Origin of the sequence: Actinomyces israelii DSM 43320, from assembly GCF_000711965.1 — a bacterium.
GTDB classification, from domain to species: Bacteria; Actinomycetota; Actinomycetes; order Actinomycetales; family Actinomycetaceae; genus Actinomyces; species Actinomyces israelii.
This window is the reverse complement of record NZ_JONS01000018.1, coordinates 11,111-68,781: the sequence shown is the minus strand read 5'-3', so window position 1 is coordinate 68,781 and position 57,671 is coordinate 11,111. Positions and strand designations below refer to the sequence as shown.

Here is a 57,671-nt window from a genome sequence, read left to right as displayed (position 1 = left end):
GCCTCCGCCGGGACGCGGTGGTTCGGCTCCTCCATCACGTGGTGGAGCCCCGCCGCCAGGGCGATGAGCCCGGCGGCAAGGGCCAGGTGGCCGTAGGCCAGGAGGCTGCGCACTGCGAAGAAGGTGATGCGCGCCCGGCCGATGTAGTGCTCCATGAGGCTGAGGCTGTGGTGGAAGTAGGCCCACCACAGCCCGCCCACGAGGATGAAGGCGGCGACGAGCCCGCCCAGGCCGGCCCAGGACAGGTGCTCGAGATCGGCCTGGGGGGTCACGATCGAGACGATGGTCTCCCCCAGTGCCACAATAATGAGGAGGCTGAAGCGCTCGACCACGTTGCCGACGTCGTAGCGCTGGGCGCGCATGGCCCGACTGTGCAGGAAGGGCGCTGTGATCTCCCACAGCGCGGCCAGGCTCCACAGCGCCAGCTGCCCGGCGCCTCCCAGAGCGGCCCCGCCGAGAAGAATCGGGCCCTGGATGAGGCTGGAGGTCAGGTCCATGCGGAAGGCCTTGCTGTTCTCGCTGCGGGCGAGCAGGAAGGTGATGACCAGGCGGGACGTCCAGCAGGTGACGGCGAACAGGAGCGCCCGGTCTCCGAAGGCCTGGGGCAGTGCCACCGCGCTGACCATGGCGATGAGCATGAGGAGCATAATGACGAAGCGGTGGCGGCTGGTGGAGGCGTCGCGAATGCTCGACTGCACGGTCACCAGCACCCACTGCCAGTAGATGAGGGCCAGCAGGACGGCGCAGTGGACGATCCCCCGCCATCCCTCCTCGGCGCGCAGCACGCCGTTGAGCTCGGTGATGAGGAAGACGTAGACGAGGTCGAAGAACAGCATGACCGGGTCCACGGCCCGGTGCGGCATGACCGTCTTGGCGGCGGGCGACTGGCTGGCGTCTGGGCGGCTCACTGTTGCTTCTCCTTAACTTTCTCGTGTGATGGATGGCCGGCTGATGGCCCTCCGGCCAGGGCTGGGAAGAGCGCGGCCGTGGTCGATGCAATGCGCCCGATGTCCACCACCTGGTCCAGCTCTCCGGCCAGAATCCGCGAGATGCTCTCGGTGACGACCCGTGGCGGGGCATAGGGGGTATCGGTGCCCAGGACCAGCTGCTCGGCGCCGACCAGGCCGGCGATGCTCCGCGCGGCCCGGGGGAAGGGCGCGGAGGAGCCGATCTCGAAGAACATGGAGCGCAGCTGCGCCAGCGGCTCCGCCTCGGCCCCGAGGATCACCTCGGCGAACATGACGACCCGGTCGATCACGGACGGGATCGCCGCGCCGTTGTGGAGCACGACCCACCGGATGCGCGGGTGGCGGGCCACCGCGCCGGCGAGGAGGAGATCGGTGACGGCGCGGGTGGTCTCGAAGAGGTACTCGATGACGGGGCTCGGCCTCCCGCAGGTCAGATGCTCGGCGCCCCGAGGCGAGGTCGGGTGGATGACGACCGTCGCCGCGCGGGCATCGAGGATCTCGAGCAGCGGCTCAAGCTCGGGGGCGCCCGGATAGATCCCGTCGTAGCTGGTCAGAAGGCCGATTCCCGCGGCGCCTCCGTCGGTGAGCGCCCATGCGGCCTCGGCGCAGGACGCGGGAACATCGGGAAGCGGGAGGCAGGCGAGATAAGCGAATGCGTCGGGGTGCCTGCGCGCGATCTCATGACCGCGCTCATTGACGCGCCGCGCCATTGCCGCTGGATCGGGCAGTCCGCTCACCCCGGGGCTGGACAAGGACAGGACCGCTGCGTCCAGGCACAGCTCCTCCAGGCGCGCCAGGTGCGTCTCCTCGTCCCATGCGGGGATGGGCGAGCCGTCGGGAGTGCTGCTGCCTGAGTCGATAAGCGCCTGACGGTAGAAGTCCGGAACATAGTGGGCATGGACATCGATGAGGCGGGACATGCGCGCGATTCTCGCACGATGGCAGAAGGGCGCAAGCCGCCTGATCCCCTCTCAGCGCCGTTTGCGCTTCTCGCGCACACGCACCCCGATCTGGATGGGCGTGCCGACGAAGCCGAACTCCTCGCGCAGGCGCCGCTCGATGAAGCGGCGGTAGCCGGCCTCCAGGAAACCGGTGGCGAAGATGACAATGCGCGGCGGCGCGGTCTGCACCTGGGTTGCGAACAGGATCCGGGGCTGCTTGCCGCCGCGCAGCGGGTGCGGGGTCGCGGACTGCAGCTCCCCGAGGAAGGCGTTGAGGCGGCCGGTCGGGATGCGCGTCGTCCATCCCTCGAGGGCGGTGTCCAGGGCCCGCACGAGCCGGTTGGTGTGCCAGCCGGTGCGTGCCGACAGGTTGATGTGCGGCGCCCAGGCCACGTGGGCCAGGTCGCGCCCGGCCTCCCGGGCGAGCATCCGGCGGCGCTCCTCGCCGACCAGGTCCCACTTGTTGTTGACCAGTACGAGGGCCCTCCCGGCGTCGATCGTCTGCTGGATGACGCGCACGTCCTGGTCGGTGACCGGCTCGGAGGCGTCCAGGAGGACGACGGCGACCTCGGCCTTCTCAATGGCGCCCTGGGTGCGCAGGAACGCGTAGTAGTCGGCGCCGCGGGCCTGCCTCACACGACGGCGGATCCCGGCGGTGTCCACGAAGACCCACTGGCGCCCGTCGAGCTCGAGGACCTCATCGACCGGGTCGCGGGTGGTGCCCGCCATCTCGTTGACCACCACGCGGGTGGCTCTGGCGATGGAGTTGAGCAGGGAGGACTTGCCGACGTTCGGCCGTCCCACCAGGGCGATGCGGTGCAGGCCGTCGTCGGGCCCCGGTCCGGCGACGGCGGAGACCTCGGGCAGGATCGCCATGGCGGCGTCCAGGACCTCGCCGCTGCCGCGCCCGTGCAGGGCGGAGAGCGCGTAGGGCTCGCCGAGCCCCAGGCTCCACAGGGCGGCGGCGTCTCCCTCCTGGGCCGGTGAGTCCACCTTGTTGGCGGCCAGCACGACGGGCCTGCCCGACCCGCGCAGCATGCGCACGATGCGCGCGTCGGTCTCGGTGATGCCGACCTGGGCGTCGACGACGAGCAGCACGGCGTCGGACATCTCGACGGCGGCCTCGGCCTGGGCGGCGACGGCGGCCTCCAGCCCCGCGACGTCCACCTCCCAGCCGCCGGTGTCCACGATGGTGAAGTGGCGCCCGGCCCACTCCGCCGGGTAGGAGACGCGGTCGCGGGTGACGCCGGGGACGTCCTGGACCACGGCCGCCCGGCGCCCCAGGACGCGGTTGACCAGGGTCGACTTGCCGACGTTGGGCCTGCCGATGACGGCCAGGACGGGCAGTCCTGTCTCCGGGCCGGAGCCGTCGGCCGGGGCGTCCCGGCCGTCCAGCAGGGCGAGGTCGTCCTCGTCGAGCTCGTAGTCGGCCAGCCCCTGGCGCAGCGCCTGGGCCCGCAGGATGTCCTGGCGGTCGTGCTCGGCGGCCCGGTCGAGGGACGCCTCGATCAGGGAGATGACGTGCTCGACGGTCTCGGGCAGGTCCATCTCGGAGGTGTCCACGAGAGTGACGCCCTCCGGGGCGGTGAGGAACTGGGAGACGGTGGCGTCGTCCCGGTCGCGGCGGACCACCTGGTCGCGCAGGGCGGCGGCGTCGACGCTTTTGCCGGCGGCCTCCAGGTCGGCGGCGCGGCGGGCGAGCCGGGCCTCCTCGCTGGCGGTGATGAGCAGGCGGACGTCCGCGTCGGGCGCGATGACGGTGGTGATGTCGCGGCCCTCGGCGACGACACCAGCGCCGTCGGAGAAGGTGCCGGGCCCACCGGAGGCCTCGGCGCGGATGAGCCCGCGCTGGAGGCGGGCGAGCTCGGCGCGGACCTCGAGGTTGGTGGCGACCCTGGAGACGATGGTGGCGATGTGGGGGTCGCGGATGGCGGTGGCGATGTCCTCGCCGTCGCACACGACGCCGGGCGCCTCGGGGTCCATGCCCATGACGAGGGGCATGGCCTCGACCGCGCGCACCACGGCGCCCGAGTCATCAAGGTCCACGCCCTCGTGCTCGCACCACCAGGCGGCCGCCCGGTACATGGCGCCGGTGTCGAGATAGGCCAGGCCGAGCCTGGAGGCGACGCGCCTGGAAACGGTCGACTTGCCCGATCCGCTCGGCCCGTCGATCGCGACGACGATTCCCATGTGCTTCCTCCAGACGTCGATGAACCCGTCCAAGGGTCCCACAGGCGGCGCACCTCCTCGGTGCGCGACCGCCATGAGATCGCGCACGGCGGGGGCCGCAGCACCCTCACCCGGCTGCCGTCATCCACAGCGGCACGTCGCGGCCTGAGCCCGTAGATCCTGTGAAGGGTCACCCACGCTCCCGCACGCGAGGCCTCTCCCGCCAGAGAACCGGTTAGGAATCATCTGAGACTCACCTGGTGAGCAACTTGGAGGGAAGCAGTGATAGGCGTTGAATGCACGTCGCTGCAGCCGCCGACAATCTATCGTAGAGGTCGCCCCGACGACGGGCGACGGTTAGCATGGTTGCACCTGAACGAGAACCCGGCAAATGTATTCGGAGTCCTGGGCCTCTGCCTTGCAGTGGGAGACCTCTTCCTCGATCTGCCGCACAATCCGGCCACAGCGTTCTTGCTGATAGCAGTCGGCCTGTCGTTCTTGAAGTCGCCCGTCGAGAAGAGGAGCCGGAGAACCGGAGCGGAGTCTTAGCCGGCGACGACCCGCCAGTCCTTCGCGTCCAGCGCCTCCTGGAGGCCCTGGGCCGCCGCGGGCAGCACGGAGAGCATGGCGAGGCCGGCGCTCTGCCCGGCGGAGTGCTCCATAGAGAAGTCCTCGACATTGACCCCGGCCGCCCCCACGTCGGACAAGAGCCTGCCGAGCTCACCGGCCGAGTCCGGCACGAGGACCTGGACCACGGCGTAGCGGCGCGGCGCACCGCCGTGCTTGCCGGGAATGCGGGCCCGCCCGGTGTTGCCGCGACTCATGACGTCGGTGACGGCGCCCACCGCTCCCGGGGCGATCGTCTCCGCACCCCCCGGGGCGGCGTACTCGGGGGAGTCGGGCGGCAGCGCGGCGGGGCCGACGCCTGTGATGAGAATGTCGAGGTCGTCGCGCACGGCGCGCAGCAGCTCGGCCACCGGCCCGGCGTTGCCGACCACGATCGCCGACCACAGGCGCGGGTCGGAGGCGGCGATACGGGTGGTGTCGCGCAGACCCTGGCCAGCCAGGGCCAGCGCCGACTCGGGCAGGTCCTCCAGCCGTGCGGCCATCAGCGAGCTGAGCAACTGGGGGACGTGCGAGACGGCCGCGACCGCGGCGTCGTGCTCGGCGGCGCCCATGGCCACCGGGGTGGCGCCGACGTCGACGGCGAGGTTGCGGACCCGGAGCACCGCCTCCGGGTCGGCCCCCTCCCCCACGACCACCCAGGGGCGCCCGGCGAACAGGTCGGAGTCCGCGGCTGCGGCCCCGGAGCGCTCACGGCCCGCCATGGGGTGGGAGCCGACGTAGCGGCGCGCGCCCTCGCCCCCACGGGCGCGGACCTCTGCGGCGACGCGGTTCTTGACGGAGGCGACGTCGGTGACCACGGCGCCCGGGTGAGCGTCCAGCTCGCGCACCACGACGCTCGCGGCGACGTCGGGGGGCGTGGCGACTACGACCATGCGCGGCTCGGCGTCGCCGCTGGCGCGCACCCGCCCGGCGCCCATGTCGCGGGCCAGGGCCAGGGAGGTGGGCGAGGTGTCGGACAGCTGCACCTGGACTCCGGCGGCGGTCAGGGCCAGGGCGAGCGAGGTGCCCAGCAGGCCGGTTCCCACGACGAGCACCGGCCCCCGGGTCGAGAACGCCGGCGAGGAGGAGCCGTTCACAGCCCGACCTCGTTCTGGAGGGCTGCGACCTCGTCGCCGGTGAGCCGCCGCATCTTCCCGGGGCTCAGAGACCCGAGCGTCAGCGGTCCCAGCCTGGTGCGGACCAGGCGCGTCACCGGGTAGTCGACCGCGGCCAGCATGCGCCGCACAATGCGGTTCCGGCCGGAGTGCAGCGTGATCTCGACGATGGAGCCGCGCGGCCCGGAGTCCTTGATCGTGACGCGGTCCGCCCGGGCCTCGCCATCGTCCAGCTCGATGCCTCGCCTGAGCTTGCGCGGCACCCAGTGCTCCACCCTCCCCTCGACAATCGCCACATAGGTCTTGGCGATCTCATAGCTGGGGTGAGTGAGGCGGTGCGCGAGCTCGCCGTCGTTGGACAGCAGCAGCAGTCCCTCGGTCTCGGTGTCCAGGCGCCCCACGTGCACGAGACGGATGGAGCCGGGGCTCTCCAGCTCGGCGGCGTGCTCGGCCACCCACCGGGCCCCGAGCTCGGCGACGGTGGGGCGGCCCTCCGGGTCCTCCATGGTGGTGACCACCCCGGCGGGCTTGTGCAGCATGACGGTGATGACGTCGGGGTCGGTCAGGACGCGGGCGCCGTCAACCCGGATCTCCTGCGCCACGGGGTCGACCCTCACGCCGGGCCCGGTCACGGTCACCCCGTCCACGCTGACCCGTCCCGAAGCGATGAGCGCCTCGCAGGCGCGCCGGGAGGCCACGCCGGCGTGGGCCAGGACCTTCTGGAGGCGCTCGCCGCCGGCGACGTGCGGGTCGTCGATCCCGCCGCGGGCGGCGCGGCGGCGGGCGGCGAGGAGCTCGGCCTCCTCGTCCTCGCCCAGCGCCTCGGCGTCAAAGGCGGCCAACTGGCCGGAGTCGGCGGTCTCGTCCAGCTCCTCCAGGTCGTCCTCGTCGTAGAACTCCTGACCGGTCAGGTCGAGCTCGTCGCCGCTCATCGGTAGTTCCTCTCGGTCATCTCGTCCTCAATGTCGTCCAGGGCCGTGGTGTCGGGCAGGTAGGGGGCCAGGGGCGGCAGGTCCTCCAGGGAGTCCAGGCCCAGGTACTCCAGGAACTCAGCGGTCGTGCGGTACAGGATCGCGCCGCTGGGCTCGGTGCCGGTCTCCTCGATGAGGCCGCGCGCGTGCAGGGTGCGCACGACGCCGTCGACGTTGACGCCGCGGATCGCGGCGATGCGCCCGCGGGTGACGGGCTGGCGGTAGGCGACGACGGCGAGGGTCTCCAGGGCCGCCTGGGACAGGCGGGCCGTCGCCCCGCCGACGACGAAGCGCTCGACGAGGTCGGAGAACTCCGGCGCAGAGGCGAGCCTCCACCCCCCGGCGGCGCGGCGCAGCACGAATCCGCGGGGGCGCCCGGCGTCGTCGCGGCCGGCGTACTCGGCGGCCAGGGACTCCAGGAGCGCCTCGGTGGCGGCCTCCCCCAGCCCGAGGGCCTCGGACAGCGCCGCGGTGGTGACCGGCTCGTCGGCGACGACGAGCACCGCCTCGGCCGCGGACCGCAAGCGGTCCCCGGGCACGGCGCTCAGCTCCCCCTGGCGGGCGGGCGGGTTCTGCCTCATTCGAACTCCTCCTCGGCATCCGGGGTCATAATGCCCGCCAGGTCCCCCTCGCCGCCGCACCACGCCACGGTGATCTCCCCCATCGGCTCGCTCTGATCAAGATCGACGCTGCCCTGGCGGTGCAGGATGAGCAGGGCCAGGAATCGGGCCACGACGACGGCGGAGCGCCCGGCGTCGTCGATGAGCCGGCTGAAGGTCAGGGTGCCGTGGCGCCGCAGGCGCAGGGCGATCAGGCTCAGCTGCTCTCCGACGGCCACCCGCTCGTGCAGGTGGACGGTCTGGACGCCGGGGTCCGCGGGCCTGGTGAAGGCCCGCACCGCCAGCCGGGCGAGCTCGGCGGCGTCGATGGTGGCCACGAGCCGGGGCAGCAGCGCGGCGAGCTCGGGGGTCAGGCCGACGACGCGGGGGTGGCTGCGCGAGGCGGCGGCGGCCATGTCGGCCAGCCACCGGGAGGCCTGCTTGTAGGCGCGGTACTGCAGGAGACGGGCGAACAGGAGGTCCTGGGCCTCGAGGAGCTCCAAGTCCTCCTCCTCGTCGCCGTCCTCGTGCGGAAGAAGGCGGTGGGCCTTGAGGGCGAGCAGGGTGGAGGCGACGACGACGAACTCGCTGGCCCGCCCCAGATCCCAGTCGGCGCGCATATGGGCGATGAACTCGTCGGTGACCTCCGCCAGGGCGAGCTCGGTGACGTCCAGGCGGCGACGCGCAATGAGGGCCAGGAGCAGGTCGAAGGGGCCCTCGAACTGGGGCAGGCTGACGGAGAAGCCGGGGAGGCGCGCCGCCGTCTCCTCCTCGCCGCCCGCCGACGCAGCCAGGGAGGCCGGGGCGCTCTCAGGGGCCGCCTCAGGCGACATTGCCGCGGGCGATAACCTCCCGGGCGAGCCGACGGTAGGCCTCCGCGCCGGGGTGGGTCGGGGCGTAGCTGGTGATCGGCTCGTTGGCGACGGTGGCGTCGGGGAACTTGATGGTCCTGCGGATCTGCGTGTCGTAGAGCTGCTCGCCGAAGGCGTCGTCGAGGCGCTCGAGGACCTCGCGGGCGTGCAGGGTGCGGTGGTCGACCATGGTGGCCAGGATGCCGTCGATCTGCAGGCGGGGGTTGAGGCGGTCGCGGACCCGGTCGACGGTCTCCACCAGCAGGGCGACGCCGCGCAGTGCGAAGAACTCGGTCTCCAGCGGGATGATGACGCCGTGGGAGGCCGTCAGGGCGTTAATGGTCAGCAGCCCCAGCGAGGGCTGGCAGTCGACCAGGATGGCGTCGTACTCATCCAGCACCGGGCGGATGACCCGGGTCAGGGCCTGCTCGCGGGCGACCTCGTTGACCAGCTGGACCTCGGCCGCGGACAGGTCGATATTGGCCGGGACAATGTCAAGCCCCTCGGCGGGCGTGGAGTGGATCACTGGGCGCACGTCCGGACTGGTGGAGACCAGCAGGCTGTAGATGGTGGACTCCAGCTCGTGGGCGTTGACGCCCAGGCCCGCGCTGGCGGCTCCCTGCGGGTCGAAATCGACGATGAGGACCTTGCGCCCGTACTCGGCCAGGGCCGCTCCGAGGTTGATGGTGGTGGTTGTCTTCCCGACGCCGCCCTTCTGGTTGCACATGGAGATGACGCGTGCGGGACCATGCGACTCCAGTGGGGCGGGCTCAGGGAAAACCTTCTCCTCGGGCTCTTCCGTGGAGGAGTTCAGGTCGATCAGGCCGGACTGGTTGGACTCACTCACATTGGCAGCCTAGTCGATAACCGCTCACAGGCCGTGGTAGGCGCGTCTATAGCCATGTCGTGTTCATGCTCCGCGATGCGCCCGCTCAGCCGCGGGCGCGCGGATGACTGGTGGCGTAGACCTCCCGGAGGTGGTCCACGGTGACCTTCGTGTAGATCTGGGTGGTCGTCACCGAGGCGTGGCCGAGCATCTCCTGGACCACGCGGACGTCGGCGCCCCCGGCGAGCAGGTGGGTGGCGAAGGAGTGACGCAGGGTGTGGGGCGAGATATGCCGTTCCTCCACCTCGGCGTCATCCACGCCGACCAGACCGGCGCGCTCGGCGGCGCGCTGGAGCACGGCCCAGGCGGACTGCCGCGACAGCGGCCTGCCCAGGGTGTTGAGGAAGACCTGCGGCACTCCCCTGCCCCGGGCGGCCAGCTCGGGGCGCCCCTGCACCAGGTAGGCCTCCAGGGCGTTCCAGGCGTACTGGCCCATGGGCACGACCCGTTCCTTGCGCCCCTTGCCGAGCAGGCGCAGGCACCCCGAGTCCGCGTCGAGGTCGTCCACGACCAGGCCCACAGCCTCCGAGATCCGTGCGCCTGTGGCGTACAGGAGCTCCAGAAGCGCCCGGTCGCGCAGGCCCACCGCGTCGTCGCCGGCTGAGGCGGCGTCGAGCAGGCGGGACACCTCGTCGATGCTCAGGGCCTTGGGCAGCCGCCGTGCCACCTGGGGCGGGCGGACCCGGGCCGCGGGGTCGGACTCGGCCAGGCCCTCGTCCAGAAGGAAGCGGTGGAAGCCGCGCACGGCGGCGACGGTGCGCGCCGCCGACGAGGCCGCCAGGGGCCGTCCCCTGTCCGAGCCGGTGCGCAGCGCCTCGAGAAAGGCCGCCACATCCGCCTCCTCGACATCGGCGAGGGCGCGGGCGCCGCGCGCGCGCAGGAAGTCGGCGTAGCGGCTCAGGTCCCGCTCGTAGGCCGCCAGGGTGTTCCGGCTCAGGCCGCGCTCGACGCGCAGATGAGCGAAGTACCCGCGCAGGGACCGCTGGAGCGCGTCCCCGCGCGGGTCCGTCTCGGTTCCGGTGCCCGCGAAGGTGGTCGTGGTCGTCTACCGGCAGTGCTCAGGAGGAGAACCGGGCGACGAGCCCGAGGCCCACGATCGTGACGGTCCACAGCAGGGCGACGCCGACCGTGATGCGGTCGAGGTTGCGCTCGGCCACGCCCGAGGAGCCGGCGGACGAGGAGATGCCTCCGCCGAACATGTCGGACAGTCCGCCCCCCTTGCCCTTGTGCAGGAGGATCGACATGATCAAGAAGAAGCTCGACAGGACCAGGAGCACCTGGAGGATGATTCTCAGCGCCGTCACGCTGCGTTCCCTTCGTGTGTATCGCGCCTCCGCAGGCCGGTAGGCGCTCGTGTGGGGCAGCCGTCTGCCCGATCCGTGCCGGACTCTACCCGATCCGCGGCTGATTCACGCCACCGGGCTCGGCGGTCCTGTGCGGGACCGCCGAGCCCGGGCTGCAGCCTCCGACCAGCCGGCGCTCGCCGGCGGGATCGGGGTCGCGGGGCTGTCAGGCGTAGAAGTTCGCCATGGCGGCGAAGGAGTCCGCCTTGAGCGAGGCGCCGCCGACGAGGGCGCCGTCGACATCCGGCTGGGCCATGAGCTCCTTGATGTTGCCGGGCTTGGCGGACCCGCCGTACAGGATGCGCGCGGCGTCGGCGGTGTCGTCGCCGAAGTCGGTGCGCAGGGCCTGGCGGATCGCGTGGCAGACCTCCTGGGCGTCGGCGGCGGTGGCGGTCTCGCCGGTGCCAATGGCCCAGATGGGCTCGTAGGCGATGACGATCTTGGCGACGTCGGCGGGGCTCCAGCCCTTGAGGGCCGCACGGATCTGACCGAGCACGAACTCCACGTGCGTGCCGGCCTTGCGGATCTCCAGGGCCTCCCCGCAGCACAGGATCGGGGTCATGCCGGCGTCGAGCACCTTGCGCGCCTTGGCGCCCACGAGCTCGTCGGACTCGCTGTGGTACTCGCGGCGCTCGGAGTGGCCCATGACCACGTAGGTGCAGCCGAGCTTGGTGAGCATCGCGGCGGAGACCTCACCGGTGTAGGCGCCGTTGTCGTGCACGGACACGTCCTGGGCGCCGTACTTGATGTCGAGGTTGTCGGCGTCGACGATCGTCTGCACGGTGCGGATGTCGGTGAAGGGCGGGATGACCAGGACCTCGCACTTGGCGTAGTCGTGGTCGTCATCCTCCAGGGCCATGGCCAGGCCCTGGACCAGGTGGTTGGCCTCGAGGTGGTCGAGGTTCATCTTCCAGTTGCCCGCCATGAGCGGGATGCGGTTCGTCATAGTGGATCAGCCTTCCAGGACAGCGATTCCGGGCAGGGTCTTGCCCTCGAGGAGCTCGAGGGAGGCGCCGCCACCGGTGGAGATGTGGGAGAAGGTGGACACGTCGAATCCGAGCGTGCGCACGGCTGCGGCGGAGTCGCCCCCGCCGATGACGCTGAAGGCGTCGGAGGCGGAGATCGCCTCGGCCACGGCCTTGGTGCCCGCGGCGAAGGCGGGGAACTCGAAGACGCCCATGGGGCCGTTCCACACGACGGTCTTGGACGACGCGATGGCCTGCGCGAAGAGCTCGCGGGTCTTCGGGCCGATGTCCAGGCCCATCTGGTCGTCCGGGATGGCGTCGGAGGGCACGACGGTGGCGGGGGCGTCGGCCTTGAACTCGGGGGCGACGACGGTGTCGACGGGCAGGAGGAGCTCGACGCCGCGCTCCTTGGCGGTGGCCAGGTATCCCTTGACGGTGTCGACCTGGTCCTTCTCCAGCAGCGAGGTACCCACCCCGTGCCCCTGGGCGACCATGAAGGTGTAGGCCATGCCGCCGCCGATGAGCAGGCGGTCGGCCTTGCCCAGGAGGTTGGCGATCACGCCGAGCTTGTCGGAGACCTTCGAGCCGCCCAGCACCACCGTGTAGGGGCGCTCGGGGTTGTTGACGGCCCGGCCCAGGGACTCGATCTCCTTGCGCACGAGCAGGCCCGCGGCGGCCGGCAGGAGCTTGGCGACGTCGTAGACGGAGGCCTGCTTGCGGTGGACCACGCCGAAGCCGTCGGAGACGAAGACGTCACCCAGGGCGGCCAGCTCGGCCGCGAAGGCGGCGCGCTCGGCGTCGTCCTTGGAGGTCTCGGCGGCGTTGAAGCGGACGTTCTCCAGCAGGACGATCTCGCCGTCCTTCAGGTCGGCGACCGCGGCCTTGGCGGAGGGGCCGACGGTGTCCTCGGCCAGCGTGACGTTCACGCCGGTGACCTCGGCGAGGCGCTTGGCGACGGGGGCCAGCGAGAAGTCGGGGTTGACCTTGCCCTTGGGGCGACCGAGGTGCGCGACGATAATGACCTTGGCGCCGGCGCCCAGGAGGGTCTTGAGGGTGGGCAGTGCGGCCTGGATGCGGCCGTCGTCGGTGATGTTCTTGTCGGCGTCGAGCGGGACGTTGAAGTCGGAGCGGACCAGGACGCGCTTGCCCTTCAGGTCGCCCAGGGACTCGATGGTTTTCATGAGAAACCTCTTATCGGTGGTGGTGGCTGGTAAAAGGGAGCCGGCTCGACGCGCTCGCCGGAACCGGGGGCCCTGCCGCCGGCGGTGGCACCGGCGGCGGGCCCGACGGACTGCGCCCGCGCACGCAAGTGGCGTGCGCGGGCGCAGTCTCAGGGGAGCATCATGCTCTCGGGCGTCGTGCTCAGAGGCGCTCGGCGACGTACTCGGTCAGGTCGACGAGGCGGTTGGAGTAGCCCCACTCGTTGTCGTACCAGGACAGGACCTTGACGAGGTCGCCAATGACCTTGGTCTCGGTGGCGTCGAAGATCGAGGAGTGCGAGTCGCCCACGATGTCCGCGGAGACGATCGGGTCCTCGGTGTAGGCCAGGATGCCCTTGAGCGGGCCCTCGGCGGCCTCCTTGACGGCGGCCTTGACGGACTCGACGGAGACCTCCTTCTCGGCCTGGAAGGTGAGGTCCGTCAGGGAGCCGGTCGGGGTGGGCACGCGCACGGCCAGGCCGTCGAACTTGCCCTTGAGCTCGGGGATGACCAGGGCGACGGCCTGGGCCGCGCCCGTCTTGGTCGGGATCATGGACAGGGCGGCGGCGCGGGCGCGGCGCAGGTCCTTGTGGGGGGCGTCGAGAATGCGCTGGTCGCCGGTGTAGGAGTGCACCGTGGTCATGATGCCGCGGACGATCCCGAACTTGTCGTTGAGGACCTTGGCCAGCGGGGCGAGGCAGTTGGTGGTGCAGGAGGCGTTGGACACGATGTTCATCGTGGCCGGGTCGTACTTCTCCTCGTTGACGCCGATGACGAAGGTGCCGTCGACGTTCTTGGCGGGGGCGGAGATGACGACCTTCTTGGCGCCGCCGTCGATGTGGGCCTTCGCCTTCTGGCCGTCGGTGAAGAAGCCGGTGGACTCGACGACCACCTCGACGCCCAGGTCGCCCCAGGGCAGCTCGGCCGGGTCGCGGTGGGCGAGGACCTTGATGTGCTTGCCGTCGACGACGATGCCCTCGTCGTCGTAGGAGACCTCACCATCGAAACGGCCGAGGATGGAGTCGTACTTGAGCAGGTGAGCGAGGGTCTTGTTGTCCGTCAGGTCGTTGACCGCTACAACCTCGAGGTCCGCCTTCTGCTTGAGGGCGGCGCGGAAGAAGTTGCGGCCGATACGACCGAAGCCGTTGATACCAACGCGGGTGGTCACTTTAGGTCCTCCTAGTACGCCGGTACGGCGCACGCTGTTCGTGTCTTCGCACACCGGAGTGTGCCCCGGACCGCGGGGGCTGCGCCTCTGCGCTCCGGCACTCGGGAGTCTAGCGTTTGCGACTCGTCTCACGCGAGGATCGGCCACGCCAAGGGCGAACAGCGGCGGGAGAAAGGGCCTCGCACGTGATCTGGCATACGTTTGACATCCTGAACCGGGACCGATGTCCCATGAGCGGGTCCCCCCGGGTCGGCGCGCCGGGGTCCGGCGGCGAGACCGGGAGCCCGCAATCGGGCCCCGCCGCATCGCGCGTCGAGATCACATGTCGAGCATGTCCTGGGTGAGGGCGGACTCGGTGTCCGGCACGCCCAGCTCGCGGGCCCGCTTGTCCGCCATGGCGAGCAGGCGCCGGATACGGCCCGCGACGGCGTCCTTGGTCAGCTGGGGGTCGGAGAGCCGGCCGAGCTCCTCCAGGCTCGCCTGCTTGTGCTCCATGCGCAGGCGCCCGGCCTGCACCAGGTGCTCGGGAACGTCGTCGCCCAGGATCTCGAAGGCCCGCTCCACGCGCGCGCCCGAGGCCACGGCTGCACGGGCGGAGCGGCGCAGGTTGGCGTCGTCGAAGTTGGCCAGCCGGTTGGCAGTGCCGCGCGTCTCCCGGCGGGAGCGCCGCTCGCCCCAGGTCGCGAAGGTCTCCACGGCGCCCATCCGCTCCAGCAGGATGCCGATGGCCTCGCCGTCGCGCACGACGACGCGATCGGCCCCGCGCACCTCGCGGGCCTTGGCGGCGATGTCGAAGCGCCGGGCCGCGCCGACCAGGGCCAGGGCCGCCTCGCTGCCGGGGCAGGTGACCTCCAGGGACGAGGAGCGCCCGGGCTCGGTCAGCGACCCGCGGGCCAGGAAGGCCCCGCGCCAGGCGGCGGCCGAGGCGTTGCGCCCGCCCTGGACGACGGCGACCGGCATGCCGCGCACCGGCCGCCCCCGCCCGTCGACGAGCCCGGTCAGGCGCGCCAGGTCCTTGCCGCGGTCGGTCACGCGCAGCACGTAGTGGTTGCCGCGGTGCAGGGAGCCGGACTGGACCACGACGACCTCGGGCTCCATGGAGAACAGGTCGCGCAGCTCGCGGTGGAGGCGGCGCACCGCCCCCCCGTGATCGAGCTCGGCCTCGACGACGATCCTGCCGGAGACGATGTGCAGCCCGCCGGAGAAACGGAGCATGGAGGCGACCTCCGCGCGCCGCTGGGCGGCGTTCTGAGCGGTGACGTGCGCGAGCTCGTCCTTGACGGCCACTGTCAGTGACATGGCGGGGAACCTCCTCGGTCGGTGAAGGCGGACGGTCAGTCCGCTTGGGTCCAGGCGACGTCACCCATGACGCCGTCAAAGGCGTCGCGGAAAGCGGCGGCCAGACGCAGGGGGTCGTGGTTGCACAGGGTCTCGCCCGTGCGCACCTGACGCAGGACGACGACGGCGCCGAGCTGTCCCGCGACAGCCTCCAGGTCGTCGATGTCCTCCACGACGCTCGGATCGGCAATAATAACGTCTAATTGCAGATCCGGTGCGTACTCATTGAGGACGCGCAGGTGGTCCGCGGAGGTCATCCCGTCGGTCTCCCCGCGCTGGGGGGACAGGTTGAGCACGACGGCCTTGAGGGCCTTCGTGCTCTCCAGGGCCCGCCGCATGGAGGGCAGGATCAGGTGGGGCAGGACCGAGGTGTACCAGGAGCCTGGCCCCAGGACCACCCAGTCGGCCTCGTCGATGGCCTGCACCGCCTCGGGGTGGGCGTCCGCGTCGGCGGGGACGATGCCCACGTTCTCCATCTGGCCGCGCTCGGTGGCCACGGCCACCTGACCGCGCACCCGCCTGCGGCGGGCGCCGTCGACGATGTCGGCCTCGATGACCAGGGGCGAGGCGCTCATGGGGATCACGCGCCCGTGGATCGCCAGAAGCCGTCCGACCCAGTCCAGGCCCTCGACCTCGTCGCCGAGGAGCTGCCACAGCGCGAGGATGAGCAGATTGCCCAGGGCGTGGTTGTCGAGCTCGCCCTGGCCGGCGAAGCGGTGCTGGAGCACGTCGCGCCAGGTCAGCCCCCACTCGGAGTCGTCGGTCAGCGCGGCCAGGGCCATGCGCAGGTCCCCGGGCGGCAGGCAGTCGAACTCGCGGCGCAGGCGCCCGGAGGACCCGCCGTCGTCGGCGACGGTGACCACCGCCGTGAGGCGATGGGTGACGTGCCGCAGCGCCCGCAGTGTCGCTGACAGGCCGTGCCCCCCGCCGAGCGCCACAACCGCCGGCCCGTCCTCGCCACGTCGCGGCCAGCCCGCGGGGTCAAGCATCGAGTGCGCATTCACGGGCTCTCACTCCCGCCCCAGGTCGCGGTGCTGGGTGGAGACCTTGAAGCCGGCGGCGCGCAGATGGGCGGAGATCCGCTCGGCCGAGGCCACCGAGCGGTGCTTGCCGCCGGTGCAGCCCACCGCGATCGTCACATTCGGCTTGAGCTCCTCGAGGTAGGCGGGCAGGGCGGGGGCCAGCAGTGCGGCGTAGCCGTCGACGAAGGCGGCGGCGCCCTTCTGCCGGAAGACGTACTCAGCCACCGGCGCGTCGCGCCCGGTGAGGTGGCGCAGCTCGGTGACCCAGTAGGGGTTGGGGATGAAGCGCACGTCCAGGACGTGATCGGCGTCCATGGGCAGGCCGTACTTGAAGCCGAAGGACATGACCGTCACCTGGAGCGCCAGCTCGGACTCGGTGGCGACCAGCTCCCGCACGCGCCGCGCCAGGTCGTGGACCGAGTAGTCGGTGGTGTCGATGACGTGGTCGGCCTGGGCCTTCAGGCCCGCCAGCAGGGTGCGCTCGTGCCTGATGCCGTCCAGGATCGAGCCCGTGCCCTGCAGCGGGTGGGGACGCCGGGAGGACTCGAAGCGCCGGATGAGGACGGAGTCGGAGGCGTCCAGGAAGATCAGGCGCAGGCTGACCCCGGACTTGCGCAGCTGGCCGAGGTACTGCATGAAGGAGGCGAAGAACTCGCGGGTGCGCACATCGACCACGGCCGCCAGGCGGTGGACCCCCGCGCCGACCGTCGTCATCATGCCCGCCATCGCGGGCAGCAGCTGGGGCGGGAGGTTGTCGACGACGTACCAGTCCAGGTCCTCCAGCGCATTGGCGGCACGGGAGCGGCCGGCCCCCGACATCCCGGTGACGATGATCATCTCGGGCCGCTGGGCCGGCGGGACGGGCGGAGTCGCGTCATCGATGACGGGGATGAAAGGAGGCACGGTGTCCCGCAGAGGGTCGCGGCCCTGACTCGGGTCGCGGGCGGAACTGGCGGCAGAGCGGTGGGCGTCCATGCGCCTAGCATGGCACGCTTCGCGCGGGCATCCGGGGCGCGCCATGGGTAGCGTTGCGGGTGACACGCCCCGACACCGCCGCTGGAGACGCCCATGGCCACTGAACCCGACGACGCCGCCGAGACCGCTGAGGACGCCGACGCCGTGAAGGCCGCTGGAACCGCCGGGGGCGCCGGCTGCCGTACCGCCCCGCCCCTCATCGGAACGCCGTGGACGCGGTCGGCCACCCGCGTGGCGCTGCTCGGCTCGGGAGAGCTCGGCAAGGAGATCGCCATCGCCCTCATGCGGCTCGGAGCGGAGGTCACCGCCATCGACCGCTACGACGGCGCTCCCGCCCAGCAGGTGGCGCACAACGCCCTGACGGCGGATATGGGCGACCCGGAGGCGCTCACCGCCGCGATCCGCTCCAGCGGGGCGAGCATCGTGGTCCCCGAGATCGAGGCGCTGGCGACGGATGCCCTGGTGGCCCTGGAGGACGCCGGCGGGGCGCGCGTCGTGCCGACCGCGAGGGCCGCCCGCCTGACCATGAACCGGGAGTGGATCCGGCGCCTGGCGGCCGAGGAGCTGGGCATTCCCACCAGCCCCTATGTCTTCGCCTCCAGCCCCTCCGAGCTCGCGACCGGCGCCGAGCGAGTCGGCCTCCCCTGCGTCGTCAAGCCGGTCACCTCCTCCTCCGGCCACGGGCAGTCGGTGGTGCGCGGCCCTGACGAGCTCGCCGCGGCCTGGCGCCGCGCGGGGGCGGACGGGCGGGTGGACCGCGGGCGGGTGATCGTCGAGGGCTTCGTCGACTTCGACGCCGAGGTCACGCTGCTGACCGTGCGCTCCCGCGACCCGCGCACCGGCGGGACGGTGACGAGCTTCTGCGCCCCCATCGGGCACCGCCAGGTCAATGGCGACTACGTGGAGTCCTGGCAGCCCCAGGCCCTGGCGCCGGCGGTCCTGGAGCGCGCCCGGCGCACGGCGGCCACGGTCACGGGGGCGCTCGGCGGCTGGGGCCTGTTCGGGGTGGAGCTGTTCATCTGCGGCGACGAGGTCCTCTTCTCCGAGGTCTCCCCCAGGCCCCACGACACCGGCCTGGTCACGCTGGCCAGTCAGCGCCTGAGCGAGTTCGAGCTGCACGCCCGGGCCCTGCTGGGCCTGCCGGTGGACACCGCCCTGCGCTCCCCCGGCGCCTCGGCCGTGATCAAGGCCGCCGGCGACTCGGCTCCCGGCGAGGGCGTGAGCTTCACCGGGGCCGATGCCGCGCTGGCGGTCCAGGGCGCCGACCTGCACCTGTTCGGCAAGCCCGTGGCCCACCCGGGCCGCCGGCTGGGCGTGGCCGTGGCCTGCGCCGACGACGTCGCCACCGCCCGGCGGCGGGTCCGCGCCGCGGCCCAGGCGGTTCGGCCCAGCGTCTGAGGCGGACGGGGCCGGACCGGGGTCGCAGTGCGACTGCGCGGGTCCCGAGCCGACTCGCGGCCTCCCGGCGCACCGGGCCCGGCCGGGACGACGGGTCCCGGCCGGGCCAGAGCGGGACCGCTCAGTCCTGCGAGTGACCGGAGCGGTCGACGAGAGTGCCCCCGTTGGAGGCGATGAGGTCCCTGTACCAGCCGAAGGACTTCTTGCGGTAACGGGCCAGGGTCCCGGCGCCGTCGTCGTCGCGATCGACGTAGATGAAGCCGTAGCGCTTGGACATCTGGGCGGTGGAGGCCGAGACCAGGTCGATGCACCCCCAGGATGTGTAGCCCAGGACCTGCACGCCGTCGGCGATGGCCTCGCGGACCTCGACGAGATGGTCGTTCATGTAGTCGATGCGGTAGTCGTCCTCGACGGTGGGGCCGTCGGGGCCCTGAACGAGGACGTCCTTGGCGCCCAGGCCGTTCTCCACGATGAACAGCGGCTTGCCCCAGCGGTCCCAGTAGTCGTTCAGGATCGTGCGCAGGCCCGCCGGGTCGATGGCCCAGCCCCACTGCGAGACCTTAAGGGTGGGGTTGACGACGCCGCCCATGAGATTGCCTCCCCCGGCCTCGCGCTCCTGTGTGGCGGTCTCGCAGGAGGACATGTAGTAGGAGAAGGAGACGAAGTCCACCGTGTGCTCGGCCAGCAGCTCGCGGTCCTCGGCGGTGATGTTCAGCTCCACTCCCCTCTCGGCGAGCTTGCGCAGGTAGTATCCGGGGTAGGCGCCGCGCGCGTGGACGTCCCCGAAGGCGTAGTTGTCGCGCTCGGCCTGCTTGGCGGCCCACACGTCGCGCGGGTCGGGGGTCAGCGGGTAGAAGGGGATCGCCAGGATCATGCAGCCCACCCGGATGTCGGGGTTGACCTCGTGGGCGATGCGGGTGGCGGCCGCGGAGGCGACGAGCTCGTGGTGGATCGCCTGGTAGAGGTCCTGGTCGCTGAGCGCCTCCTTGGGGGTGTTGATGCCCCCGGACATGAAGGGCTCATGGAGGACTGAGTTGATCTCGTTGAAGGTCAGCCAGTACCTCACCCGCCCCCCGTAGCGCTCGAAGAGGGTGCGGGCGTAGCGCTCGAAGAACCCGATCGTGCGCCGGTCGGCCCAGCCGTCGTAGGCGCGGGCCAGGTGCAGGGGGGTCTCGTAGTGGCTGATGGTCACCAGTGGCTCGATGCCGTGCTTCTCGAGCTCGTCCAGGACCCGGTCGTAGAAGGCCAGGCCCTCCTCGTTCGGCTCGGCCTCGTCCCCGCGCGGGAAGATCCGCGACCAGGCGATGGAGAAGCGGAAGACCTTGAAGCCCATCTCCGCGAAGAGGGCGATGTCCTGCTCGTAGCGGTGGTAGAAGTCGATGGCCTCGAGCTTGAGGTTGTCCGGCGTGGGTTCCTGCGTGCGGGGTCTGACAATGCCCCCGGGCATGACGTCCTGGACGCTCAGGCCCTTGCCGCCCTCGTCCCAGGCGCCCTCGATCTGGTTGGCGGCGGTGGCCCCGCCCCACAGGAAGTTGTCAGGGAAGACGGGGGGTGAAGTGATAGCAGCGGTCATGGTCGTGTCATTCCTTCTGTGCTGTTCTGTTCTGTGCTGTTTCGCACTGTTCCGTGAGGTTCTGCGCTACGGAGCCGCGGCTCCGCGCGGCCCGGTCCGGATGCGCTCGCACCGTCAGTGACTGATCTCGATCACGGTGTCGTCGGTGGTGACCTCGCCGTCGACCACGGGGACGACGGCGGCCAGGGAGGCGGTGTTGGTGACCACGAGGATGGTCGTGGGATCGTATCCGGCGTCCCGTACCGCAGCCAGGTCCACATCTACCAGGGGGTCCCCGCGATCCACCCGCTGCCCCGCGCTCACCCTGGGGTTGAAGCCCTCGCCCTTGAGGTTGACGGTGTCGAGCCCGACGTGGATGAGGATCTCGACGCCGTCGTCGGTCTTGATGCCGTAGGCGTGGCCGGAGTCCATGGCGGTGACGACGGTGCCCGCCACCGGGGCCACGACGCGCCCCTCAGCGGGGAGGATGCCGACACCGCTGCCGAGCGCCCCGGAGGAGAAGACGGGGTCGGCGACCTTCTCCAGCGGCATGGCGGTGCCCGCCACCGGGGCGAGCGCAGCGGTGGTGGGCTCGGCGGGGGCGGTGTCGTCCTCGGCGGCCCCGGGCGCCTCCTGGGCGGTGGCTTCGGCGGGCTCGGTGAAGCCGAGAACGAGGGTGAGGGTCAGGGAGATGACGACGGCCACGGCCGTTCCGACGAAGAACAGCAAGGTGCTGCCGTGCTGCAGGAAGGCAGGGATCGCGATGAGAGAGGGGAAGACGAAGGCCGAGCTGGCCACGCCGCCCATCGCGACAATGGCACCGCCGATGGCACCGCCGACGCAACCGAAGACGAAAGGACGCTTCAGCGGGAGATTGACGCCGTAGATGAGGGGCTCGGTGATGCCAGCCAGGAAACCGGACACCGTGGCGGGACCGGCCACGCCCCGCAGCCTGGCGTTGCGAGCACGTATGAAGACTCCCAATGTTGCCGCGGCCTGAGCGAGGACCGCGGGCACGAGCGGCCCCGCCATGACGATGTAGCCGACCTGGTCGAGGTCCGAGAGCATGATCGGCACGAATCCCCAGTGAACGCCGAACATGACGAAGATCTGCCAGCAGGCGCCCATAATGGCGCCCGCGAGCCAGGGCACGGTGTCGAAGAGCATGACGATGCCTCTGGACAGGCCCCGCGAGGCATAGGTGGTCAGGGGGCCGAAGGTCAGAAGCGTGAGGGGCACGATAACCAGCATGGAGACCATCGGGACCGTGAAGTTGCGGATAACGCTCGGAAGCACCTTCTTGACCTGCCGCTCAAGGTGTCCCTGGATCCATACCGCGACAATGATCGGCAGCAGGGAGGACGTGTAGCTGGCCATGACCACGGGGATGCCCAGGAAGGTGACGTGGGTGGCGCTGGCCAGTTCGACGATGCCCGGATAGACCAGCGCGCCGGCGATGGCGACGGAGGTGATCTCGTTGGCCTTGAAGTGGCGGGCGGCCGTGATCGCCAAGACGATGGGCAGGAAATAGAATATGGCGTCATCGACTGCGCCCAGGATCGTGTAGGTCGTACTTGCCGGGTCGATCCAGCCCAGCGACTCGAACAGGGCGACGAACGCCTTGATCAGACCTGCTCCTGCCAGCGGCCAGATAATAGGGTTGAGGATGGCCGACACGAGCTTGACGAACCGGTCCATGATACTGCCGCTCGGGCTGTCACCAGCACCATCCGTGCCGTCCATGCCACTGGTCAGGCTCTGGAGCTCCTCGTAGAGGATGGGCACGTCATTGCCGATGACGACCTGGTACTGGCCGCCCGCCTGGACCACGGTGACGACACCCTCGAGCTGCTTGATGCTCTCGGTCGCGGCCTTGGACTCGTCCCTGAGGACGAAGCGCATGCGGGTGGCGCAGTGCGACATCGCGGAGATATTGTCCTCACCCCCCACCTGCTCCAGCAGGCGCGGCGCCAGCGCCGCATAGTCTGTCTTCGCCATGAAGATCCTCCTTGATCCGGGACCCGCGGGGAACAAAAAAGACCCGAGACTCCTCCTCGCGCTCACCGCGCGAAAAGCGTCTCAGGTCTTGCCCCGGTCGGGTCACAATCCTGTGGGCCGCTCCGGGCCCGGAAGAAGTTTACGACAGCCGGTCCGCGATCGGGCAAGCCTCCGCGGGCATGAGGTGTCTCTCAAAGGCGTCGTCGCGGTCGTTGGAGCCGGTCAGCGCGCGGCGACCGCGTTCTCGAAGCGGGCCACGTGCATTGTGAGGTAAGCGGTCTCGTCGTCGGAGACGGCGGTGCCGAGCCTCAGCTCGAGGAGGTCCTTGATGCGCAGGGCGATCTGGTAGGCGTGCGGCCGGGCCTCGCGCAGTGCGATACCGACGATGGACGCTGCGCCGTCGGCGACCTGGATCCCGCTGCGGGCGCGGGCGAGGAAGTAGCGCAGGTGCGCCGCGAAGCGGGCGGTGTCGATGGAACCGGGGTCGAAGTCGTCGCCGTAGGCGGCCTGGAGGGTGTCGATGACCTGGGCGATGAGCCGCGACTGGCGGGCGGCCTCCCGGGTCGAGCGCGCCCCGACAGCGGCGGTGAACAGGTGAAGGGCCAGGGCGACCGCCTCCCCCGCGGGCAGCTGCACCTCCTGGGCCGCGTTGAGCTCGACCACCATGGCCTCGGCCAGGCGCAGCTCCTCGGGGTGCAGGTGGGCCGCTTCCGCGCGCAGCGGGTAGTCCATGACCAGCCCCCGACGGACTCGCTCCATGGCCTGGTTGACGTGGTCGACGACCGCGACAATGGTCGAGGAGGGCACTCCTGCGCCCAGCTCTCGGGCCGCGCGCCGGAAGACGCGCTCGATGAGCGCCAGGCGCTCCAGCGGGATCCCCGCGATCACCTCGGCGACGGACTCGGCGTTGTCGGCCGGGATGTAGCGGCGGGCGACGAGCGAGGCGTCCACCTCCTGACCGGCCCTGCGCCGGAAGCCGAGGCCGCGGCCGGTGAGGACCGCCTCGCGCCCGATCTCGTCGCGGGCCAGCACGACGTTGTTATTGAAGACCCGTAGGATCACCATGGCTTGATTGTGCCACGGGTCACTTCTTATTGGCCTCAGGGAGCAGCCGGCCCCGGCGGGGCCGGCCCAGCCTCCTCGGCCCTCTCAGTCCTCCACGCCCACCATGACCGAGGAGGCCTTGATGACCGCGACGGCCTTGGCGCCCTCGGTCAGGCCGAGCTCCTCGATGGCGGCGTTGGTGATGGAGGAGGTGATGACGACCCCGGGAGCCACCTCGATGGTGACAATGCCGTTGACGGCGCCCTTCTCGATGGCGATGACGGTGCCGGGCAGCTGGTTGCGCGCGGAGAGCCTCATGCGGGTTCCTTCCGGTCGTGCCGGCCGTCGGAGCCCGCGGGGTCCCGGACCGGCGTGAGGTTTTTGAGAATCGTAGCGGCCAGGGCCGGGCCGATGCCCTTGACCGAGGCGATCTCCTCCGCGCTGGCGGCGCGGATCCGCTTGACGGAGCCGAACTTCTTGAGCAGGGCGGCCTGTCGTGCAGGGCCGAGCCCGGGCACGTCGTCGAGCACGGAGCGAGTCATGCCCGCCGAGCGCTTCTTGCGGTGGTGGGTGATGGCGAAGCGGTGCGACTCGTCGCGCAGGTACTGCAGCAGGTAGAGGGCGGGGGAGGTTCGCGGCAGCACCACGGGGAACTCGTCGCCCGGAACCCATACCTCCTCCAGGCGCTTTGCCAGGCCCACCAGGGGCACGTCGATGCCGAGCTCGTCCAGGACGGCGCGGGCGGCGCCCACCTGCGGCGGGCCGCCGTCGACGACGACGAGGCCGGGGGCGTAGGAGAAGCGTCGGGCGCGACCGGTCTCGGGGTCGATGGGCCCCGAGGCGATGGGGACGCCGTCGCCGTCGGCCCCGACGAGCTCCCGAATGGACTCGGCGCCCGCCTCCCCGGGGCCGGCGCCCTGCTCGGCCAGCAGCCGCTTGAAGCGGCGGGTGAGGACCTCGCCCATGGCGGCGGTGTCGTCGGCCGCCCCGCCGCCGTCCTGGCCACGAACGATGAAGCGCCGGTAGTCGGCCTTCCGGGGCGCGCCGTCCTCGAAGACGACCATGGATCCGACCTGGTGGGTGCCCTGGGTGTGGGAGATGTCGTAGCACTCGATGCGCAGTGGCGCCTCGGGCAGGTCGAGGGCCTCGGCGAGCTCCTCCAGGGCGGCCGAGCGCTGGGTGAGGTCGCCAGCGCGGCGGGTCTTGTGCAGGCGCAGCGCCTCCTCCGCGTTCTTGCGTACGGTATCCATAAGGGCGGCCTTGTCGCCGCGGGCCGGCACGCGCAGGTCGACCCTCGCGCCTCGCAGACCGGCCAGCCACTGGCGCACGGCACCGGCGTCGGCGGGCACGGCGGGGACGAGGACCTCGCGCGGGACGGCGGTGGTGGCCGCGTGGGCGACGTCGTCGACGCTGGTTGCCGCAGCGGCTCCGGAGCGCCGCGCCCGGGCGCCCTGGGGCCCGGAGCGCGCCAGCGGCGCAGCCGGGGCGCGCTCCCCCACCCCCAACGAGGTCGTGGGGCCCGAGCGCTCGGGCGCGCCCGCCCCGGAGGGGTCGAGCAGGTCGCCGTAGATCTGCTGGAGAAGGCGCTCGACAAGCTCGGCGTCGGCAGCGTCCTCGACCAGGTCGATGACCCAGCCGCGCTGACCGCGCACGCGCCCGCCGCGCACGTGGAAGACCTGGACGGCGGCGGTGAGCTCGTCGCGGGCCAGGGCGAAGACGTCGACGTCGGTGGCGTCGGGCAGGACGACGGCGTTGCGCTCGATGACCTTGCGCAGGGCATCGGCGTCGTCGCGCAGACGGGCGGCCTTCTCGAACTCCAGGTTCCTGGCGGCCAGGCGCATGCGGTCCTCGAGCTCGCGCATGTAGGGGCCGGTGCGCCCGGCCATGAAGGAGCAGAAGTCCTCGGCGAGCTCCCGGTGGTCGGCCTCGCCTATGCGGCCCACACAGGGCGCGGAGCACTTGTCGATATAGCCCAGCAGGCAGGGGCGGCCCGAGGCGCGGGCACGTCTGAACACTCCGGGCGAGCAGGAGCGGATGGGGAAGACGCGCAGGAGCTGGTCGAGGGTCTCGCGGATGGACCACGCCTGCACGAACGGGCCGAAGTAGCGGGTCCCGGGCCTGCGGGCGCCGCGCACCACCTGGGCGCGCGGGTAGGTCTCGGACATGGTGACGGCCAGGTACGGGTAGGACTTGTCGTCCTTGTACATGACGTTGAAGCGCGGGTGGAACTCCTTGATCCAGGAGTACTCCAGGGCCAGGGACTCCACCTCGGTGCCCACGACCGTCCACTCCACGGCGCAGGCGGTGGTCACCATCGTCTGGGTGCGCGGGTGCAGGGCGGCCGGGTCCTGGAAGTAGCTGGACAGGCGGGAGCGCAGGTTCTTGGCCTTGCCGACGTAGATGACGCGGCCCTCGCCGTCGAGGAACCGGTAGACGCCGGGCGAGGTGGGGATCTCGCCGGGGGCGGGGCGGTACGTCGAGGGGTCGGCCATACAGGGCAGACTAGAGGAGTCGGATCAGAGCCCTGTTGCGGACGCCCGTCCGCCGGTAGGTTGCCGGTTATGAGCAGCGCCACTCATGCCGCCCCTCCGCCCGCGACCGGCGTCCGCCCCCCAGGCCTGCGCCTGGTGGCCGTTGACATGGACGGCACCTTCCTCGGCCCCGGCCTGCCCGGAACCTACGACCGCGCCCGCTTCGCCCCGCTGCGGGCCCGCATGCGCGAGCAGGGCGTGCGCTTCGTGGTGGCCTCCGGCAACCAGGAGCACCAGATCGCCGGGTACTTCGAGGGCAAGGAGGGCGGGGTGGCCCTGCGGCCCGACGGCATCGTCTCGGACAACGGCGCCATTGTCACCGCCTTTGACGCTGCCGGGCATCAGCGGCTCCTGGAGTCCTCCATGCCCGCGGAGGCGCTCGCAGCGGCCCTGTCCGTCCTGGAGGACTACCCGGGCATCGGCGTTCTCGGTTCCGGGCCGGAGGGGGCCGTCCTGCCCGAGGACCAGGACCCGGAGCTGAGTCAGCTGCTGGTGCGCTACCACACGCGCTTCCGGTTCGTACCCGACCGTGCGAGCATCGCCGCCCACCGGGTGTCCAAGCTCGCGATCGTGGACCTGCGGGGGATCGACCCGGATCTGCCCGCCCGTCTGGACGAGGCGCTGGGCGCAGCGGTGAGGGCGGTGACCTCGGGGCACGAGTCGGTCGACCTGATCGTCGCGGGCCGTCACAAGGCCTCCGGGCTCGATCTTCTGCTCGACCACTGGGGGCTGCGCCGCGACGAGGCGGCCGCCTTCGGCGACTCGGCCAACGATGCGGAGATGCTGCGGCACGTGGGGGTGGGCGTGGCCATGGGCAACGCCTCGCCACAGGCCGCAGCGGCCGCGCACCACCGCGCACCCGCAAACACCGAGGCGGGTGTGCTTGCCGTTCTCGAGTCCTGGTTCCCTGAGCGCTGAGAGACCGAGACCAAGGAGACGTCCCGTGTGCGCAGGCTCTCAGCTTCCCTTCGCCGCCGCGCCGGACCGCCGGCGGGTCGTCCTGATCGACGTCGACGGCACCCTGGTCACCTACACCGGTGCCCTGCCCGACTCCGCCGCCAGCGCGGTGCGGCGGGCGCGCGCCGCCGGGCACCGCGTCTACCCCGCCACCGGCCGCTCCAAGGCCGAGATGCCCGCATGGTTCGACGAGGTCGGCTTCGACGGGATGATCGGCGCCAACGGCTCCTACATCGAGTCCGACGGCGAGGTGGTGGCCCACCGGCGCATGGCGCCCGTGGATGTGGCTGCCGTCGTCAACTGGCTGACCCGGCGCGGTCTGCCCTTCTACCTCGAGGCCAACTCCGGCCTGTACGCCTCCCCCGGGTTCCGTCAGGCCGCCCTGCCGGCCGTGCGCGCCTATGTCGCGGGCAAGGGCCGGGCCGACGCCGGGGCGGTGAGCGTCGATGAGGTCCTGCACGGGCTCGTGGAGACCGCCGACCTCGCCCGCGACGACGTCAACAAGATCAGCTATGTGCTCTCGGGCCCCGCAGACCTGGAGGCGGCGCGTGCGGCCTTCCCCGCGCTCGCGCACAGATCGTGGGGCGGGCGGGGGCACGCCGCGCTCTTCGGCGACACGGGCGTCAAGGGGATCGCGAAGTCCCGCGCGATCGATCTCCTGCTCGCCCGCATCGGCGCGGAGCTCGCCGACACGGTGGCCCTCGGCGACGCGATGGTCGACATCGACATGCTCGGCCACTGCGGCGTGGGCGTGGCCATGGGCAACGCCTCGCAGGCGGTCAAGGATGTCGCGGACCTGGTGACCGACGACGTCGAGGACGACGGCCTGGCGAAGGCCCTCGCGCGTCTGGGCCTGCTGGGCTGACGGCGGGCGCGCCGCGAGTCGGGACGGCGGCGGGCGCACCTGGCGCGGGGCCGGGCTCAGGGCGCGCCCGGGTCGCCCTCCCGGCCCTCGCGCTCGGGCGTCTGCTCGGCCGGCAGCTCCAGGCGCGCGCCCCGGCGGGTCTCGGGGACGAGGTCGGTGGTGAATGCGTACCGGGTGAAGGGCGTGCCGGGCTCGGCGCTCTCGCGGGCGGCGTCGGCCGCCCGGCGCATCTCGGTGGCCAGGTCCGCCAGACACCGGGCGTAGGTGCGGGCCAGGTCCTTCGGCATCCAGATCATGCCATCGATGTGGACCAGCGGGCCCTCCTCCGCCGCCTGGGCGTTAATGACGTGCTCGGCGACCTGGCTGAAGCGCGTCCGCAGCACGGCGCCGAAGGCGTCGTCCAGGTCTTCGGCGTCACCCGCCTCATCGGTGTCCGTGATCCCGCGCTGAGGCGAGGTGTACCAGTGGTCGCGCGCCGTGCTGCCCTCGGGGCCCTCGGCGTCCTGGACGTATCCGGCGTCCCGCAGCCTGCGGATGTGGTAGCTGATGGAGTTGGCGGGCTCTCCGAGGATCTCAGCGAGGTCGGCCGCCCGCAGCGGCCTGTTGGCGTCCCACATCTCGGTGAGGATCGCCAGACGAAGCGGATGCGCGACGGCTCTCATCACGGCGGGGTCGGCGACCTTGCGGGGCATGGGTCGACCCTAGACAGCGGGAGAATCCTGCGCAAGACTCAATGTACAGCAAGTATTGCGCATAATCTGCTGCGCCTTCATGGTTGCGTGAGAGATATTGCGCCAGACTCTCCGGCTCTTGCGGCTGCGCCCGCTCCGCTGTGGCGCAGCCGGGCCGCCGCGGTTCGCAGGGGACACCCTCGCGGACTCGGCACCTCCCCGTACGTCCTCGTCCCGTTTCGCGGGCCTCGCGCGCCCTGCGCCTACCTGCGCGGACACCGGGCCGCTCACCATCGGACCGGGTGCGGCCATGCCCCTCAGAGCGGTTGCCGCAGTTGCCGCGCCACGGCTCAACCGGCGCGCGTCAGAGGCGCCTGCTGCGCGCCGAGAGCAGACAGAACTGAGCGGTCAAAGAAGACCGCAGCATGTGAGCGGGTACGGTGCATCGGGTCGGCGGTGGGCGATACTGGGATCGAACCAGTGACCTCTTCCGTGTCAGGGAAGCGCGCTCCCGCTGCGCCAATCGCCCGAGGTGGGTACCGGATTCGAACCGGTGTAAACGGCTTTGCAGGCCGGTGCCTAGCCTCTCGGCCAACCCACCAGTGAAGGTGCTGGGGGCTGGGAGGCTCCCTGCTCCTCGGAGCGGATGACGGGACTCGAACCCGCGACCCTCACCTTGGCAAGGTGATGCTCTACCAACTGAGCCACATCCGCGTGCATTCCACCGCCCCGCCTCGGGACGCGTGACGCTGGAAAACCATAACACCCTGACGGCCGTCGACCGCAAACGTCAGCACGGTGATCCACCTCACCAGAACCTCATTTGCCCGACGGCGTCGGCGGTGGATAGCCTGTCCCCCGCATCGGGCGATTGGCTCAGGGGTTAGAGCGCCTCGTTCACACCGAGGAGGTCACTGGTTCGATTCCAGTATCGCCCACCGCGATGTCTTCACGCGAAGGCTGCGCCGCGGGCGGCGTATGCGCGGCTCGATCCCCGCCGCCACCACGCCGCACGATTCCACGGCCGCCCCGGCATCCTCGATGTCAACTATCGGCCGCTCGGCGGCGGTTGATTGTCTCGCAGTACGATCACCCCATGAGCCCGACCGACTCGGAGACCGCCGTCAGCGCCGCCGAGGCCGCTGCGCAGGTCCATCGCTCGTGGGTGGGCAGCGACCTCGGGCGACGGTGGAAGTCCGGAGCCGATTTCGCCACCGAAGTGGATACCGCGGCCGAGAACGCCATCCTCGCCGTTGTGCGGAGCCAGCGTCCCGACGACGCGGTGATCGCCGAGGAGTCCGGCCGCAGCGGTCCCCGGGACGCGGAGCGCGTGTGGTTCGTCGACCCGCTGTGCGGCACTCTCAACTACGCCGCCGGGGAAGGGCCCTATGGCGCTTCGGTGGCCCTTACGCAGGGCGACGACGTTCTCGCCGCAGCCGTCGCGGAGCCGCACCGGTTGACCTGGACGAACGGGGCAGAGGCCTTCATACGCGTCTCCGGCCATGATGAGCCCGCCGCCCCGAGCGCGTCCTCGCGGATCGTCGAGATCCTCATGGAAACGGTCGACCCGGACGAACAGGGATTCTCCTCCGCACGGTTCTGGAGGTCCTCGGCCTTCCAGACCCTGAGTCCCCGGTTCGTCGGCACCGGCATCGCCCTCGCCTGGGTGGCGACCGGGCTCCGCGCCGGGCTCGTCCTGCCGGGGCGGCGCCAGACCAGTGTTCACTTCTCCAGCGGAATCGGAATCTGCCGGGCCGCGGGATGCGTCCTCACCGGGCTGCGCGGCGAACCGCTCCATCTTTGTCACGACGGTCTCGTCTGCGCCGCCGATGCCGCGACGCACGCCCTGCTGCTCGCTGGAGTAGCCGAGCAGCTCGGCTGAGGATGAGGCGCTGCGGGCCGCACTCCTGCCGAGAGCACGAACAGCGGCCGCGGATCCGCTTTGAAGGGAGGTCCGGCCGAAATAGTCCGGGACGACGGCGTGAAAGCAGCGCCAGTTCTCTATCGGGCCAAGATCCTTCCAGGTATGGCTGGAGTTAAACAAGGTCGGTGTGTGGTGGTGTGATTGGGGGTGCTCGACGTCGTGGTCGAGGGTGTGGTTGGTGGTGTAGGCGGTGAGGGGCGCGAGGGTGTTCTCCGGGGCGAGCGGGCTGGGGCTGGCGGTGCTGGCTCTGGCGGTGTCCCGTACGTGCTTGGTGGGACCCGGTATCGGGGGCGCAGGGCGGGCATGTAGATGGGCGTGATGCGTCCTGGCTCCTGGCCGGGGGCGTATAGGTCGGTCAGGGCCTTGGCGTGGTGGAGCCTGGCGTTGTCCAGGACGGCCGCGGTCCTCCTTGTCCCTCGTCGGTCTCGCGCGCCAGGCGACCCGTCATGAGGGCGGGTCTGCTCGGCGTCCTGGTCTCCCTGGATCGGGTGGGTCCTCATTGTCCTGGTCGTCAGGCTCAGTGCCCCGAGGAACGACCGGCTCGCCTTCGCCCGGTCCACGGACAGCCTTGTTCTTTTTCCCTTGGGAAGCCACATGCGTCGGGTCCCGGCCTCGTGGCGGGCGCGGACCTCCTCAACGGCGCCAGGCCTCCCACCCCGCTTCCAGCAGATCGTTGACCTGGCGCCGGATCTCGGCCATCCGCCTGGCGGCGCCCCTCTCTTGTCGCGGCGCCCCCCGGACGGGTCGGGGAGCCTGAGGCTCATGCCCGACAGGGCGCATGAGCAGCAGGTCAGGAGGAGCCGGACCTGTACCCGACGCCGAACCTGATCGGACGCGACATCCTCAAGGAGCCGCGGGCGCCCCAGAGCACGGCCCCGGCACCCGTCCCCGAGAGCAGCTTCGATGGCGGCTCACCAGGAACCTCCTCCACCTCCTCCCTTCTGCGCCCGCTTGAGCCTCGCCGCGCTCTCGCCCACGGCGTGACCGGTTACCACGAGGGCCCAGCCTGGCCCTTCCGCCACCGCGACAGCCACTCACGCACCGCCTCCCCCGGCCCGCCCGACCACCTCCGCAATTAATATCCAGGCCGACGCCACGGGCAGCGCACACAACCGCCTCCACCTCAATCCTCACAAGCCTGCAGGATGTCCGAACGCCTCCTCCACCTGACGAGGACGCCCCGCTCCTTGTCCATCATGTCGACCTGCACGAGGCAGTCCTCGTGCGAGATCCTCCGCAGACGCCAACCAGGAGTCCCGCAGCAGCCGCTCCAGAATACCATCTTGTTTAATTCCAGCCATAGCCGCTCAAGACGCGCAGAAGGGCAACGGCAGTCTTCAGCGGCCCGAGCTCGACCTGCGCCGGGCTCAGATCAAGGACGGCGCGGTGACCGAAGTATTCGCCCTGCGACAGGGCGGAGGCGCTCGAGCGCACACGGAGCGGGGCCCGGACCGGCATGGTCCGGGCCCCGGCGCACCGGTTGGCGCATTGGGACGGAGGTCAGAGCCGGGTGCCGGGGGCCACCTCCCCCGGCGAACCGGCCTGGGCAACATGGGCGTCACCAGTGGCGACGACGCCGGCCCCGAAGGTCCAGTCCCCCTCCACCGTGAAGCGCTCGGCGCCCCGCAGCGACGGCGCCCCCGCCGGGAAGCGTGCGTCGAAGTCCTTGATCTTCTTGTAGTAGCGCGGATCGAGACTCACGGTGCAGGCCCGCTCGGCAACCATCCGGAGCAGGCCGTCCTCATCGACCTCGTAGACGTCTGAGCGCAGCAGAAGCAGGTCGTTGGTCGTCTTGACCGGCAGGAAGCGGCTGCGCGGCACCTCGACGGCGGTGGCGCCCTCGAAGGCCTCGACGGCGGCGCCCATCGCGGTCTCGAGCTGGATGACCGGCGTCGAGGAGGAGTCGGCCGGATCGACCGTCTTGGCGTTCCTGATCAGCGGCAGGCCGAGGATCCCCTTGCGCTCGGTGAGCGTGTCGCGCAGGACCCGCAGGTCGAACCAGAGGTTGTTGGTGTGGAAGAAGGGGTGGCGGTACTGGTCGGTGAAGAAGTGCATCTCGTCAGCCGGCGTCTGCGCGGTGTCGCGCAGAATGATCCGGCCATCGCTCTTGCGCACCGCCAGGTGCCCGCCCTTGACGTCGGCGGGCGTGCGCCGGCACATCTCGGGGGCGTACGGTGCGCCGGAGGCCGCGAACCAGCCGGCGATGCGGGCGCTCGGCGCGGCACCCAGGTTGTCGGAGTTGGAGGTCATGGCGTACCTGTAACCGTGCTCCAGCAGCGTATCGAGGACGCCGGAGGCGACCAGGGCGGTGTAGATGTCGCCGTGCCCGGGCGGGCACCACTCGAGGTCGGGATCCGCCTCCCACGTCACGGGGGTGAGGTCGTCGGCACGAAGCTTGGGCTCCCGGTTCTGCAGGAAGTCCAGGGGAATCCCGTCGACCGCGACGCCGGGGTGCTCGGCGAGGGCCGCGAGCGTGTCGTCCCGGGTGCGGAAGGAGTCCATGAAGATCAGCGGCAGGGAGACGCCGTGGGTCCGGCGCGCCGCCATCACCTGGTCGACCAGGATGTCGAGGAAGGACTTGCCGTCGCGCACGGGCAGCAGCGACTTGGCCCTGTCCATGCCCATGGACGTGCCCAGGCCCCCGTTGAGCTTGATCATCACGGTGCGCGACAGCGCCTCGCGGGCACCGGCCTCGCTGATCTCAACGTCCTCGATGGAGTCGATATGCGTCAGAGACTCGATGGTCTCCTCGGGGATCAGACCGGTGGCGCCGTCCTCCAGGGCCCGGTAGTAGTGGCTGAAGACGTCGATGGCCTGCTGCGCGACGCCGGCGTCGCGCATCTTGCGCTGGGCGGCAGTGAGTCCGTTCTCGCTCATGGCGCGAGCCTAACGGGTCGCCTGCGCATCTGCGCACCATCCGCCGCAGCGCCTCTCCCCTCGGTTCACGCCGCCCGGGAGACGAGTTATCCACAGGGCTGCACTTCCCTTTTCTCCGGTGCAACCCATCTTCTACCCTCAATGAGTCACACCTCTTATCTGGAGGCAATCATGTCAGCGCCCTACTATCCCGGCGTCCAGCCCCCGTTCGGCGGCGAGCTCCGGGAGATCCTGCTCAGGCTCGACCTCATGGAGCGCAAGATCGACTGGATCGCGCAACGCGTGACCGCCCCCGAGCGCTCTGCGGCGGCACCCGAGCCCGCGGCCCGGTCCTGTGCGCGCTCTGAGACTACCGCGCCCGTGCAGCCGGAGCGGCCGAAGAAGCCCGCGCCGGAGACCGCCGCGGAGCGCCACGGGCCCGCGACACCCGAACCGGCGTCGGCGATCGCAGAGCCTCCCGCGGCGCAGGGCCCCGCCGTCCCCCGTCCTGCCGATGTCCCCCGGCCCGCCGCCGTGCCGCCGGCTGCGCAGCATCCGGCCCACGCGCCCCGGCCTCAACCCGCTGCTGCCGCGGCAACGGCGGTGTCCGGTGTGTACGGGCCCCCGTCCGCCGGGGCCCAGCGGCCGCCGTCCCCGATCGCCCCCTCCACCGGCTGGGACCGCGCGCGTTCGGAGGGCAATATCGGCCGCTACCTGCTGTCCGGCGCCGCCGCGATCCTGGTGGTGCTGGCGGCCGTCAGCCTCATCGCGCTGGTCTGGAGCTCCATCCCCGACACGATCAAGGTCGGCTTCCTCATGGCGGCCGCGGCTGGCCTGGTCGTCTCGGGCACCGCTGTGGCACGACGCAGCAAACGCCTGCAGGTCGCCGCCGCGACCCTGACCGGCACCGGCGGGGCGCTCGGTTTCGTCGCGGTCATCGGCGCCGTCCTGCTGGAGACGGGCCTGCCGGTCTTCGCGGCCTTCGGGCTCATGACCCTCTGGAGCATCGTCCTCCTGATCACCGCCAGGGCGACGAGCCAGATCTTCACGGCGGTCGTCTCGGGCCTGGGCACGCTGGTGACCATCGGCTTCGCGGCGTGGCACGCGGGCGCCCACCCGGACACGGCCTCGCTCATCTGGCCGCTCGTGTGCCTGGACGTCCTCGCCCTCGCCGCCATCACCGCCTACCTGGCGCGCTCCTCGACGTCCATGCGGCTGGCCCCCTGGTTCCCCGCCACCGCGGTCCCCGCCGCCATCGCCGCGCTCCTGCTCACTCCGGCCCGCACGCTGGCCGCGGAGAACGAGTCCCTGTGCGCCCTGCTCATGCTGTTCCCCGCCGCACTCCTGGGCGCACAGGTCCTCGATGCCGGTCCTCGGATCTACCGCGCGGGATGGCAGTGGGTCGCGGGCATCGACTGGGCCCTGGTGGGACTGGTCGCGGTGAGCGCGCAGCTCCGGCTCGTGGGCCTTCAGAGCCTCCTCCACGGGGGCTCGGGGCTCTCCGCCCCGGGCGGCGCCGAGCACCGCGTCCTGCTCGACGCCGGAGCCCTGGGCGTGCCCCTGCTGGTGGCCGTCGCCAGTGTCCTTCTCCTGACAGTGAGGACCCCGCAGGCGTGGCGCGCGCAGGTGACGTCGGTGCACCTGGCCATCGCCGTCGTCGTGGGGCTCGCCTCATGCTTCACGCAGATCCGTTTCTTCCCCGTCGTCGTCATCATGCTCGCGGCGGCCCTGGCGCTCTACGCGCGCCAGGGCCAGCCCACCGCCGTTCCCGTCATGGCGGCCTCCGGCGCCGCGGTGCTGGCGGGCGCGCTGCAGACCGACACCGTCAGCCGCGTCTGCGCCCTGGCCGGGTTCGTTCTCGTCCCGGCAGGAACGGCTGTGCTCGAGCAGGTGCTCGGCCGGGCGCCCCGGGCGCTCCCCGACAGCGGACCGCCGCATGAGGCCGGTACCGGAAGCATGACCGCGCGGCGCGACAACCTGGCCTCCGCGTCGTGGCTCCTGGCGGCCGACCTGGTTGTCCTTCTCCCCGTGCTCCTCTTCCAGGCCATGCCGTCCTCAGAGACGACGACGGCGGTCAGCGCGCTCGCTGGGGGTGTGATCGCCATTGCCCTGGTGCGTCTGGGCCTGGTCTGGTCCGCGCCCACTCCCACCGCGCTGCTGACCGCCGCCCTGGCCGGTCAGCGCGCAGGCGTCGACGGGACGACGCCGACGGCTCCCACGCCTCCGGCGCCTCTGTGGGGCGGCTACCTCGCTCTGGCCGTCATGGGACTGGTCCAGCTCCTCTGCGCAATGACGGTCAGTGCTCTCATATGGCAGTTGCTGCTGGTTGCCGTTGCCCTGGGCGCCGGGACGACGGCGGCCTGGTTGCTGTGGCCGTGGCTGCGCCGCCCCGCCGAGGCGCTGGCCACGGCAGGGCTCATGTCGGTCCTGGTGTGGTGGTCCATCCGGGTTCTCGCGGGCGAGCGCATGTCGGGCATCATCCTGACGGTCGTGCTGCTGGCGACCGGCGCGGCGTGCATCGCCGCCGGCTTCCGGCTGCGGGCCACGATGCTGCGCCACTACGGCCTCGTGCTGGTGCTCGTCTCGGTGCTCAAGCTGGCGGTCATGGACATCGGCGACCAGAGCTCCGTCACCCGCATTATCGCCCTGGGAGCCGCCGGCCTCGTCTGTTTCGGCCTGTCACTGGCCTACAACCGCATTGCCGCCGACGGGAACGGGAGCGCGCCACCTGCGCGGCCAGCGCCTCCTGCCGGGGGTCCTGCCGCGCCCCCTTCCGTGTCACCGGGGTCCTACGGCATCGCACCCCAGACGGGCCGGCCGGCCGCGGCCGAGTACGGGCACGCCGGCGGGCCCACCGGACCCGCCGGTGGTACCGGCCGTGCCGATGACAGCCGGTTCCAGCCGCCGCGGTAGGGGCCGGCGCCCCGCCCGGACGCGCTCAGGCGAGCAGGAGCCGGTGCAGGGTCGCGTCCCCCGTCAGCTCGGGGTGGTAGGAGACGGCCATGACGGAGCCGGCCTCCACCCCGACGACGCGCGGGGGGCGGCTCGGGCGGGCGGGGTCGGCGTAGGTCGAGCACACGCTCACCCCCGCACCCACGCGCGTGACGGCCGGGGCGCGGATGAAGGCCGCCGTCAGCGGGGCACCCTTCCACTCCAGGTCGGCGCTGGCGGAGTCGACCTGGGGTCCGAAGGCGTTGCGCTCGACGTCGACGTCGAGCACTCCCAGGGCCGCCAGGACGATGAGTCCCGCGCAGGTGCCCAGGGTCGGCAGGCGCGAGGCCGCCTCGGTCAGGGGTTCGCGCAGCCCGATCAGGTCCACCAGCCGCAGCAGGGTGGTCGACTCCCCGCCGGGCAGGATGAGGGCGTCCAGGCCGCGCAGGCTCTCGGGGCGCCGCACGGGCACGATGTCGTGGCCCAGGGCCTCCACGAGGCGGGCGTGCTCGACAACGTCTCCCTGGAGCGCGAGGATCCCGACCCTCACCAGCCGCGCTCCGCCAGGCGGTGGGGCGCGGGCAGGTCCGCCACATTGATGCCGACCATGGCCTCGCCCAGGCCGCGTGAGGCCTCCAGGACGGCGGCGGGGTCGTCGTGCCAGGCGGTCGCGCGCACGATCGCGGCCGCCCGGCGGGCCGGATCCCCGGACTTGAAGATCCCCGAGCCCACGAAGACGCCGTCGGCGCCGAGCTGCATCATCATGGCGGCGTCGGCGGGCGTGGCCACGCCGCCGGCCGTGAACAGCACGACGGGCAGCCCTCCGGCTTCGGCGACCTCGCGCACCAGCTCGTAGGGAGCGCCGAGCTCCTTGGCGGCGACGTAGAGCTCGTCCGCGCCCAGCCCCCGCAGCGCCGCGATCTCCTTGGTGATGGTGCGGATGTGGCGGGTGGCCTCGGAGACGTCGCCGGTGCCGGCCTCTCCCTTGGAGCGGATCATGGCCGCGCCCTCGCTCACGCGTCGCAGGGCCTCGCCGAGGTTGGTGGCCCCGCACACGAAGGGGACGGTGAAGCGGTGCTTGTCGATGTGGTGGACGTAGTCGGCCGGCGAGAGGACCTCGGACTCGTCAATGAAGTCGACCTTGAGCTCCTGGAGGACCTGGGCCTCGACGAAGTGCCCGATGCGGGCCTTGGCCATGACGGGGATGGAGACCGCCTCGATAATGCCGGCAATGAGGTCGGGGTCGCTCATGCGGGCCACGCCGCCCTGCGCGCGGATGTCGGCCGGCACGCGCTCGAGGGCCATGACCGCGACGGCCCCGGCGTCCTCGGCGATGCGGGCCTGCTCGGGCGTGACGACGTCCATAATGACGCCGCCCTTGAGCATGTCCGCCAACCCGCGCTTGACGAGCGGGGTTCCGGTTGACGGGGTCGGTGCGGGGCCGGTGCTCTTGGCGTTGTCGTTCATGGCCGCGATGCTGCCCCGAGAGGTGGACTACCCTGAAGTCCAGTTCCGGGCCGTTCCTTTGGACCACCTCGCGGGCAGGCGCTCGCACGGCCCGCCCGAGGGAGGCAACAGCCGTGCAGATCGAACGCGGCCGCCCCGTCCCCGTCCAGATCGTCGAGGACATCCGCGGCCGCATCACCGACTCCCGTCTTGCGCCGGGGGACCCGCTGCCCTCCACGCGCGTCCTGGCGCGCCAGCTGGGGATCTCGCGGGGCAGCGTCGTCAGCGCCTACGAGCAGCTGGCGGGCGAGGGCTTCCTCGTGGCGGGCCCCGGCGGCACCCGGGTGGACCCCTCGCTGCGGGTGCCCGCCGCGCCGACCGCGGACCCGGGCCCCGGTGTGCGCAGCACCCCTCTCCGAGGCGACCTGCGGCCGGGGGCCCCGGCCACGGGCCCGCTGACGACGGCCCTGTGGCGCAGCGCCTGGCGGGCGGCGGCCGCCCGCCCTACCGCGTACCCGCCCCTGGGCTCGGAACGCCTGCGCGCCCTCATCGCCGAGCACGTGCGCCTGACCCGGTCCATACGCGTCGATCCGCGCGACGTCGTCGTCACCTCCGGCGCACGCGACGGCCTGCGGCTGGTCCTGGCCGCCCACGGCCGCCCCGGCCGCCTCGCCGTAGAGGATCCCGGGTACCACTCCCTGCGGCAGGTGCCCCGCGCCATGGGGTGGAGGCTTCAGCCGGTGGGCACCGACGCCGCGGGCATGAGCGCCCGTCCCACAGGCGCCCCGGCCGATATTCTCCTGGTCACGCCCAACCACCAGTTCCCCACCGGGACCCAGATGCCCGCCTCGCGCCGTTTCGCCCTGCTGGAGGCGGCCTCCCGCACCGGCGCCCTCGTCGTCGAGGACGACTACGACTCCGAGCTGCGCTCGACCCACCCGCCTCTGCTCGCCCTGGACTCCGAGGGGCGGGTCGCCATGCTCGGCTCCTTCTCCAAGACCCTCACCCCGGCGCTGGCCCTGGGCTACCTCATTGTGCCGCCGAGTCTGCGCGAGCGGGTGGCCGACCTGTGCCTTCCGGTCTCCGGGCTGGTGCAGGACGCTGTGGCCCGCTACATGGAGGCAGGCGGGCTGCGGCGCCACACCGCGCGCATGCGCAGGGAGTACCGGGCCAGGCGGGCTGCCTTCGTCGACCTCTTCCCCGAGGGCGTCCCCATGGAGGGCGGGCTGCATGCCATTATCCCGCTGCCCGCCGGCGCCGACGAGGACCGCGTCGTCGCCCGGTGCCGCAGGCGGGGCCTCGCGGTCGAGGGCATGGCCGGCTACTGGTCGGCCCGGCGTCCGCGGGCCTCGGGCATCGTCCTGGGGCTGGGGACCGGGTCGCTGGAGCGCTTGCGGGAGCGGCTCGCCGTACTGCGGCGCGCCATCGACAGCGCCGACGGCGGCTGAGGACGCCGGGCCCACGAGAGCTGGCGCCCCGGCCCTCACTCGCGGGCGCGCCCCAGCATGGAAGCCAGGAAGCGGCCGGTGTAGGAGGCCTCGCTCCGGGCGATCTTCTCGGGCGTGCCCGTGGCGACGATGGTGCCGCCGCCCTTGCCCCCCTCCGGCCCCATGTCGATGACCCAGTCGGCGTTGGCGATGACGTCGAGGTTGTGCTCGATGACGACCACCGAGTTGCCCTTGGCGACCAGCCCCTGGAGCACTGCCAGCAGCTTGCGGATGTCCTCGAAGTGCAGGCCGGTGGTCGGCTCGTCCAGCACGTAGATGGTCCGCCCGGTGGAGCGGCGCTGGAGCTCGGTGGCGAGCTTGACGCGCTGCGCCTCCCCGCCCGACAGGGTGGTGGCGGCCTGGCCGAGGCGCACGTAGCCCAGGCCGACCTCCACCAGGGTGTTGAGGTGGCGGGCGATGATCGGGGTGGCGGCGAAGAAGTCAGCGGCCTGGCGGATGGTCATGTCCAGCACGTCGGCCACGGTCCTGTCCTTGTAGCGGACCTCCAGGGTCTCCCGGTTGTAGCGCGCCCCGTGGCAGACCTCGCAGGGGACGTAGACGTCGGGCAGGAAGTTCATCTCGATCTTCAGGGTGCCGTCGCCCTTGCAGGCCTCGCAGCGCCCGCCCTTGACGTTGAAGGAGAAGCGGCCGGGGGTGTAGCCGCGGACCTTGGACTCGGGGACCGCGGCGAAGATCTTGCGGATGTGGTCCCACACGCCCGTGTAAGTCGCGGGGTTGGAGCGCGGCGTGCGGCCGATGGGCGACTGGTCGACGTGGACGACCTTGTCGAGGTTGTCCAGGCCGCGCACCGTCTTGTGGCGTCCGGGCACGCCGCGGGCGCCGTTGAGCCGGTTGGCGAGCACCTGGTAGAGGATGGAGTTGATCAGGGAGGACTTGCCCGAGCCGGAGACTCCGGTGACGGCGGTGAACACCCCGAGCGGGATGGTGGCGGTAATGTCCTTGAGGTTGTTCTCGTGGGCTCCGACGACGGTCAGCTCGCGGCCCCTGACCGGCTTGCGGCGGGTGGCGGGGACCTGGATGGCGCGGCGCCCGGCCAGGTAGTCGCCGGTGACCGAGCCGGGCGCGTCGGACAGGCCGCCCACGGCCCCGGAGTAGACGATCTCGCCGCCCCTCTCCCCCGCGCCGGGGCCGATGTCCACCACCCAGTCGGCGGAGCGGATGGTGTCCTCGTCGTGCTCGACGACGATGAGGGTGTTGCCCAGGTCGCGCAGGCGCTCCAGGGTCTCGATGAGGCGGGCGTTGTCGCGCTGGTGCAGCCCGATGCTCGGCTCGTCCAGGACGTAGAGGACGCCGACCAGGCCGGAGCCGATCTGGGTGGCCAGGCGGATGCGCTGGGCCTCGCCGCCCGACAGCGTGGCGGCGCCGCGCGACAGGCTCAGGTAGTCCAGGCCGACGTCCACCAGGAAGCCGAGGCGGGCGTTGATCTCCGCCAGGACGCTGCCGGCGATCCTCGCCGCCTGCCCGGTCAGCTCCAGGTCCCGCAGGGCGTCGCGCGCCTCCCCGACGGGCAGGTCGCACAGCTGGGCGATCGAGCGGCCCCCCACTCGCACCGCCAGCACCTCGGGCTTGAGACGGGAGCCGTGGCAGGCCGGGCAGGGCACCTCGCGCATGTACCCCTGGTAGCGCTCCTTGGACCACTCGGACTCGGTCTCGTCGTGCTTGCGCATGACGTAGTCGAGCACGCCCTCGAAGCCGGTGGAGTAGATGCGCTCGCGCCCCCACCGGTTGCGATACCTGACCTGGACCTCGTAGTCCTTGCCGCGCAGGATGGCGTCCCTGGCGCGCCGGGGCAGGGCCCGCCAAGGGGTGTTGACGTCGAAGGACAGCTCCTCGCCCAGGGCCTTGAGCTGGCGGGTGAAGTACTTCTGGTGGCCGGCCCACGGGGCGATGGCACCCTCGGCCAGGGTGAGCTCCTCGTCGGGGACGACGAGCTCGGGGTCGACCTCCAGCCGGGAGCCGATGCCCGTGCACACCGGGCAGGCGCCGTAGGGGGCGTTGAAGGAGAAGGTGCGAGGCTCCATCTCGTCGAGCTGGAGGGGGTGCTCGTTGGGGCAGGCGCGCTTCTCTGAGAAGCGGCGCAGCCGCGCCGGGTCGTCCGCCTCGAGATCGACCAGGTCGATGAGTACCAGCCCATCGGCCAGGCCCAGGGCGGTCTCGATGGAGTCGGTCAGGCGCTGGCGCATGCCCTCGCGCACGACGAGCCGGTCGACGACGACCTCGATGTCGTGCTTGAGCCTCTTGCTGAGCTCGGGCACCTCGCCCAGCCGGTGGGTCTCGCCGTCGACGCGCACGCGGGAGAAGCCGCGCCCCTGCAGCTCGGCGAGCAGCTCGGAGTACTCCCCCTTGCGTCCGCGCACCACCGGGGCCAGGACCTGGAAGCGGGTGCCCTCGTCCATGGAGCGGACCTGGTCGACGATCTGCTGGGGCGTCTGGGAGGCGACGACGGCGTCGCACACGGGGCAGTGCTGGACGCCGGCGCGGGCGTAGAGCAGACGCAGGTAGTCGTAGACCTCGGTGACGGTGCCCACCGTCGAGCGGGGGTTGCGGGAGGTGGACTTCTGGTCGATGGAGACCGCGGGCGACAGGCCCTCGATGAAGTCGACGTCGGGCTTGTCCATCTGGCCGAGGAACTGGCGGGCGTAGGAGGACAAGGACTCGACGTAGCGGCGCTGGCCCTCGGCGAAGATCGTGTCGAAGGCCAGCGAGGACTTCCCGGATCCGGACAGGCCGGTGAAGACGATCATCTGGTTGCGCGGAAGGTCGAGACTGACCCCCTTGAGATTGTGCTCGCGGGCGCCACGGATGATGAGGGAGTCGTTCACGGGAATCGAGTCTAGGGGGCCGAGAGGCTTCGTACACGCGTTCGACACGTCTCATCGGTCTCATGCGGGTCGTCCCGGGCCCTCCTCGCGGGCCCGCCCGGCGGCCCTGCCGGAACGCTCCAGCCGGCGGTCCGCCCGCCCTCGGCCCGCGCTGTGCGTAGGCTGGGGCCATGAGCAAGATCTACGCCGTCGAGTACCGCTACGTCACCGACCGCGACGAGGAGATGGCCGAGGTCCGCCCCTCCCACCGCGCCTTCAACGGCTCCCTGGCCGACAGGGGCCTGCTGCTCGCCGCGGGCCCCTACGTGGGCACGCACGACGCGCTCATCGTGGTGCGCGCCGAGGACGGGGCGGGGGCGCTGGAGCTGCTCGACGACGACCCGTTCAACAGGGCCGGCTTCATCGCCGAGCGGGTCCCCCGCGAGTGGAACCCCGTCATCGGCCTCCTGGCCTGAGCGGGCGCCAGGGCTGCTCGCGCTCAAGAGCGCGCCGGACACAGCGCCGTCAGTCGCGAGCCCGGGAGCCCGCCAGGCGGCGGCGCACGAGGTGGACCGTCTCGATCCCGACCACCGCAGCCCCTCCGACCACCGCGATGACCAGCCAGGTGGCCGGGGTCGGCCACGCCAGGACGAAGAACTCCCTCACCGCCGGCACGAGCACCCCCAGCACCGCCGCTCCCGCCATGAGGACGACCAGGCCGAGCCGCCAGCCCAGCAGGGGCCTGGCGGTCAGGGTGAGAAGCGACAGGCCCGAGACGACCAGGACCAGTGTGGCGCCGGTGGTGACCTGGTCCTGCCCGGCCCGCTCGACGGCGAGCCACTGGCGCGCCGCAAGGGTCGCGGCCCCGGCGATGACGCCGGCCGGGACGGCCAGGGTGAGCACCCGGCGCAGGAAGCCGGACCGGTAGCGCCGGCTGTTGGGGGCCAGGGCCAGCACGAAGGCGGGCAGGCCGATGGTCAGGGAGGACACGATGGTCAGCTGGCGGGGCAGGAACGGGTAGCCGATCGCCGTGATGGCCACGACGACGGCGATGAGCGAGGCGTAGACCGTCTTGGCCAGGAACAGCGAGGCGATCCGCTCGGTGTTGGCCATGACCCGGCGGCCCTCGGCGACGACGCCGGGAAGCGCGGAGAACTCGCCGGACAGCAGGACCATGCGGGCGACTGCCTTGGTGGCGGGGGCGCCGTTGCCCATGGCGATGCCCAGGTCGGCGTCCTTCAGGGCGAGGGAGTCGTTGACGCCGTCGCCGGTCATGGCCACGGTGCGCCCGCGGCTTTGCAGCGCCTGGACGAGGGCGCGCTTCTGCTCCGGGACCACGCGGCCGAGCACCTGCGCCCCCTCGGCCGCCTCGGCGAGCTCATCCAGCGCCGCCGGGCCGGCGGCCTCGGCGGGAAGCTCTCGGGCGTCGAGGGCCGCCGGCGCGCCGCCGTCGGGGGCGGCGACCCCGGCCTTGGCGGCGACCGCGGCCACGGTCGTAGGGTTGTCGCCGCTGATGATCTTGACGTCGACGCCCTGGGCACGGAAGTAGTCCAGGGTCTGTGCGGCGTCGGGGCGGATCTGCTCGGAGAGCATCACCAGCCCGGCCGCCCGCCTGGTCTCGGGCAGCCGGGCCTCGCCGTCGTCGCCCCGGGTGCAGGGCCGCTGCGCGCTGGCGAGGGCGACAACGCGCACGCCGCCGGTGCTCAGGTCCTGGACGTGGGCGAGCAGCTCCGGCCCGCCGTCGGCCCCGGTCAGGACGATCTCGGGGGCGCCCATGAGCCAGGTCTGCCCGTCCAGCACGGCCGCTGACCACTTGCGCCGCGAGGAGAAGGCGATGGCGCCCTGGACGCGGGAGGTGACCTGCCCGGCGCCGGGCGGGGTGTCCCCGTCGGCGGGCGTCTCCGCGCTCCGCCGGGCGAGCCCCTCGAGCACCGCCTTGGCGGTGGCGTTGGGGTCGGCGACGGCGGTCAGGGCCAGCAGCGGCTCGCGAAGCACGACGGTGGCGTCGGCCAGCCCGCCCGCGCCGTCGTCGGCCAGCACGTCCGTCAAGGCGATCCGGCCGGTGGTGAGCGTACCGGTCTTGTCCAGACAGAGGGTGTCGACACGCGCGAGGACCTCGACGGCGGGCAGCTCCTGGACGAGCACCCGGCGGCGGGCCAGGGTCAGGGAGGCGGTGGCGAAGTTGACGCTGGTGAGCAGGACGAGCCCCTGGGGCACCATGCCGACCACTCCGGCGACGGCGGCCACCAGGGCGGTTCGCCACTGGCCCGTGGGCGCGCCGGCGGCGCTGATGGCCGTGCCGCGCATCTGCGACCAGAGCAGCAGCAGCGCCACGGGCACGATCACCCAGGAGATCCACCGCAGGACCCGGTTGGTGCCCACCTGGAGCTCGGAGGTCACCACCGAGTAGCGGCGGGCCTCGCGCGCCAGCCGGTTGGCGTAGGCGTCGGCGCCCACGGCGGTCGCCCGCACCAGGGCGGTGCCGGCGGTCACGGTGGTCCCGGACAGCACCCGGTCCCCGGCACGGGGCCGGACGGGGTCGGACTCGCCGGTGAGGATGGACTCGTCGACCTCCAGGCCGTCCGCCGTCAGGACGGCGGCATCGGCCGGCACCTGCTCCCCGCTGCGCAGACGCAGCACGTCGTCCAGGACGACGTCGGCCACGTCGAGCTCGACCTCGCGCCCGTCGCGCACGGCGCAGGCGGTCGGGGCCTCCAGGAAGGCGAGGCGGTCGAGCGCGCGCTTGGCGCGCACCTCGGCCACAGTGCCCGTGGCGGTGTTGAGGATCAGGACGATGCCGAACAGGGCGTCGGCCCAGTGCCCCACTGCGAGCACCACGACGAGCGCGGTGGCCAGGATGGCGTTGAACATGGTGAAGACGTTGGCGCGCAGGATCGCGGTCACGGAGCGGGATGTGCGCACCCTGTAGGCGTTGGTGCGCCCCTCCCGCACGCGCTCGGCGACCTCGGCGGCCGACAGGCCCCGGCGGTCCTTGGAGACGGGGTGCGACGTGCTCGTCTGGCTCATCGGGTCAGCATGCCCGGCCCGGCCGCCGGATCCCAGCCGGGCGCTCACGCCCGCCTCCGCGCGTGGATGAGACTGGTCACGGCCACGAGGGCCAGGGTGATGACGATCAGCCCCAGCGAGACCTCGGTGGACGGCTCCGGGAGGGCCGTGACGGGCTCGCCGCCGTTGATGAAGGGCAGCGTGTTCTCGTGCAGGGCGTGGTTGACGAGCTTGAGGCCGATGAAGCCCAGGATGACGGTCAGCCCGTAGGGCAGGTACACCAGGTGGGACAGGAGCCCGTCGATGAGGAAGAAGAGCTGGCGCAGGCCGAGCAGGGAGAAGGCGGTGGCGCTGAAGACGAGGAAGGGCTCGGAGGTCAGGCCGAAGATGGCCGGGATGGAGTCGAAGGCGAACATGAGGTCGGCGGTGCCCAGGGCGATCACCACAATGAGCAGGGGCGTGATCATGGTGCGCCCGGCGTGGCGGTGGATGAGCTTGTTCCCGACGAAGCCGTCGGTGGTGGGCAGCAGGCGCCGCACGAGGCGGGTCACCGAGTTGTCCACGTACGCGGTGGCGTCCTCCTCGGTGTCGTCGTCCTTGCGGGCGTCGAGGAGCTGCTTGACGGCCGTGTAGACGAGGAAGGCGCCGAAGAGGTAGAAGACCCAGCTGAAGTGCCGGATGAGGGCGGCGCCCGTCAGGATGAAGACCAGGCGCAGCACCAGGGCGGTGGCGATGCCCAGCAGCAGCGCCTTCTGCTGGAAGTCGCGCGGTACGCGGAAGGCGGACAGGATGAGGATGAAGACGAAGAGGTTGTCCACGCTCAGTGACCACTCGGTGAGCCAGCCGGCGTAGAACTGCCCCGCGTAGGTCCTGCCGTCGCTGCCCCACACGGCCAGCCCGTAGACGACGGCCAGGCAGATGTAGCCGATGGTCCATCCGGTCGCCTCGCGCATCGACGGCGGGTGGGGCTTGCGGGCATGACCGATGAAGTCGACCATCAGCAGGCCGGTGACAATGACGGCCAGGGCGAGCCAGGCCATGGGGCTGACGCTCATGCGCTGATGCTCCTCGCAGATCGCCATGCGCTCAGGCGTCGGTGGACTCGGGGACCCGGGCCGGCCTCGATGCGTCTCGCGCGCGTCTGGAGGCCAGGACGGAGGCGGCGACGGTAATGATGACGACGACGACGATATAGCCCAGCGACACCCCGATGGACGGCTCGGTGACGGCATCCCACGGCTGCCCGCCGTTGATGAAGGGCACCTCGTTGGTGTGCAGGGCGTGGTTGACGAGCTTGAGGCCGATGAAGCCCAGGATCGCGGCCAGGCCGTAGTGCAGGTAGACGAGGCGGTCCAGCAGGCCGTCGATGAGGAAGTAGAGCTGGCGCAGCCCGAGCAGGGAGAAGGCGTTGGCTGCGAAGACGAGGTAGGGCTCGGCGGTCAGCGAGTAGATCGCCGGGATGGAGTCGACGGCGAACACGACGTCGGCGGTGCCGATGGCGATAATGCACAGGAGCAGGGGCGTGATCATGGTGCGCCCGGCATGGCGGTGGAGGAGCCTTCCCCCCACGAAGCCGTTGGTCATGGGGACGATCCGGGAGACCAGCTTGACGAGTCCCGAGGGCCGGTAGCCATCGGCGTCGGGCTCCTCGGGCTTCTCAATGCCCTCCCGCGCCTGGGCGACGGCGGTCCACAGCAGCCAGGCGCCGAAGAGGTAGAACACCCAGGAGAAGTTCTCGATGAGGGCGGCGCCCGCCAGGATGAAGACCAGGCGCAGCACCAGGGCGATGACGATGCCGGCGAGCAGGACCTCCTGCTGGTACCTCCGGGGCACCCGGAAGCTGGAGATCATAATGACGAAGACGAAGAGGTTGTCGATGCTCAGGGACTTCTCGGTGATGTACCCCGCGAAGTACTCCTCGCCGTAGTCGGCCCCCCACACGGCCGCGACGATCGTGCCGAAGACGACGGCGACGGCGATGTATCCGGCCGACCACCAGGCGGCCTCCCTCACGGTGGGCTCGTGAGGGGTCCTGACGTGGCCGACGATGTCGACCGCGATCATGGTCAGGATAATGGCGGCCAGGGCCAGCCACCCGAGGGCGTGGACGTCCACTAGTAGTACCTCCGGTACAGCTCGAGTACCGGAGGTCTCCTCCCGCCATGGGCTCGGGCCGCCGGGGCCGTCGCGCTGGCCTGCGACGCCGGGGGCCGGCGCCTCGTCCGGACGAGGACCGGTCCGCCGTGATGACGACGTCGCCGTTGGTGGGAGTACTCCCCTCCGTATGCAGGTGCGTGATGCGAGTCTAGCCTCCCAGACCTGTCTCGGGCCTCACCGCGGGTCCCCAGCGCTGTGTCATCGGCTACGTCGGGGCGCGCCATCGAGCTGTGCGACCACGGTGGCGTCACCCGTCGGCGCAGCGCCGCACCGGCCCCAGACCGGCGGTGAGGCCCGCCTCGAGGAGGAAGGCGGGGGCCGGACGGGCGTAGGCCTCGGACGCGGGCAGGTCGCAGACCTCCCTGCGGACCGCGATCCGCTCGATCCTCCCGAAGCTGAGCGTCAAGCGGCCCGTCGCCGTGGCGTTCCGGCAGGTGCGATGGCGCCGTCGGCACCCGAGGCCGATGACCGGTCCGGCGAAGGCGGCCATGGACACCCAGCTCTTGAGGGCCAGGTCGGTCGCCCCGTCCCGGCCGGTGGTGGTCGCGTAGACGATCTGCCCCGCCACCGGCGAGGGACGCCACCGCCACTTGTCGAGGGGCAGGGCCCGGAAGGCGCCGTCGCTCATGCGCTCGCCCCGTCTCACCGCCTCAGCTCGCCGCCCGCATGTCGCGCAGCTCCTTCTTCAGGTCGCGGATCTCGTCACGCAGGCGGGCGGCCAACTCGAACTGGAGGTCCTCGGCCGCGGCGTGCATCTGCTGAGTGAGCTCGTTGATGAGCCCCGTCAGGTCGCTCTGCGCCGCTCCGGCGAGCCTCTCGCGCACCGTGGCCTCGGCGGCCCTCTTGCGGCGCCCGACGACGGCCCGTTCCTCGTGCCCCCGGTAGCCGCCGGCCAGCAGCTCGGCGGTGTCCACGTCCTCGCGGGCGAGCATGTCGGTCACGTCCGCGATCTTCTTGCGCAGGGGCTGCGGGTCGATCCCGTGGGCGTCGTTGTAGGCCAGCTGCTTGGCGCGGCGCCGCTCGGTCTCCTCGATGGCCTCAGCCATGGCGGGGGTGACCTGGTCGGCGTACATGTGCACCTCGCCGGAGACGTTGCGTGCGGCGCGCCCGACGGTCTGGATGAGCGAGCGCGTCGAGCGCAGGAAGCCCTCCTTGTCGGCGTCGAGGATGGACACCAGGGAGACCTCCGGCAGGTCCAGACCCTCGCGCAGCAGGTTGATGCCGACCAGCACGTCGAACTTGCCGAGCCGCAGCTCGCGCAGCAGCTCGACGCGGCGCAGGGTGTCGACGTCGGAGTGGAGGTACTCCACGCGCACGCCGCGGTCCGCCAGGTAGGTGGCCAGGTCCTCGGCCATGCGCTTGGTCAGGGTGGTGACCAGCACGCGCTCGTCCCGCTCCACCCGGGTGCGCACCTCCTCCAGCAGGTCGTCGATCTGCCCCTGCGTGGGCTTGACGACGATCTTGGGGTCCACCAGGCCGGTGGGGCGGATGATCTGCTCGACGACGCCGTCGCCGCGCTGCGTCTCGTAGTCGCCGGGGGTGGCGGACAGGTAGACGGTCTGCCCGATGCGGCCCTCGAACTCGGCGAAGGTGAGCGGCCTGTTGTCCAGGGCGCTGGGCAGGCGGAAGCCGTGGTCGACCAGCGTGCGCTTGCGGGAGGCGTCGCCCTCGTGCATGGCCCCGATCTGGGGAACAGTGACGTGGGACTCGTCGATAACCAGGAGGAAGTCCTCCGGGAAGTAGTCCAGCAGCGTGTTGGGCGGGGTGCCCGGGGAGCGGCCGTCGATGTGCATGGAGTAGTTCTCCACACCCGAGCAGGTGCCGATCTGGCCGAGCATCTCCAGGTCGTAGGTGGTGCGCATGCGCAGACGCTGGGCCTCCAGGAGCCTGCCGTCGCGCTCCAGGACGGCCAGGCGCTCGGCCAGCTCGGCCTCGATGCCCTCGATCGCGCGCTGCAGGCGCTCGGGCCCGGCGACGTAGTGGGAGGCGGGGAAGACGAAGACCTGGTCGGTGGAGGCGATGACGTCCCCGGTGACCGGGTGGAGGGTGGCCAGGGACTCGATCTCGTCGCCGAAGAACTCGATGCGGATGGCGAGCTCCTCGTACATAGGGATGATCTCGACGGTGTCCCCGCGCACACGGAAGGTCCCGCGGGTGAAGTCGACGTCGTTGCGCGTGTACTGCATGGCGACGAAGCGGCGCAGGAGCTCGTCGCGGTCGATCTGCTCGCCCACGGCCAGGGGCGTCATGCGGTCCACGTACTCCTGGGGCGTGCCCAGGCCGTAGATGCAGGACACGGAGGAGACGACGACGACGTCGCGGCGGGTCAGCAGGGAGTTGGTGGCGCTGTGGCGCAGCCGCTCGACCTCGTCGTTGATGGAGGAGTCCTTCTCGATGAAGGTGTCGGTCTGGGGGACGTAGGCCTCGGGCTGGTAGTAGTCGTAGTAGGACACGAAGTACTCCACCGCGTTGTTCGGCAGCAGCTCGCGGAACTCGGCGGCCATCTGGGCGGCCAGGGTCTTGTTGGGCTCCATGATGAGGGTGGGGCGCTGGACCTGCTCGACCAGCCAGGCGGTGGTGGCCGACTTGCCGGTCCCGGTGGCGCCGAGCAGGACGATGTCCTTCTCGCCGGCGCCCAGCCGCTCGGCGAGCTCGGCGATGGCGGCGGGCTGGTCGCCGCTGGGCGAGTAGGGGCTGACGACCTCGAAGGGCTTGGCGGCGCGCTGGAGCTCGGTGACGGGACGCATGGGCCCAGGCTACGCGGCCGCGGCGGCGTCATCCGCCATCCCCTATCGGCCTCCAGGGGTCGCGGGGTCTTGTCACGCCCGATCCGGCCCTGCGATCCGCGGCCTCCAGAAGGTGATGACAACGGCTCGCCGCCCCTGACCGGGCGGACTGCGTCGGCGCTGGAACGGCGGGATACCCACCCTGGCCGACAAGGGCTACGCGGGTGCCGGCATCGGCATCAAGACCCCCATCAAGGGCCACAAGCCCTCAGGAGAGACACCCTCGCCCATCAACCATCACCAAAGTCCTTGCCACCGCCCTCGTCATCCTCAACCTGAACAACACCACCCCCTGATGAGAAAGGCTCAGTACATCGAAGGAGTAGAAACCGCCGCGCCCGTGGCCCATTTGGACCAGTCAGGGCCATACGTCAGCCACGGGTGCCTGCAGCACCGTCTCGTGCGTCTTGACAATCTCGGCGTCGGGCAGGAGGTCATCCTCGGGGAGAGGCTCCGCATTATCGCCGCGTGGACGCAGGCAGCTGTTCACATAGGCGACCCCGGCACCCCCGAGGGCGATGGACGCGATCCAGCGGCTGCGCTCGCTCATGCACCCTTCCTACGGGCGCTCAGCGCCCAGTCAAACGATCGACGAGACTCATCTTGTATGCCCGCGAAAGAGGTTCGGTGCCTCATCTGGAACTGCCCGCGAAAGTCGCGGATCGTGGTGAGCATGGGGAGTGGATTGTCAATGCGAGCCAGGGTGGAGATCACCAGGAAGTACGCGGGGGCGTATGCCAAGGCGTCAAAGAAGGACAAGGGGCGGATGCTGGACAAGGTGCGCGCGGTGATCGGTTGGAGCCGGGAGGGCTCCAGGCGGCGCCTGAGGACGGTAGCCAAGCGCCCTCCCGGTGTAGGAAAGCCCATACCCCGGGCCAGGATGCGCAAGTACTCCTACGAAGAACGACCAGGCCACTATGGAGTCTAAGAACAACCACTTGGTGCGTCACTACGCCTTCTACCACCGCTATGACACCGACGCCGAGCGGGAGGTGCCGGAGCCGGCTGTGGGCCCTGGCCACGTGCAGGTCAACTCCCCTAGACCCCCACCAAGAAGCCCAACGGGTGGGGCACCGACAAGACTGGCAAACGCAAACGCCTGTACCCCCCCCCGCATCCCGCTGGACCGCCTGCTGGACACCGACGTCCTGACCGGCACGCAGAAGCAGGAGCTGATCGCCTACCGCAACCGTTGAACCCGGCCGCCATCACCCGTCGCACCGCACGGGCTCCAGGACGTGCTCATCGCGCTGGCCAAGGACAAGACCGACCAGCACCCGTCTCGCCCGGTTCCCAAGCGTCCTGCCCGACGTCCACAAGGGCATCCGAGTCAAGAAAGCCTCCTAGACCCTCACAGCTTCGCGGGCAGTCCCAGGTGAGGCGTCGATGAGTTTTCGCGGGCACCTTGACATGAGGCACTCCGGCGATCCGAACCAGCGGCCGCGACGCGGCGACCTACTCGGACACCAGCTCGGATGACGCCGCACGCGGCAGCGTCTTCGCTGCGAACCATGCGACGGCGCCGCAGAGGATCCCGAAGCCCAGGCACACGATCGTCATCTCCACCGCGTCGCCGCCCAGGTCGACCGTGCTCAGCCCGACTCGACCGAGCAGCACCGTGAGCAGCGGTTCCGCCAGGACATTCGAGGTGAGGGCCCCCAGCGCCGCCGCAGCAGCAGCCGTCACCGCGAAACTCAGCGCGAGCTGGCGGCGCAGCTGGCCGCGCGCGTAACCGAGCACGGTCATGATGGCGTAGGTCCGTCTGTCGACGGCCGCGGCCGACAGCGCAAGGAAGGTCGCCACCACGCCCGCGAGGAGCGCGCCGAGGGCCGAGACCAGGGCGATGACTCCCCGCAGCGCGAGCTGAACCGTCGAGACGGTGGACGCCACCTGCGCACGGCCCCCCGATGCGGAGATGCCAGTGCTGGCATTGAGCCGCTCCAGGAGGTCGCTCAGCTGGTCGCTGTCGAGCTCGTGGTCGAAGGTCACGTAGTAGTAAGGGCTGGGCGCGCTGGGCTCCAGGCGCTGAAACGCTTCCTCGGTGAGCCACACCGTCATGCCCGCCTGGTTGACGGTGTCGTACACGCCACTGACCTCGTAGGTCGTGGCGTCGTCGCCGCCGAGCGCCACCCGGTCACCGACTCCGACGCCGATGGACCGGGCCAGGCCCCGGGCGAGGAGCACCTCGTCCGCGGAGGACGGCAACCGGCCCCCGGTGACCCTGAGCGAGTCCGGGAAGCCGGTCGAGACAGTGCCGACCACGGTCCGTCCCTCGACCCTGACGTTGACCGAGCGGTGGGCGGCGACGTAGACGGGCTCGGGCAGGCCGGTCTCCTCCACGGCCCGGTCCAGCGCGGCGTCGAAGACGGCTCCCGGGTCCTCGGTCCGGGTCAGGACCAGCGCCGTCACGTCGTACGAGTCCAGGCCGAGGGTCTGGATCGTCCGGTCCCGGGTGGCGAAAGAGGCCCCGAGCGGCAGGAGGGTTCCCATGAGGAAGGAGAAGGCCAGCGCCGTGACGAACAGGCTCACGTACCTGCCGGGGGAGCGGACCAGGTCCTTGAACACTAGCGCCCAGCCCGTGGGCAGGCGAGTCAGGCGCGCGAGTGAGGGTCCGGCCCGCCTCGCGGGCTCCGACCCGGTCTGATTCGCCAGGGCGGCGCGCGGGCTGAGAGAGGACAGAACCCGGGTCGCCGCAAGCGCAGTCGCGCACACGAGCGCCATGACGCCCACGGCGGCGACGACCCCGGGCCATCGGACCACCGCGGGCACGGAGGACAGGCCGTTGGCGGACAGGTAGAGGCCCCCCAGCGCCGGGATCGTCCAGATCGAGGCGACGGCGCCCACGAGGCACCCGGCGCCGCTAAGGACCGCCAGCCTCGCCCCGAGCCTCAGCCTGATCTGGGCCGAGCTGAGCCCGAGCACCTTGAGGACCCCGGAGCTGCGCCACTCGCGGCGGATGAGCACGCCACTGATGTGCCGGAGCACGAGCACGAGCACGATCCCCAGGACGACAGTCGTCATGAGCAGGACGGCGCTGACGATGCCGGGAATGATGGCGAAGCTGCGCATGAGGAAGGAGCGGTCGTAGGCGAAGTCGGCGTCGGAGACCCAGTCGAGGTCGGCGAGGAGCCCCGCCGGGGTCGTCACGGCGCTGTCGGCCCGCAGGGCGACGAGCGTCACGAGGGCTCCGTCGCCCTGCGACGCCCGCACCGTGTCGAGGACCGCGTCGTAGGTCTCTTCGCTGACGACGGCGCGCTTGTAGCCCATCATCGGTGAGCCGAAGACCGGGTCGTCGAACGTGCCCGCCAGGGTCAGCTCGTGCTGGCCGACCCCGGTGTCGACGGTGAGGGCGTCGCCCTCGTGCAGGCCCAGCGCCTGTGCGGTCGCCACGGGCAGGATGACGTTCCCCTGCGGCGCCAGGCTTTGGCCGTCGATGTCGATGCCCGGCTCCAGGTCGGCGGCGCGCGTCAGGTTGAAGGATGCCTCCTCCCCCGCGACCCTCGCCGTCACGGTGATGCTGACCGTGCGGTCGACCCCGCTCACACCCTCCATTCGGGCGGTCCGCTCCAGCTCGTCGTCGATGGTCGGCTCCCCGGTGAAGCGGATGACGACGTCGGGTGACTGCGCCTCGTCGTAGAGCCGCCCCTGCGACCGGCTGGAGGTGAGCATCCCGCCGACCGTGGTCGACAGCAGGGCCGTCACCAAGAGGGAGACGAGCACGATCACCGTGGAGAACACGCGGTCCCGCCCCAGGTCCCGCCTGAGGAGGAGCCCGAGCGCGGTCGGAGGCCGCCTCACCAGCCCATCTCCTCGAGCCAGTCGCGCACCCGGATCTCGCGCTCCGCGAGGGGCACGTCGCGGGACCCGGAGTCCAGCTCGGCGACGACGCGCCCGTCACGCAGGTAGATGACGCGGTTGCCGCGGGCCGCGGCCCGGGGGTCATGCGTCACCATGACCGTGGTCTGCCCCGACGCGTTGGTCTGCTCAAGCAGGTCAAGAATCGTTGTTCCTGCGGCGGAGTGGAGGGCGCCGGTCGGCTCGTCCGCGAAGAGCACGACCGGATCGGTCAGAAGGGCGCGGGCGATGGCGGCCCGCTGCTGCTCGCCGCCCGAGGCCTGCTGCGGGCCCCGCTGCATGGCCTCGGCCAGGCCGACGGCGGTCAGCAGCTCCTCCGCCTGTTGGACGGCGCGCCGTCGTCCGGCGGCTCCTCGGCCGTTCAGCCCGGGCAGCGCCACGTTCTCCAGCAGGGACAGGTGCGGCAGGAGGTTGATCTGCTGGAAGACGAATCCGACCCGGCGCCGGATCGTCGTCAGCTCCTTCTCCCTGAGACGGTCGATCCGTGACCCGCCCAGCTCGATGCAGCCCTCCGTGGGTCTGTCGACGCCGCTCAGGCAGTACAGCAGCGTGGACTTCCCCGCGCCGGAGCTGCCCATGATGGTGACGAACTCGCCGGCGTCGACCCGCAGGTCGATGCCGTCGAGGACAGTCGCCCCTTCCCGGCCGTAGCGCTTGACCAGTCCCGTGGCCCTGATCGTCGCGGTCATGAGTACCTCCCTGTTCCAGTGGGTGTATCGGCCGTCTCACGGAGGCGGCGGGTCGGGTCGAGGTTCGGCGTCACGAATCGTGCCGGCACCGGTGCGCGGGTCATGGGCGGCCCGTCCCGGGGCGGGGGAACCGGCCGGTCCGGATGAAGAACTCCACTGTGCGCGCGAGCATCTCATCGGTCACGGGCCTCAGGCTCGCGTCGACCTCGTTCAAAGCCCTGCGGGTCGACTCCGAGGATAGCGGGACGTCGAGCGCCCCCTGCCAGTCCAGCAGCGGCACCAAGGACGCGGCCGCGTTGCCCGGCTCGCCCTTGAGTCTTCCGAGCCACCGGTCCATCGTCGTCCGTCCGAGTCGGTAGCCCAGACCCCGAAGGACGCGGACAACTGCGTCCAGCGAGGTTCCGGCGCCGTGGCTCAGGTGGTAGGTCTCTCCGACGTATCCCCCGACCGACAGGCTCACGATCGCCGCCGCGACTTCGTCGACCGCGACCAGGTGGGCAGGGTACCCGTTTGCGCGGATCGACGATCCGAAGCGACAGCCCGTTAACGGGCCGACCGCAGCCCACAAGCGTCACGCTGCCGGGCTCCCCGGGGGCGCGTTCCGCCCTGTCCCGTCGAAGGGCGTCGGCATCGAGAGTGTAGGTCCTTACGCCCCGATCGCCCGAGACGAGCACGACGTTCTCGGCCAGGCCGTAGGACGGCATGAGCGCGTCGGGTCTCAGGCCGACCCGCCCGAGCTCGGCCTCAACCAGCCCCATTACCGCGCCGTTGATCGGTTCCGAGCCGACGACGACCCCGTGCAGCCCGCTGAGGTCGATCCCCTCCAGGTCCGCCGGCTGCATCCGGCGCATGATGAGCTCGAAGGCGAAGCTCGGCGCAGCCGAATACGCGCGGGGAACCTCGCGAGGGCGCCAATCCACGCCCCTGGCTGCCCTATGCACGCTGTCGGCTCCATGAAGACCGCCCGGCACCCAACTCGGACCGGCACAAGCAGGCCATTGAGCAGATCCATGTCATGGAAGAACGGCAGCCAGGAGACCGACGTGCACCCGGCGTCAGGAGCGAACCTCTCCACGATCTGGTCGAGGTTCTTGTGCAGGGCGCTGTGCGTCACGACAACCCCCGCCGGTGTGCTGGTGGAGCCTGACGTGTACTGAAGGTACGCGACATCCTCGGCACCGATATCCTCGGCGGGCACCGGACGCTCCTCTGGATCCCGGCTGTCGTCGACCGCGATGACCCGCGGGGCGCGAGCCCGGTCGAGATCGCAACTGAGCCGCCCGACCAGCCCGCGCACGGCGTCCAGGTGCTCCTCCGTGGTCAGGACGACCGCGGGGTCGCAGTCCGCGATCACTGATCGAAGTCTTATCTCGTGACCGGGGCTCTCGACTGTCGAGACCGGCACGGCCACGAGCGCGGCGCGCAGGCAGGCGAAGAACGCGACGGGGTAATACAGGGTCTGGGGCAGGGCGAGGACCACTCTGTCCTGGCGGTCGCACACCACAGTGAGCCTACGGGCCAAGATGGCGACCCGCAGGTCGAACTGCTCCCACGTCAGTGTCTCGAGCGTAGAGTTCCCGTGCCCGTCCGGGCGCAGGTGTGTGTAGGCGGCGGCCTCGGGCCTCGTCCGCCGCCAGCCGCGCAACGCCGAGTACAACGGAGCGGGAGTTCCCATGCAGCGCCTCCATCAGGGTGAGAGGTACAGGGTTCACGTCTGCAGCAACCTGTGTAGCACAACGACCGTCTGGTGTCAACGCTACGACGAGACTCATCTTGTATACCCGCGAAAGAAGTCTGGTGCCTCATCTGGAACTGCCCGCGAAAGTCGCGGATCGTGGTGGGCATGCGGGGGGTGGGTTGTCGATGCGGGTCAGGGCGGAGATCACTAGGAATGGCTGGAGTTGAACAAGATCGGTGTGTGGTGGTGTGGGAGGGGCGCGGGGGTGTTGTCCGGGGCGCGCGGGGGCTGGCGGTGCCGGCTCTGGCGGCATCTTGTGCGTGCCTGGTGGGACCCGGGGTCGGGGGGCGCAGGGGGCGTGTGGATGGGTGTGATTCGCCCCGGCTCCTGACCGGGGGCGTGGAGGTCGGTCAGGGCCCTTGGCGTGGTGGAGCCCGGCGTCGCCCAGGACGGCCGCGGTCCTCCTTGTCCCTCACCGGTCTCGCCCGCCGGGCGACCCGTCATGAGGGCGGGTCCGCTCGGCGTCCTGGTCTCCCTGGATCGGGTGGGTCCTCATCCTCCTGGTCGTCAGGCTCGGTGCCCCGGGGAACGACCGGCTCGCCTTCGCCCGGTCCGCGTACAGCCTTGCCCTCCTCCCCCCTGGGGAGGGCCGCGTGCGCCGGGTCCCGGCCCCGGATCCCGGCCACCCGCCTGGCGACGCCCCCTTCTCGTCGCGGCGCCCCACGAACAGGCCGGGCAGCCTGAGGCTCACGCCCGACAAGGCCCATGAGCAGCAGGTCAGCAGGAGCCCGACCCCTACCGGGCACCGAACCTGATCAGACGCGACCACCCCCAAGAAGCCGCGGGCGCCCCAGAGCCCGTCCCCGGCGCCCGCCCCCGAGAGCGGCTTCGACGGCGGCTCACCAGGAACCTCCTCCACCTCCTCCCTTCTGCGCCCTCCTGAGCCCCACCGCGTTCCCGCCCACGGCGCGACCGGTCACCACAGGGCCCAGCCCGCCCCTGCCGCCACCGCGACAGCCACTCGCGCACCGCCTCCCCCGGCCCGCCCGACCACCTCCGCGACAGCACCCAGGTCGACACCACGGGCAGCGCACACAACCGCCCCCGCCCTCAGCCCCCGCCAGCTCGCAGGGTGTCCGAACACCTCCTCCACCCGATGAGGACGCCCCGCCCCCCGCCATGTCGATCTGCACGAGACAACCCTCATGCGAGACCCCCGCAAGCACCAACCAGGAGTCCCCCAGCAGCCGCCCCAGAACGCCATTTTTGCTTAATTCCAGCCAAAGTACGCAGGGGCATATGCCAAGGCGGCAAAGGAAGGACAAGGGAGGATGCCGGGACGAGACGTGGCGGTAACCGGCAGGGTACCGGGAGGGCGCCAGCCCTGCTCCGCCACCCCAGCCACGCACCCCACAGACACCTTACCACCACACCCTCAAACGCGAAGAGCCAGCAAATCTCAATGACCCACCTTGCTTCCTCTGGTCACAAGACGAACATATGGCTGGAATTAAACAAGATCGGTGTGTGGCGGTGTGACTGGGAGGTACTCGAAGTCGTAGTCGAAGGTGCGGTTGGTGATGTAGGCGGTGAAGGCCGCGAAGGTGTTCTCCGGGGCGAGCGCGCGGAGGTTGGCGATATTGTTCTTGGCGGTGTCCCGTACGTGCTTGGTGGGACCCAAGGTCGGGGGCGTACGGGGGCATGTAGATGGGCGTGATGCGCTCCAGAGCCTGACCGGGGGCATACAGGGCATTCAAAGCCTTGGCGTGGTGGAACCTGGTGTTGTCCAGGACCACCGCGATCTTCTTTTTCTCACCGCTCTCGCGCGCCAGGCGACCCATCATGAGGGCGGGTCTGCTCGGCGTTCTGGTCTCCCTGGAACGGGTAGATTCTCATTTTTTT

General features: G+C 71.1%; 45 protein-coding genes, 4 tRNA genes and 1 pseudogene (1 of these 50 cut by a window edge). 9 read left to right on the top strand and 41 right to left on the bottom strand.

Annotated elements, in window-relative coordinates:
- The 16 genes from O145_RS08045 to rapZ all read right to left on the bottom strand — a co-directional run.
- Positions 1–908: the 5' portion of a low temperature requirement protein A gene (locus O145_RS08045; protein ID WP_229118432.1), read on the bottom strand. Its footprint begins 271 nt before the window's first position; only the first 908 of its 1,179 coding nucleotides appear in the window; it begins with the start codon at positions 906–908; its stop codon lies off the left edge, out of view.
- Positions 905–1,888: an amidohydrolase family protein gene (locus O145_RS08040; RefSeq protein ID WP_052374841.1), complete on the bottom strand. Its 984-nt coding sequence runs from the start codon at positions 1,886–1,888 to the stop codon at positions 905–907. Before O145_RS08040 ends, O145_RS08045 begins: the two co-directional genes overlap by 4 nt.
- A 51-nt stretch (positions 1,889–1,939) precedes the next feature.
- Positions 1,940–4,099: a bifunctional cytidylate kinase/GTPase Der gene (der, locus tag O145_RS08035; protein WP_043562173.1), complete on the bottom strand. Its 2,160-nt coding sequence runs from the start codon at positions 4,097–4,099 to the stop codon at positions 1,940–1,942.
- Positions 4,100–4,623: 524 nt separating this feature from the next.
- Positions 4,624–5,781: a prephenate dehydrogenase gene (locus tag O145_RS08030; protein WP_043562151.1), complete on the bottom strand. Its 1,158-nt coding sequence runs from the start codon at positions 5,779–5,781 to the stop codon at positions 4,624–4,626.
- Positions 5,778–6,731, bottom strand: a complete 954-nt coding sequence (locus tag O145_RS08025) for a pseudouridine synthase (RefSeq protein WP_043562149.1) — start codon at positions 6,729–6,731, stop codon at positions 5,778–5,780. The genes O145_RS08030 and O145_RS08025 overlap by 4 nt, the downstream gene beginning before the upstream one ends.
- Entirely contained in the window at positions 6,728–7,351 is a 624-nt protein-coding gene (gene scpB / locus O145_RS08020) for an SMC-Scp complex subunit ScpB (protein WP_043562147.1), read from the bottom strand. The genes O145_RS08025 and scpB overlap by 4 nt, the downstream gene beginning before the upstream one ends.
- Positions 7,348–8,202, bottom strand: coding sequence for a segregation and condensation protein A (locus O145_RS08015; protein WP_043562145.1), 855 nt, complete (start codon positions 8,200–8,202; stop codon positions 7,348–7,350). Before O145_RS08015 ends, scpB begins: the two co-directional genes overlap by 4 nt.
- Complete coding sequence (locus O145_RS08010; protein ID WP_043562143.1) at positions 8,192–9,067, bottom strand: ParA family protein; 876 nt, start codon at positions 9,065–9,067, stop codon at positions 8,192–8,194. The genes O145_RS08015 and O145_RS08010 overlap by 11 nt, the downstream gene beginning before the upstream one ends.
- A gap of 85 nt (positions 9,068–9,152) precedes the next feature.
- Positions 9,153–10,082, bottom strand: coding sequence for a site-specific tyrosine recombinase XerD (xerD, locus tag O145_RS08005; RefSeq protein WP_043562141.1), 930 nt, complete (start codon positions 10,080–10,082; stop codon positions 9,153–9,155).
- 82 nt (positions 10,083–10,164) lie between these two features.
- Positions 10,165–10,410 (bottom strand): preprotein translocase subunit SecG, encoded by a 246-nt coding sequence (gene secG / locus O145_RS08000; RefSeq protein ID WP_043562139.1) that lies wholly within the window; start codon positions 10,408–10,410, stop codon positions 10,165–10,167.
- A 205-nt stretch (positions 10,411–10,615) separates the two neighbouring features.
- Positions 10,616–11,395, bottom strand: coding sequence for a triose-phosphate isomerase (gene tpiA, locus O145_RS07995; RefSeq protein ID WP_043562138.1), 780 nt, complete (start codon positions 11,393–11,395; stop codon positions 10,616–10,618).
- A gap of 6 nt (positions 11,396–11,401) precedes the next feature.
- Complete coding sequence (locus tag O145_RS07990) at positions 11,402–12,595, bottom strand: phosphoglycerate kinase (protein ID WP_043562136.1); 1,194 nt, start codon at positions 12,593–12,595, stop codon at positions 11,402–11,404.
- Positions 12,596–12,776: 181 nt separating this feature from the next.
- The gene (gap, locus tag O145_RS07985; protein WP_043562134.1) at positions 12,777–13,781 is read right to left on the bottom strand and encodes a type I glyceraldehyde-3-phosphate dehydrogenase; all 1,005 of its coding nucleotides are present in this window, start codon (positions 13,779–13,781) and stop codon (positions 12,777–12,779) included.
- Between the two features lie 318 nt (positions 13,782–14,099).
- Entirely contained in the window at positions 14,100–15,080 is a 981-nt protein-coding gene (whiA, locus tag O145_RS07980) for a DNA-binding protein WhiA (RefSeq protein ID WP_043562133.1), read from the bottom strand.
- A gap of 35 nt (positions 15,081–15,115) precedes the next feature.
- Positions 15,116–16,108 (bottom strand): gluconeogenesis factor YvcK family protein, encoded by a 993-nt coding sequence (locus tag O145_RS07975; protein ID WP_229118431.1) that lies wholly within the window; start codon positions 16,106–16,108, stop codon positions 15,116–15,118.
- A gap of 21 nt (positions 16,109–16,129) precedes the next feature.
- Positions 16,130–17,116, bottom strand: a complete 987-nt coding sequence (gene rapZ, locus O145_RS07970; RefSeq protein WP_043562129.1) for an RNase adapter RapZ — start codon at positions 17,114–17,116, stop codon at positions 16,130–16,132.
- 93 nt (positions 17,117–17,209) lie between these two features.
- Here rapZ and purT point away from each other — a divergent pair, with 93 nt between their 5' ends.
- Entirely contained in the window at positions 17,210–18,514 is a 1,305-nt protein-coding gene (gene purT, locus O145_RS07965) for a formate-dependent phosphoribosylglycinamide formyltransferase (RefSeq protein WP_084682461.1), read from the top strand.
- Between the two features lie 121 nt (positions 18,515–18,635).
- Here purT and O145_RS07960 read toward each other — a convergent pair whose 3' ends face one another.
- From O145_RS07960 to uvrC, 5 genes are all read right to left on the bottom strand, one after another.
- Positions 18,636–20,087, bottom strand: a complete 1,452-nt coding sequence (locus O145_RS07960) for a glycoside hydrolase family 1 protein (RefSeq protein ID WP_043562127.1) — start codon at positions 20,085–20,087, stop codon at positions 18,636–18,638.
- Between the two features lie 114 nt (positions 20,088–20,201).
- The gene (locus O145_RS07955) at positions 20,202–22,064 is read right to left on the bottom strand and encodes a beta-glucoside-specific PTS transporter subunit IIABC (protein WP_043562124.1); all 1,863 of its coding nucleotides are present in this window, start codon (positions 22,062–22,064) and stop codon (positions 20,202–20,204) included.
- 222 nt (positions 22,065–22,286) lie between these two features.
- Positions 22,287–23,129, bottom strand: a complete 843-nt coding sequence (locus O145_RS07950) for a PRD domain-containing protein (RefSeq protein ID WP_043562122.1) — start codon at positions 23,127–23,129, stop codon at positions 22,287–22,289.
- An 84-nt stretch (positions 23,130–23,213) separates the two neighbouring features.
- The gene (locus O145_RS07945) at positions 23,214–23,426 is read right to left on the bottom strand and encodes a TOBE domain-containing protein (RefSeq protein WP_043562120.1); all 213 of its coding nucleotides are present in this window, start codon (positions 23,424–23,426) and stop codon (positions 23,214–23,216) included.
- A complete protein-coding gene (gene uvrC / locus O145_RS07940; protein ID WP_043562118.1) occupies positions 23,423–25,600 on the bottom strand; it encodes an excinuclease ABC subunit UvrC in 2,178 nt (725 codons plus the stop codon). Before uvrC ends, O145_RS07945 begins: the two co-directional genes overlap by 4 nt.
- Positions 25,601–25,669: 69 nt before the next feature.
- Here uvrC and O145_RS07935 point away from each other — a divergent pair, with 69 nt between their 5' ends.
- Both O145_RS07935 and O145_RS07930 read left to right on the top strand, forming a co-directional pair.
- Positions 25,670–26,557, top strand: a complete 888-nt coding sequence (locus tag O145_RS07935) for an HAD-IIB family hydrolase (RefSeq protein ID WP_043562116.1) — start codon at positions 25,670–25,672, stop codon at positions 26,555–26,557.
- Positions 26,558–26,582: 25 nt separating this feature from the next.
- Entirely contained in the window at positions 26,583–27,461 is an 879-nt protein-coding gene (locus O145_RS07930; protein WP_052374839.1) for a Cof-type HAD-IIB family hydrolase, read from the top strand.
- A 56-nt stretch (positions 27,462–27,517) separates the two neighbouring features.
- Here O145_RS07930 and O145_RS16450 read toward each other — a convergent pair whose 3' ends face one another.
- The 4 genes from O145_RS16450 to O145_RS07910 all read right to left on the bottom strand — a co-directional run bounded on the left by O145_RS16450 (position 27,518) and on the right by O145_RS07910 (position 28,846).
- On the bottom strand, positions 27,518–28,153 hold the full coding sequence (locus O145_RS16450) for a winged helix-turn-helix domain-containing protein (RefSeq protein ID WP_052374838.1): 636 nt from the start codon (positions 28,151–28,153) through the stop codon (positions 27,518–27,520).
- Positions 28,154–28,589: 436 nt separating this feature from the next.
- A tRNA-Val gene (locus O145_RS07920) sits at positions 28,590–28,661 on the bottom strand.
- Position 28,662: 1 nt separating this feature from the next.
- Positions 28,663–28,733 (bottom strand) — tRNA-Cys (locus tag O145_RS07915).
- A 40-nt stretch (positions 28,734–28,773) separates the two neighbouring features.
- Positions 28,774–28,846 (bottom strand) — tRNA-Gly (locus tag O145_RS07910).
- Positions 28,847–28,997: 151 nt separating this feature from the next.
- Here O145_RS07910 and O145_RS07905 point away from each other — a divergent pair.
- Positions 28,998–29,070 (top strand) — tRNA-Val (locus O145_RS07905).
- A gap of 158 nt (positions 29,071–29,228) precedes the next feature.
- Positions 29,229–30,014 (top strand): inositol monophosphatase family protein, encoded by a 786-nt coding sequence (locus O145_RS07900; RefSeq protein ID WP_043562114.1) that lies wholly within the window; start codon positions 29,229–29,231, stop codon positions 30,012–30,014.
- A 1,542-nt stretch (positions 30,015–31,556) separates the two neighbouring features.
- Here the strand turns inward: O145_RS07900 and O145_RS07895 are convergent.
- Positions 31,557–32,933 (bottom strand): UTP--glucose-1-phosphate uridylyltransferase, encoded by a 1,377-nt coding sequence (locus O145_RS07895; protein ID WP_043562112.1) that lies wholly within the window; start codon positions 32,931–32,933, stop codon positions 31,557–31,559.
- A gap of 171 nt (positions 32,934–33,104) precedes the next feature.
- Between O145_RS07895 and O145_RS07890 the strand changes: the two genes are divergently transcribed.
- The gene (locus tag O145_RS07890; RefSeq protein WP_043562111.1) at positions 33,105–35,825 is read left to right on the top strand and encodes a DUF2339 domain-containing protein; all 2,721 of its coding nucleotides are present in this window, start codon (positions 33,105–33,107) and stop codon (positions 35,823–35,825) included.
- Between the two features lie 25 nt (positions 35,826–35,850).
- On the opposite strand, the gene pdxT is transcribed toward O145_RS07890, so the two are convergent.
- Positions 35,851–36,396, bottom strand: coding sequence for a pyridoxal 5'-phosphate synthase glutaminase subunit PdxT (gene pdxT / locus O145_RS07885; protein WP_229118437.1), 546 nt, complete (start codon positions 36,394–36,396; stop codon positions 35,851–35,853).
- Positions 36,390–37,310 (bottom strand): pyridoxal 5'-phosphate synthase lyase subunit PdxS, encoded by a 921-nt coding sequence (gene pdxS, locus O145_RS07880; protein WP_084682459.1) that lies wholly within the window; start codon positions 37,308–37,310, stop codon positions 36,390–36,392. Before pdxS ends, pdxT begins: the two co-directional genes overlap by 7 nt.
- A 113-nt stretch (positions 37,311–37,423) precedes the next feature.
- Between pdxS and pdxR the strand changes: the two genes are divergently transcribed.
- The gene (gene pdxR / locus O145_RS07875; protein WP_043562107.1) at positions 37,424–38,737 is read left to right on the top strand and encodes a MocR-like pyridoxine biosynthesis transcription factor PdxR; all 1,314 of its coding nucleotides are present in this window, start codon (positions 37,424–37,426) and stop codon (positions 38,735–38,737) included.
- A 35-nt stretch (positions 38,738–38,772) separates the two neighbouring features.
- Here pdxR and uvrA read toward each other — a convergent pair whose 3' ends face one another.
- Positions 38,773–41,619, bottom strand: a complete 2,847-nt coding sequence (gene uvrA, locus O145_RS07870; RefSeq protein WP_043562105.1) for an excinuclease ABC subunit UvrA — start codon at positions 41,617–41,619, stop codon at positions 38,773–38,775.
- Positions 41,620–41,789: 170 nt separating this feature from the next.
- On the opposite strand from uvrA, the gene O145_RS07865 reads away from it, so the two are divergent.
- Positions 41,790–42,074, top strand: coding sequence for a YciI family protein (locus O145_RS07865; RefSeq protein ID WP_043562103.1), 285 nt, complete (start codon positions 41,790–41,792; stop codon positions 42,072–42,074).
- 49 nt (positions 42,075–42,123) lie between these two features.
- Here O145_RS07865 and O145_RS07860 read toward each other — a convergent pair whose 3' ends face one another.
- The 6 genes from O145_RS07860 to O145_RS07835 all read right to left on the bottom strand — a co-directional run bounded on the left by O145_RS07860 (position 42,124) and on the right by O145_RS07835 (position 50,097).
- On the bottom strand, positions 42,124–44,625 hold the full coding sequence (locus tag O145_RS07860; protein ID WP_229118430.1) for an HAD-IC family P-type ATPase: 2,502 nt from the start codon (positions 44,623–44,625) through the stop codon (positions 42,124–42,126).
- Between the two features lie 44 nt (positions 44,626–44,669).
- Positions 44,670–45,659 (bottom strand): TerC/Alx family metal homeostasis membrane protein, encoded by a 990-nt coding sequence (locus O145_RS07855; RefSeq protein ID WP_043562101.1) that lies wholly within the window; start codon positions 45,657–45,659, stop codon positions 44,670–44,672.
- Positions 45,660–45,690: 31 nt separating this feature from the next.
- Positions 45,691–46,719, bottom strand: coding sequence for a TerC family protein (locus tag O145_RS07850; protein WP_043562098.1), 1,029 nt, complete (start codon positions 46,717–46,719; stop codon positions 45,691–45,693).
- Positions 46,720–47,008: 289 nt separating this feature from the next.
- The gene (locus tag O145_RS16445; RefSeq protein WP_156966657.1) at positions 47,009–47,389 is read right to left on the bottom strand and encodes a hypothetical protein; all 381 of its coding nucleotides are present in this window, start codon (positions 47,387–47,389) and stop codon (positions 47,009–47,011) included.
- Between the two features lie 22 nt (positions 47,390–47,411).
- The gene (uvrB, locus tag O145_RS07840; RefSeq protein ID WP_043562096.1) at positions 47,412–49,508 is read right to left on the bottom strand and encodes an excinuclease ABC subunit UvrB; all 2,097 of its coding nucleotides are present in this window, start codon (positions 49,506–49,508) and stop codon (positions 47,412–47,414) included.
- Positions 49,509–49,905: 397 nt separating this feature from the next.
- Complete coding sequence (locus tag O145_RS07835; protein ID WP_052374834.1) at positions 49,906–50,097, bottom strand: hypothetical protein; 192 nt, start codon at positions 50,095–50,097, stop codon at positions 49,906–49,908.
- A gap of 367 nt (positions 50,098–50,464) precedes the next feature.
- On the opposite strand from O145_RS07835, the gene O145_RS19055 reads away from it, so the two are divergent.
- On the top strand, positions 50,465–50,743 hold the full coding sequence (locus O145_RS19055) for a hypothetical protein (protein WP_229118429.1): 279 nt from the start codon (positions 50,465–50,467) through the stop codon (positions 50,741–50,743).
- Positions 50,744–51,002: 259 nt separating this feature from the next.
- Here the strand turns inward: O145_RS19055 and O145_RS07825 are convergent, their stop codons facing one another.
- The 6 genes and pseudogenes from O145_RS07825 to O145_RS19885 all read right to left on the bottom strand — a co-directional run.
- Complete coding sequence (locus tag O145_RS07825; protein ID WP_043562093.1) at positions 51,003–53,345, bottom strand: ABC transporter permease family protein; 2,343 nt, start codon at positions 53,343–53,345, stop codon at positions 51,003–51,005.
- Positions 53,342–54,091, bottom strand: coding sequence for an ABC transporter ATP-binding protein (locus O145_RS07820; RefSeq protein ID WP_043562091.1), 750 nt, complete (start codon positions 54,089–54,091; stop codon positions 53,342–53,344). Before O145_RS07820 ends, O145_RS07825 begins: the two co-directional genes overlap by 4 nt.
- Positions 54,092–54,191: 100 nt before the next feature.
- A complete protein-coding gene (locus O145_RS18615) occupies positions 54,192–54,551 on the bottom strand; it encodes a hypothetical protein (RefSeq protein WP_169740331.1) in 360 nt (119 codons plus the stop codon).
- 297 nt (positions 54,552–54,848) lie between these two features.
- Positions 54,849–55,766, bottom strand: coding sequence for an AMP-binding protein (locus tag O145_RS07815; protein WP_052374831.1), 918 nt, complete (start codon positions 55,764–55,766; stop codon positions 54,849–54,851).
- 1,513 nt (positions 55,767–57,279) lie between these two features.
- Positions 57,280–57,450 (bottom strand): hypothetical protein, encoded by a 171-nt coding sequence (locus O145_RS19050; RefSeq protein WP_229118428.1) that lies wholly within the window; start codon positions 57,448–57,450, stop codon positions 57,280–57,282.
- Positions 57,451–57,508: 58 nt separating this feature from the next.
- Positions 57,509–57,610 (bottom strand): annotated as a pseudogene (locus O145_RS19885) (hypothetical protein); the annotation flags it as partial.
- Positions 57,611–57,671 lie beyond the last annotated feature (61 nt).

What these genes read in the sequence shown, in the direction of transcription:
- O145_RS07855 (WP_043562101.1), bottom strand. Translation starts at nt 45,659, where the DNA reads ATGAGCGTCAGCCCCATGGCCTGGCTCGCCCTGGCCGTCATTGTCACC.
- O145_RS07935 (WP_043562116.1), top strand. Translation starts at nt 25,670, where the DNA reads ATGAGCAGCGCCACTCATGCCGCCCCTCCGCCCGCGACCGGCGTCCGC.
- purT (WP_084682461.1), top strand. Translation starts at nt 17,210, where the DNA reads ATGGCCACTGAACCCGACGACGCCGCCGAGACCGCTGAGGACGCCGAC.
- O145_RS19055 (WP_229118429.1), top strand. Translation starts at nt 50,465, where the DNA reads ATGGAGTCTAAGAACAACCACTTGGTGCGTCACTACGCCTTCTACCAC.
- O145_RS07950 (WP_043562122.1), bottom strand. Translation starts at nt 23,129, where the DNA reads ATGGTGATCCTACGGGTCTTCAATAACAACGTCGTGCTGGCCCGCGAC.
- O145_RS07900 (WP_043562114.1), top strand. Translation starts at nt 29,229, where the DNA reads ATGAGCCCGACCGACTCGGAGACCGCCGTCAGCGCCGCCGAGGCCGCT.
- O145_RS08015 (WP_043562145.1), bottom strand. Translation starts at nt 8,202, where the DNA reads ATGTCGCCTGAGGCGGCCCCTGAGAGCGCCCCGGCCTCCCTGGCTGCG.
- O145_RS07960 (WP_043562127.1), bottom strand. Translation starts at nt 20,087, where the DNA reads ATGACCGCTGCTATCACTTCACCCCCCGTCTTCCCTGACAACTTCCTG.
- scpB (WP_043562147.1), bottom strand. Translation starts at nt 7,351, where the DNA reads ATGAGGCAGAACCCGCCCGCCCGCCAGGGGGAGCTGAGCGCCGTGCCC.
- O145_RS07815 (WP_052374831.1), bottom strand. Translation starts at nt 55,766, where the DNA reads ATGGGAACTCCCGCTCCGTTGTACTCGGCGTTGCGCGGCTGGCGGCGG.
- O145_RS07955 (WP_043562124.1), bottom strand. Translation starts at nt 22,064, where the DNA reads ATGGCGAAGACAGACTATGCGGCGCTGGCGCCGCGCCTGCTGGAGCAG.
- O145_RS07860 (WP_229118430.1), bottom strand. Translation starts at nt 44,625, where the DNA reads ATGAGCCAGACGAGCACGTCGCACCCCGTCTCCAAGGACCGCCGGGGC.
- tpiA (WP_043562138.1), bottom strand. Translation starts at nt 11,395, where the DNA reads ATGACGAACCGCATCCCGCTCATGGCGGGCAACTGGAAGATGAACCTC.
- O145_RS16450 (WP_052374838.1), bottom strand. Translation starts at nt 28,153, where the DNA reads ATGCCCCGCAAGGTCGCCGACCCCGCCGTGATGAGAGCCGTCGCGCAT.
- O145_RS08025 (WP_043562149.1), bottom strand. Translation starts at nt 6,731, where the DNA reads ATGAGCGGCGACGAGCTCGACCTGACCGGTCAGGAGTTCTACGACGAG.
- O145_RS07890 (WP_043562111.1), top strand. Translation starts at nt 33,105, where the DNA reads ATGTCAGCGCCCTACTATCCCGGCGTCCAGCCCCCGTTCGGCGGCGAG.
- O145_RS07975 (WP_229118431.1), bottom strand. Translation starts at nt 16,108, where the DNA reads ATGCTTGACCCCGCGGGCTGGCCGCGACGTGGCGAGGACGGGCCGGCG.
- O145_RS16445 (WP_156966657.1), bottom strand. Translation starts at nt 47,389, where the DNA reads ATGAGCGACGGCGCCTTCCGGGCCCTGCCCCTCGACAAGTGGCGGTGG.
- O145_RS07835 (WP_052374834.1), bottom strand. Translation starts at nt 50,097, where the DNA reads ATGAGCGAGCGCAGCCGCTGGATCGCGTCCATCGCCCTCGGGGGTGCC.
- rapZ (WP_043562129.1), bottom strand. Translation starts at nt 17,116, where the DNA reads ATGGACGCCCACCGCTCTGCCGCCAGTTCCGCCCGCGACCCGAGTCAG.
- O145_RS07895 (WP_043562112.1), bottom strand. Translation starts at nt 32,933, where the DNA reads ATGAGCGAGAACGGACTCACTGCCGCCCAGCGCAAGATGCGCGACGCC.
- O145_RS07820 (WP_043562091.1), bottom strand. Translation starts at nt 54,091, where the DNA reads ATGACCGCGACGATCAGGGCCACGGGACTGGTCAAGCGCTACGGCCGG.
- uvrB (WP_043562096.1), bottom strand. Translation starts at nt 49,508, where the DNA reads ATGCGTCCCGTCACCGAGCTCCAGCGCGCCGCCAAGCCCTTCGAGGTC.
- O145_RS07945 (WP_043562120.1), bottom strand. Translation starts at nt 23,426, where the DNA reads ATGAGGCTCTCCGCGCGCAACCAGCTGCCCGGCACCGTCATCGCCATC.
- O145_RS08040 (WP_052374841.1), bottom strand. Translation starts at nt 1,888, where the DNA reads ATGTCCCGCCTCATCGATGTCCATGCCCACTATGTTCCGGACTTCTAC.
- whiA (WP_043562133.1), bottom strand. Translation starts at nt 15,080, where the DNA reads ATGTCACTGACAGTGGCCGTCAAGGACGAGCTCGCGCACGTCACCGCT.
- pdxS (WP_084682459.1), bottom strand. Translation starts at nt 37,310, where the DNA reads ATGAACGACAACGCCAAGAGCACCGGCCCCGCACCGACCCCGTCAACC.
- O145_RS07990 (WP_043562136.1), bottom strand. Translation starts at nt 12,595, where the DNA reads ATGAAAACCATCGAGTCCCTGGGCGACCTGAAGGGCAAGCGCGTCCTG.
- O145_RS07865 (WP_043562103.1), top strand. Translation starts at nt 41,790, where the DNA reads ATGAGCAAGATCTACGCCGTCGAGTACCGCTACGTCACCGACCGCGAC.
- uvrC (WP_043562118.1), bottom strand. Translation starts at nt 25,600, where the DNA reads ATGGCCGACCCCTCGACGTACCGCCCCGCCCCCGGCGAGATCCCCACC.
- der (WP_043562173.1), bottom strand. Translation starts at nt 4,099, where the DNA reads ATGGGAATCGTCGTCGCGATCGACGGGCCGAGCGGATCGGGCAAGTCG.